Origin of the sequence: Rhizobium sp. AB2/73 (assembly GCF_020871915.1) — a bacterium.
GTDB lineage: Bacteria > Pseudomonadota > Alphaproteobacteria > Rhizobiales > Rhizobiaceae > Rhizobium > Rhizobium dioscoreae.
The window spans coordinates 2918086-2974853 of record NZ_CP067071.1 but is presented as its reverse complement, the minus strand read 5'-3'; the positions used below and the strand labels follow the sequence as shown (position 1 = coordinate 2974853).

At 60.6% G+C, this 56768-nt stretch carries 52 protein-coding genes and 1 tRNA gene (2 of these 53 only partly in view); 24 read left to right on the top strand and 29 right to left on the bottom strand.

Features of this window, described 5'->3' with window-relative positions:
- Nucleotides 1–833 carry the 3' portion of an OFA family MFS transporter gene (locus I8E17_RS14665; RefSeq protein ID WP_069613426.1) on the top strand. It extends 829 nt beyond the left edge of the window, so the window shows 833 of its 1662 coding nt (coding positions 830–1662); its start codon lies off the left edge, out of view; its stop codon occupies nucleotides 831–833.
- Nucleotides 834–905: 72 nt separating this feature from the next.
- On the opposite strand, the gene I8E17_RS14660 is transcribed toward I8E17_RS14665, so the two are convergent.
- The 6 genes from I8E17_RS14660 to I8E17_RS14635 all read right to left on the bottom strand — a co-directional run bounded on the left by I8E17_RS14660 (nucleotide 906) and on the right by I8E17_RS14635 (nucleotide 11912).
- Nucleotides 906–2579, bottom strand: a complete 1674-nt coding sequence (locus tag I8E17_RS14660; RefSeq protein WP_069613427.1) for a PAS domain-containing methyl-accepting chemotaxis protein — start codon at nucleotides 2577–2579, stop codon at nucleotides 906–908.
- A gap of 297 nt (nucleotides 2580–2876) precedes the next feature.
- Entirely contained in the window at nucleotides 2877–3353 is a 477-nt protein-coding gene (locus I8E17_RS14655; RefSeq protein ID WP_069612887.1) for a chemotaxis protein CheW, read from the bottom strand.
- A gap of 363 nt (nucleotides 3354–3716) precedes the next feature.
- Nucleotides 3717–4652 (bottom strand): arginase, encoded by a 936-nt coding sequence (rocF, locus tag I8E17_RS14650; protein WP_069612888.1) that lies wholly within the window; start codon nucleotides 4650–4652, stop codon nucleotides 3717–3719.
- 471 nt (nucleotides 4653–5123) lie between these two features.
- Entirely contained in the window at nucleotides 5124–9308 is a 4185-nt protein-coding gene (locus I8E17_RS14645; RefSeq protein ID WP_069612889.1) for a translocation/assembly module TamB domain-containing protein, read from the bottom strand.
- Between the two features lie 65 nt (nucleotides 9309–9373).
- The gene (locus tag I8E17_RS14640) at nucleotides 9374–11299 is read right to left on the bottom strand and encodes an autotransporter assembly complex family protein (RefSeq protein ID WP_083258181.1); all 1926 of its coding nucleotides are present in this window, start codon (nucleotides 11297–11299) and stop codon (nucleotides 9374–9376) included.
- 313 nt (nucleotides 11300–11612) lie between these two features.
- Nucleotides 11613–11912 carry a glycine zipper domain-containing protein gene (locus tag I8E17_RS14635; RefSeq protein ID WP_069612891.1) on the bottom strand — a complete coding sequence of 100 codons (300 nt, stop codon included), beginning with the start codon at nucleotides 11910–11912 and terminating at the stop codon, nucleotides 11613–11615.
- A gap of 298 nt (nucleotides 11913–12210) precedes the next feature.
- Between I8E17_RS14635 and I8E17_RS14630 the strand changes: the two genes are divergently transcribed.
- From I8E17_RS14630 to hemA, 4 genes are all read left to right on the top strand, one after another.
- Nucleotides 12211–12699, top strand: a complete 489-nt coding sequence (locus tag I8E17_RS14630; protein ID WP_069612892.1) for a (2Fe-2S)-binding protein — start codon at nucleotides 12211–12213, stop codon at nucleotides 12697–12699.
- Between the two features lie 82 nt (nucleotides 12700–12781).
- Nucleotides 12782–15127: a xanthine dehydrogenase family protein molybdopterin-binding subunit gene (locus I8E17_RS14625; RefSeq protein ID WP_069612893.1), complete on the top strand. Its 2346-nt coding sequence runs from the start codon at nucleotides 12782–12784 to the stop codon at nucleotides 15125–15127.
- A 15-nt stretch (nucleotides 15128–15142) separates the two neighbouring features.
- Nucleotides 15143–15937: a xanthine dehydrogenase family protein subunit M gene (locus I8E17_RS14620; RefSeq protein WP_069612894.1), complete on the top strand. Its 795-nt coding sequence runs from the start codon at nucleotides 15143–15145 to the stop codon at nucleotides 15935–15937.
- Between the two features lie 217 nt (nucleotides 15938–16154).
- Nucleotides 16155–17366, top strand: coding sequence for a 5-aminolevulinate synthase (hemA, locus tag I8E17_RS14615; RefSeq protein WP_069612971.1), 1212 nt, complete (start codon nucleotides 16155–16157; stop codon nucleotides 17364–17366).
- 88 nt (nucleotides 17367–17454) lie between these two features.
- Here the strand turns inward: hemA and I8E17_RS14610 are convergent, their stop codons facing one another.
- The gene (locus I8E17_RS14610) at nucleotides 17455–18084 is read right to left on the bottom strand and encodes a LysE family translocator (RefSeq protein ID WP_069612895.1); all 630 of its coding nucleotides are present in this window, start codon (nucleotides 18082–18084) and stop codon (nucleotides 17455–17457) included.
- 120 nt (nucleotides 18085–18204) lie between these two features.
- Nucleotides 18205–19398, bottom strand: a complete 1194-nt coding sequence (gene dxr, locus I8E17_RS14605) for a 1-deoxy-D-xylulose-5-phosphate reductoisomerase (RefSeq protein ID WP_069612896.1) — start codon at nucleotides 19396–19398, stop codon at nucleotides 18205–18207.
- Nucleotides 19399–19595: 197 nt separating this feature from the next.
- Between dxr and I8E17_RS14600 the strand changes: the two genes are divergently transcribed.
- Nucleotides 19596–19862: a BON domain-containing protein gene (locus I8E17_RS14600; protein ID WP_069612897.1), complete on the top strand. Its 267-nt coding sequence runs from the start codon at nucleotides 19596–19598 to the stop codon at nucleotides 19860–19862.
- Between the two features lie 192 nt (nucleotides 19863–20054).
- Here I8E17_RS14600 and I8E17_RS14595 read toward each other — a convergent pair whose 3' ends face one another.
- The 3 genes from I8E17_RS14595 to I8E17_RS14585 form a co-directional block, all read right to left on the bottom strand.
- The gene (locus I8E17_RS14595; protein ID WP_069612898.1) at nucleotides 20055–20570 is read right to left on the bottom strand and encodes a hypothetical protein; all 516 of its coding nucleotides are present in this window, start codon (nucleotides 20568–20570) and stop codon (nucleotides 20055–20057) included.
- A gap of 110 nt (nucleotides 20571–20680) precedes the next feature.
- Nucleotides 20681–20757 (bottom strand) — tRNA-Arg (locus I8E17_RS14590).
- Between the two features lie 122 nt (nucleotides 20758–20879).
- Nucleotides 20880–22040: a M20 aminoacylase family protein gene (locus tag I8E17_RS14585; RefSeq protein ID WP_069612899.1), complete on the bottom strand. Its 1161-nt coding sequence runs from the start codon at nucleotides 22038–22040 to the stop codon at nucleotides 20880–20882.
- A gap of 242 nt (nucleotides 22041–22282) precedes the next feature.
- On the opposite strand from I8E17_RS14585, the gene I8E17_RS14580 reads away from it, so the two are divergent.
- Nucleotides 22283–23401 carry a D-alanyl-D-alanine carboxypeptidase family protein gene (locus I8E17_RS14580; RefSeq protein ID WP_176728014.1) on the top strand — a complete coding sequence of 373 codons (1119 nt, stop codon included), beginning with the start codon at nucleotides 22283–22285 and terminating at the stop codon, nucleotides 23399–23401.
- 15 nt (nucleotides 23402–23416) lie between these two features.
- On the top strand, nucleotides 23417–24592 hold the full coding sequence (locus tag I8E17_RS14575) for a GTP-binding protein (RefSeq protein WP_069612901.1): 1176 nt from the start codon (nucleotides 23417–23419) through the stop codon (nucleotides 24590–24592).
- Between the two features lie 389 nt (nucleotides 24593–24981).
- Here the strand turns inward: I8E17_RS14575 and I8E17_RS14570 are convergent, their stop codons facing one another.
- The 5 genes from I8E17_RS14570 to I8E17_RS14550 all read right to left on the bottom strand — a co-directional run bounded on the left by I8E17_RS14570 (nucleotide 24982) and on the right by I8E17_RS14550 (nucleotide 28922).
- Nucleotides 24982–25215, bottom strand: a complete 234-nt coding sequence (locus I8E17_RS14570; protein ID WP_069612902.1) for a sulfurtransferase TusA family protein — start codon at nucleotides 25213–25215, stop codon at nucleotides 24982–24984.
- On the bottom strand, nucleotides 25208–26521 hold the full coding sequence (locus I8E17_RS14565; RefSeq protein ID WP_069612972.1) for a murein L,D-transpeptidase family protein: 1314 nt from the start codon (nucleotides 26519–26521) through the stop codon (nucleotides 25208–25210). The genes I8E17_RS14570 and I8E17_RS14565 overlap by 8 nt, the downstream gene beginning before the upstream one ends.
- A 230-nt stretch (nucleotides 26522–26751) precedes the next feature.
- Nucleotides 26752–27705 (bottom strand): acetyl-CoA carboxylase carboxyltransferase subunit alpha, encoded by a 954-nt coding sequence (locus I8E17_RS14560; protein WP_069612903.1) that lies wholly within the window; start codon nucleotides 27703–27705, stop codon nucleotides 26752–26754.
- Nucleotides 27706–27768: 63 nt separating this feature from the next.
- Complete coding sequence (xerD, locus tag I8E17_RS14555; protein WP_113366667.1) at nucleotides 27769–28758, bottom strand: site-specific tyrosine recombinase XerD; 990 nt, start codon at nucleotides 28756–28758, stop codon at nucleotides 27769–27771.
- Nucleotides 28755–28922: a hypothetical protein gene (locus tag I8E17_RS14550; protein ID WP_176728012.1), complete on the bottom strand. Its 168-nt coding sequence runs from the start codon at nucleotides 28920–28922 to the stop codon at nucleotides 28755–28757. The genes xerD and I8E17_RS14550 overlap by 4 nt, the downstream gene beginning before the upstream one ends.
- Before the next feature lie 160 nt (nucleotides 28923–29082).
- On the opposite strand from I8E17_RS14550, the gene I8E17_RS14545 reads away from it, so the two are divergent.
- From I8E17_RS14545 to I8E17_RS14535, 3 genes are read left to right on the top strand one after another with little or no spacing between them, the layout of a single operon-like run.
- The gene (locus I8E17_RS14545) at nucleotides 29083–29676 is read left to right on the top strand and encodes a shikimate kinase (RefSeq protein ID WP_069612905.1); all 594 of its coding nucleotides are present in this window, start codon (nucleotides 29083–29085) and stop codon (nucleotides 29674–29676) included.
- Entirely contained in the window at nucleotides 29673–30803 is a 1131-nt protein-coding gene (gene aroB, locus I8E17_RS14540) for a 3-dehydroquinate synthase (RefSeq protein ID WP_069612906.1), read from the top strand. Before I8E17_RS14545 ends, aroB begins: the two co-directional genes overlap by 4 nt.
- Nucleotides 30803–32113 (top strand): HlyC/CorC family transporter, encoded by a 1311-nt coding sequence (locus tag I8E17_RS14535; protein ID WP_069612907.1) that lies wholly within the window; start codon nucleotides 30803–30805, stop codon nucleotides 32111–32113. Before aroB ends, I8E17_RS14535 begins: the two co-directional genes overlap by 1 nt.
- A gap of 15 nt (nucleotides 32114–32128) precedes the next feature.
- Here the strand turns inward: I8E17_RS14535 and I8E17_RS14530 are convergent, their stop codons facing one another.
- Nucleotides 32129–32416 carry a BolA family protein gene (locus I8E17_RS14530; RefSeq protein ID WP_069612908.1) on the bottom strand — a complete coding sequence of 96 codons (288 nt, stop codon included), beginning with the start codon at nucleotides 32414–32416 and terminating at the stop codon, nucleotides 32129–32131.
- 105 nt (nucleotides 32417–32521) lie between these two features.
- On the opposite strand from I8E17_RS14530, the gene I8E17_RS14525 reads away from it, so the two are divergent.
- The 4 genes from I8E17_RS14525 to I8E17_RS14510 all read left to right on the top strand — a co-directional run bounded on the left by I8E17_RS14525 (nucleotide 32522) and on the right by I8E17_RS14510 (nucleotide 37568).
- A complete protein-coding gene (locus tag I8E17_RS14525) occupies nucleotides 32522–33142 on the top strand; it encodes a J domain-containing protein (RefSeq protein WP_069612909.1) in 621 nt (206 codons plus the stop codon).
- Nucleotides 33143–33451: 309 nt separating this feature from the next.
- Nucleotides 33452–34441, top strand: coding sequence for a cobaltochelatase subunit CobS (gene cobS, locus I8E17_RS14520; RefSeq protein ID WP_069612910.1), 990 nt, complete (start codon nucleotides 33452–33454; stop codon nucleotides 34439–34441).
- Between the two features lie 119 nt (nucleotides 34442–34560).
- Nucleotides 34561–36462, top strand: a complete 1902-nt coding sequence (cobT, locus tag I8E17_RS14515) for a cobaltochelatase subunit CobT (RefSeq protein WP_069612911.1) — start codon at nucleotides 34561–34563, stop codon at nucleotides 36460–36462.
- Between the two features lie 110 nt (nucleotides 36463–36572).
- Nucleotides 36573–37568 (top strand): esterase-like activity of phytase family protein, encoded by a 996-nt coding sequence (locus I8E17_RS14510; protein ID WP_069612912.1) that lies wholly within the window; start codon nucleotides 36573–36575, stop codon nucleotides 37566–37568.
- Nucleotides 37569–37667: 99 nt separating this feature from the next.
- Here I8E17_RS14510 and I8E17_RS14505 read toward each other — a convergent pair whose 3' ends face one another.
- Entirely contained in the window at nucleotides 37668–38303 is a 636-nt protein-coding gene (locus tag I8E17_RS14505) for a queuosine precursor transporter (RefSeq protein WP_069612913.1), read from the bottom strand.
- Between the two features lie 117 nt (nucleotides 38304–38420).
- Nucleotides 38421–38720 (bottom strand): 50S ribosomal protein L28, encoded by a 300-nt coding sequence (gene rpmB / locus I8E17_RS14500; RefSeq protein WP_069612914.1) that lies wholly within the window; start codon nucleotides 38718–38720, stop codon nucleotides 38421–38423.
- 237 nt (nucleotides 38721–38957) lie between these two features.
- On the opposite strand from rpmB, the gene I8E17_RS14495 reads away from it, so the two are divergent.
- A complete protein-coding gene (locus I8E17_RS14495) occupies nucleotides 38958–39734 on the top strand; it encodes a DUF3108 domain-containing protein (RefSeq protein WP_069612973.1) in 777 nt (258 codons plus the stop codon).
- A 135-nt stretch (nucleotides 39735–39869) separates the two neighbouring features.
- Nucleotides 39870–40769 (top strand): EamA family transporter, encoded by a 900-nt coding sequence (locus tag I8E17_RS14490; protein WP_069612974.1) that lies wholly within the window; start codon nucleotides 39870–39872, stop codon nucleotides 40767–40769.
- 21 nt (nucleotides 40770–40790) lie between these two features.
- Here I8E17_RS14490 and I8E17_RS14485 read toward each other — a convergent pair whose 3' ends face one another.
- From I8E17_RS14485 to gloB, 3 genes are all read right to left on the bottom strand, one after another.
- Nucleotides 40791–41948 (bottom strand): alpha/beta hydrolase-fold protein, encoded by a 1158-nt coding sequence (locus tag I8E17_RS14485; protein WP_113366668.1) that lies wholly within the window; start codon nucleotides 41946–41948, stop codon nucleotides 40791–40793.
- Nucleotides 41949–42082: 134 nt separating this feature from the next.
- On the bottom strand, nucleotides 42083–42508 hold the full coding sequence (locus I8E17_RS14480; RefSeq protein WP_069612916.1) for a cupin domain-containing protein: 426 nt from the start codon (nucleotides 42506–42508) through the stop codon (nucleotides 42083–42085).
- Nucleotides 42508–43278 (bottom strand): hydroxyacylglutathione hydrolase, encoded by a 771-nt coding sequence (gene gloB, locus I8E17_RS14475; protein WP_069612975.1) that lies wholly within the window; start codon nucleotides 43276–43278, stop codon nucleotides 42508–42510. The genes I8E17_RS14480 and gloB overlap by 1 nt, the downstream gene beginning before the upstream one ends.
- Before the next feature lie 53 nt (nucleotides 43279–43331).
- Here gloB and I8E17_RS14470 point away from each other — a divergent pair, with 53 nt between their 5' ends.
- The 3 genes from I8E17_RS14470 (at nucleotide 43332) to I8E17_RS14460 (ending at nucleotide 46249) form a co-directional block, all read left to right on the top strand.
- Complete coding sequence (locus I8E17_RS14470; RefSeq protein ID WP_069612917.1) at nucleotides 43332–44111, top strand: class I SAM-dependent methyltransferase; 780 nt, start codon at nucleotides 43332–43334, stop codon at nucleotides 44109–44111.
- A gap of 102 nt (nucleotides 44112–44213) precedes the next feature.
- Nucleotides 44214–45323 carry a histidinol-phosphate transaminase gene (hisC, locus tag I8E17_RS14465; protein ID WP_069612976.1) on the top strand — a complete coding sequence of 370 codons (1110 nt, stop codon included), beginning with the start codon at nucleotides 44214–44216 and terminating at the stop codon, nucleotides 45321–45323.
- Nucleotides 45320–46249, top strand: coding sequence for a prephenate/arogenate dehydrogenase family protein (locus I8E17_RS14460; protein WP_069612918.1), 930 nt, complete (start codon nucleotides 45320–45322; stop codon nucleotides 46247–46249). The genes hisC and I8E17_RS14460 overlap by 4 nt, the downstream gene beginning before the upstream one ends.
- Before the next feature lie 211 nt (nucleotides 46250–46460).
- On the opposite strand, the gene I8E17_RS14455 is transcribed toward I8E17_RS14460, so the two are convergent.
- Nucleotides 46461–47474 (bottom strand): DUF2125 domain-containing protein, encoded by a 1014-nt coding sequence (locus I8E17_RS14455; RefSeq protein WP_069612919.1) that lies wholly within the window; start codon nucleotides 47472–47474, stop codon nucleotides 46461–46463.
- A 50-nt stretch (nucleotides 47475–47524) separates the two neighbouring features.
- Here I8E17_RS14455 and I8E17_RS14450 point away from each other — a divergent pair, with 50 nt between their 5' ends.
- On the top strand, nucleotides 47525–48058 hold the full coding sequence (locus tag I8E17_RS14450; RefSeq protein ID WP_069612920.1) for a gamma-glutamylcyclotransferase: 534 nt from the start codon (nucleotides 47525–47527) through the stop codon (nucleotides 48056–48058).
- Nucleotides 48059–48085: 27 nt separating this feature from the next.
- Here the strand turns inward: I8E17_RS14450 and I8E17_RS14445 are convergent, their stop codons facing one another.
- From I8E17_RS14445 to ftsE, 4 genes are all read right to left on the bottom strand, one after another.
- Complete coding sequence (locus I8E17_RS14445; RefSeq protein WP_069612921.1) at nucleotides 48086–48889, bottom strand: 1-acyl-sn-glycerol-3-phosphate acyltransferase; 804 nt, start codon at nucleotides 48887–48889, stop codon at nucleotides 48086–48088.
- Between the two features lie 105 nt (nucleotides 48890–48994).
- Entirely contained in the window at nucleotides 48995–49717 is a 723-nt protein-coding gene (locus I8E17_RS14440; RefSeq protein ID WP_112723610.1) for a YdcF family protein, read from the bottom strand.
- Nucleotides 49718–49786: 69 nt separating this feature from the next.
- Nucleotides 49787–50734, bottom strand: a complete 948-nt coding sequence (locus I8E17_RS14435; RefSeq protein ID WP_069612922.1) for an ABC transporter permease — start codon at nucleotides 50732–50734, stop codon at nucleotides 49787–49789.
- A gap of 88 nt (nucleotides 50735–50822) precedes the next feature.
- Nucleotides 50823–51482 carry a cell division ATP-binding protein FtsE gene (gene ftsE, locus I8E17_RS14430; RefSeq protein ID WP_004107686.1) on the bottom strand — a complete coding sequence of 220 codons (660 nt, stop codon included), beginning with the start codon at nucleotides 51480–51482 and terminating at the stop codon, nucleotides 50823–50825.
- A gap of 210 nt (nucleotides 51483–51692) precedes the next feature.
- Between ftsE and I8E17_RS14425 the strand changes: the two genes are divergently transcribed.
- From I8E17_RS14425 to I8E17_RS14415, 3 genes are all read left to right on the top strand, one after another.
- Nucleotides 51693–52358, top strand: coding sequence for a hypothetical protein (locus tag I8E17_RS14425; protein ID WP_069612923.1), 666 nt, complete (start codon nucleotides 51693–51695; stop codon nucleotides 52356–52358).
- A gap of 141 nt (nucleotides 52359–52499) precedes the next feature.
- Nucleotides 52500–53048, top strand: coding sequence for a hypoxanthine phosphoribosyltransferase (gene hpt / locus I8E17_RS14420; protein WP_069612924.1), 549 nt, complete (start codon nucleotides 52500–52502; stop codon nucleotides 53046–53048).
- A 159-nt stretch (nucleotides 53049–53207) separates the two neighbouring features.
- On the top strand, nucleotides 53208–53567 hold the full coding sequence (locus I8E17_RS14415) for a response regulator (RefSeq protein WP_069612925.1): 360 nt from the start codon (nucleotides 53208–53210) through the stop codon (nucleotides 53565–53567).
- Nucleotides 53568–53613: 46 nt separating this feature from the next.
- On the opposite strand, the gene I8E17_RS14410 is transcribed toward I8E17_RS14415, so the two are convergent.
- Nucleotides 53614–54039: a cupin domain-containing protein gene (locus I8E17_RS14410; RefSeq protein WP_069612926.1), complete on the bottom strand. Its 426-nt coding sequence runs from the start codon at nucleotides 54037–54039 to the stop codon at nucleotides 53614–53616.
- A 55-nt stretch (nucleotides 54040–54094) separates the two neighbouring features.
- Nucleotides 54095–56768, bottom strand: partial view of a TIGR02302 family protein gene (locus I8E17_RS14405; protein ID WP_113366673.1) — the 3' portion only. The gene runs 65 nt beyond the window's last position; only the last 2674 of its 2739 coding nucleotides appear in the window; its start codon lies off the right edge, out of view; it ends in the stop codon at nucleotides 54095–54097.

The window sequence follows — 56768 nt, the reverse complement described above, 5'->3', positions numbered from 1 at the left end:
AGTTCTGGCTGATCTGGGCAGTATTGTGCCTCAACGTCTCGGCCGGCATCGGCGTCATCGGGATGGCCTCACCCATGCTTCAGGAGATCTTCGGCGGAGCCTTGATCGGCCTGCCGGATCTGAAATTCGCCGATCTCAGCAAGGATCAGATCGCCACTGTGGCTGCCATAGCCGCCGGCTTTGCCGGGCTGCTGTCGCTCTTCAATATCGGCGGCCGCTTCTTCTGGGCATCGCTCTCCGACAAGATCGGCCGCAAGAACACATACTATTGCTTCTTCGTCATCGGCATTGCGCTCTATGTCCTGGCCCCCTGGGCAGCAGGCATCCACAGCAAGGTTCTGTTCGTCGGCGCGCTTTGCATCATCCTGTCGATGTATGGCGGCGGCTTCGCCACGGTTCCCGCCTATCTTGCCGATATCTTTGGAACCCAGTTCGTGGGCGCCATCCATGGCCGGTTGCTGACGGCCTGGGCGACGGCCGGCATCATCGGTCCTGTCGTCGTCAACTATATCCGCGAGGCGCAGAAGGCAGCGGGCGTCGAAGGTGCGCAGCTCTACACCTTCACCATGTATATTCTTGCCGGCATGCTGGCTCTGGGCTTGATCGCCAATTCGCTGGTCAAGCCGCTCTCGGACAAATGGTTCATGTCGGATGAAGAGGTTGCGGCGCTACAGGCAAAGACCGCCGCCGCCAATGCCGGCCCCACCGGCTCTTTCGGCATCGGCACGGGCGGTTTCGATGGCAAGGCGCTGATCGCCTGGGCACTTGTCGGCATTCCGCTCCTCTGGGGTGTATGGGTGACGATCAAGAGCACTTACGCATTGTTTGGCTAAACGATCCTCCGCAAGACGACGAGGCCGCCCCGAAGTTCGGGGCGGCCTCCTGCTTTTCAGCAAGTTTGGCGGTCAGGCTGCACGCCGCATCACCATATCGCGGATCATCGAGTCGGCCAGGCGGAATTGGGCCAGCAGTATGTGCAGCGCATCCGCCTCGTTGGCGAGCCGGAGGCTTGCCGCCGTGCTTTCCTCCACCATGGCAGCGTTCTGCTGGGTGGTCTGGTCCAGCGAATTGATCGCCGAATTGATTTCCCGAAGGCCGATCGTCTGTTCCTTCGAAGCCTTCACGATGGCGGCGACGTTGGTGTTGATATCGGCGACTTGAGTAACGATATGCTCCAGCGCCCTGCCTGTCTGACCGACCAGGCCGACACCATTCTTGACGTGCTGGCTCGATGTCGTGATCAGCGCCTTGATCTCCTTGGCGGCACTGGCCGAACGCTGAGCAAGCTCGCGCACTTCCTGCGCCACGACGGCGAAGCCTTTGCCCGCCTCGCCGGCACGTGCCGCTTCGACACCGGCGTTCAGCGCCAGCAGATTGGTCTGGAAAGCGATATCGTCGATGACGCCGATGATGTTGGTGATCTCGCGGGAGGATTTCTCGATCTGATCCATGGCGGCGACGGCATTGCGGACCACTGTGCCGGATTCTTCGGCGCCCCGTTTGGTTTCGGCAACGAGACGCCCGGCTTCTTCCGCACGTTGGCTGGAGTCGGCGACCGTCGTGGTGATTTCTTCCAGAGCCGCCGCCGTCTCTTCCACCGATGCAGCCTGCTGTTCGGTACGCCTTGAGAAGGCTTCTGCTGAGTGGCCGAGCTCGCGCGAGCCGGCGGCAATGGCGCTAGCATTGTGGCCGACGGTGGTCAGCGTTTCGGAAAGCTTCTCGATCGTTGCGTTGAAATCGTGGCGAAGCTGCTCCATGGATGGCACGAAGGACCGCTGGAGCGTCTTCGTCAGGTCGCCTTCCGACAGGCTGCGGAGGGCGCCGGCGATTTCGCTGATGGCGCTCATGCGCGAGGTAACGTCCGTGGCGAATTTCACGACCTTGTAGACTTTGCCGTCGGCGTCGACGATGGGGTTATAGGCCGCCTGAATCCAGATTTCCTTGCCGCCCTTGCCGTAGCGGACGAATTCGTTGGCGATGAACTCGCCCTGCGCCAGGCGCTGCCAGAAGCGCTTGTATTCCTCGGTGCGGGCATAGGAAGGATCACAGAAAATGCTGTGATGCTTGCCGACGAGTTCGCCGAGCGCATAACCCATGGCGCTACAGAAGTTCTCGTTGGCGGTCAGGATTTCGCCGGTCGGCAGGAATTCGATGACGGCTTGCGAGCGCGAGAGTGCCTCGAGCTTGCCCGCATCGTCGATTGCCTTCTTCTTGGCCTCCGTGACATCGACGGCGAATTTTACAACCTTCACCGGTTTTCCGTTGCGGAAGACGGGGTTGTAGGAGGCTTGTATCCAGATCTCGCGATTGCCCTTGGCATGACGCTTATAGGTACCGGCATCATATTCGCCGCGGCCGAGACGCGCCCAGAAATCTTGATAGGCAGGGGTTGTGACATAGGAGGGATCACAGAACATCCGGTGATGATTGCCGACGATTTCCTTCAGCTCATAGCCCAGCGCACGACAGAAATTCTCGTTTGCGGTCAATACCTTACCTTGGAGATCGAACTCGATGATGGCCTGCGATTTGGAAACGGCGGAAAGAGTGCGGCTGGCGTCGGATGATAGACTGAACATTCCTATTCCCTTCTAGAAAGCTCGCGCCTGCCGAGCGTCGATTGAATGACATCGAAGCGGGCGACTGCGCTCGCCGGAACGCCTTTAAGAGGCGTTCCGCACGGAATGGCCGGAATGTCGAGATTGTATTTTCTATCCTCGCTTCACAATCGATGATGGAGTTTACTCCTTTAATTTTGAGTAAAAATCAGCTTATTAGAAATTACAATTTAAATAAAAAATAATGAGCTAAAATTATAAGGAAATAAAAAACCGCCGCAATAGTGCGACGGCTCTTTGGTAGAACTAAGCTGCAAGTTAAGCGGCAAGTTCGTCCGTTTCGTTTTCCTTGAACATCTTGGCGAGATTCAGGAAGCAGATCATTCCATTCTCGGTGGCGATGATACCTTCACAATAGGCGCGATCGAACGAGGCGGTCACTTCCGGCACGGGCTGCACCTGGCTGGAGGCGATCGTCAGGATGTCGGAGACGCGGTCGACCAGCATGCCGATGACCATGTTATGGACTTCGGCGACGACAATGGCGCTGCGCTCGTTGGCGACCGTGCTCTGCATGCCGAGCTTGTAGGCGAGATCGATGATCGGGATGACCGAACCGCGCAGGTTCATGACGCCGATGACATCGGCCGGTGCGTGCGGGATCGGCGTCGACGGCGCCCAGCCGCGGATTTCGCGGATCGTGGTGGTCTTGACGCAGAATTCCTGATCATGCAGCCGGAAGGCAATGATCTCCAGAGTTTCGCCGCTGAAGCTGGTGGAATTGATCGTGGCCATGAACGCTCTTCCCATTGAACCGTGACGCCAAATCCGGCGCGTTATTGGCACGATAGAGGAAGAAGATTGCTCAAACCTAAATCTATACAAGCGGTTTCGATGGTATTGGCCGGCAGAACACAATGCTGGAAGTATGGAAGTTGTAAAGGAAGAGCGGCCACCCGCTCTCGTGGTTCGAGGGCGCTTACGCGCCACCTCATCATGACGGCTGATCGTCTCCCTCTGCTGCTAAGGAACGTACCTCTATCAGCGGGCTCACTCCACCCTCATCCTGAGCTTGTCGAAGGACGAGGGTGGCCCCAGTGAGGACTGGTTCGCTCACTGGCGAAGCGTGTTCGATTTCTCTGCCGGCCAGATAGTGCCTTAGGCGGCCCGGGTCGGGCGGTCGAAGATGCGCCGGCCGAAGAGGCTTGCCGCCATTTCCACCAGCACGCGGGCGCTCTTGCCGCGATCATCGAGGAAGGGGTTGAGCTCGACCAGATCGAGCGACGAGACGAGATTGCTGTCCGAGAGCATCTCCATGATGAGATGCGCTTCGCGATAGGTGGCGCCGCCAGGCACCGTGGTTCCGACACCCGGCGCGATATCCGGATCGAGGAAGTCGACATCGAAGCTGACATGCAGCAGGCCGTTGGCTTCGCTGACGGTATCGAGCACCTTGCGCATGATGGCGGCGACACCCAGCTCATCGAGGGATCGCATGTCGAAGACGTTGACGCCGTGTTCGCGGATTTCCTCGCGCTCGCGCGGGTCGACGGAGCGGATGCCGACCTGGAAGACCTTCGTCGGGTCGACCAGCGGCCTCCCGGCCGGCAGAACGCCCTCGATCTCGGCTTCCCCGCAGAAGAATGCGACGGGCATGCCGTGAATATTGCCTGAAGGCGAGGTAGCGGGCGAATTGAAATCGGCGTGAGCGTCAAGCCAGAGCACGAAGAGCGGGCGACGGACCTCCGCCGCATGGCGGGCCATGCCGGAGACGCTGCCCATGGAGAGACTGTGATCGCCGCCCAGAATCAGCGGGAAGCCGCCAGACGATGCGACATCATAGACCTTCGCTTCCAGCGCACGCGTGAAAGCGCCGACAATCTTCAGATTGTGAGCGTGGGGATGGTCCGGAAGATCCGCTGCCGGAACAGGATGCAGGTCGCCGCCATCGGTGACGCGATGGCCAAGTTCGGTTAATGTGGTTTCGATGCCTGCGATGCGAAGCGCCGTCGGACCCATGCCGGCGCCGCGGCGGCCGGAGCCTTCTTCCAGGGGAACGCCGATCAGGGTAATGGGGATGGATTGCGTATTCATCGGCATTGCTCCGAGGGTTAGAGCGCTTCCGGAAAAGCCAGCAGCGGCTTTGCCCGGGACGGAATGAAAATGAGATAGACCAGTTCGGAGAATCCATGAAGAGCCGAACCGGCCTGAATTATGTTGGCGCGCATTATCGATGGTCTGGATGACAGCAAAAAGATGGAAAATTGTCCAAAATCGACTGGGTTTCGACAGATTGATCAATCTGATTGCACAGAATGACAAGCACATGGACGATCTTAATGCAATATCGCCTTGTTCGACGAGATGCTTCGTGTTTCGAGGATACGGCCTTCGACGGACTCAGGAGCCTACGCACCTCAGCATGAGGGTTAATCTCTTGAGCGCTCCGCAAAATTCTCTCCGCCTCACCCTGAGGTGCTTTGACGATTGAGCGTTGGCGAAAGCGGCAAAGCCTCGAAGGGCGAGTTGGCCGCTATTGGCTTCGACAGAAGTTGGCTGATCTCGTTAATATTCATGTTCGTAGACAACGCCGGCTTCCCCAGCGCCGTCGGATCCCGCCGCGCCGCGCAGCTTCACGCCGCGACCGACATTGAAATTGATGATGGCCTTGGTGTTGTTTGAAGCGCCCTGCTGCAACTCGATATAGGTGCGCTTATTGATATACTTGCCGGCGCCGACCTGTGCCTGGCCGTTCGCATCCGTCGAGATGTCGAGATCGTCGACGCCAAGATGGCTGCGCAGGCCTTCGAAGAGCGAGGTGGAGCGGCCGCCGGCCAGCTGGCTTGCCGCATCGGCGAGTTGGGCGATCTGCATGGCCGATAGTTTCGACATGGACTGGCCGAAGATCAGCTGTGCCAGCACCTCATCCTGCGGCAGGGCCGGCGATGAGGAGAAGCCGATCTGCGGGTCGGTCGCCAGCCCGGTGACGTCGACCGTAATGGTGGTGGAGCCTGCCGTCGACGTCGCTTTCATATTCAGCGCCGGGGTCAGGTCGCCGCCGAAGGTGATCTTGCTGGTATCGGTGAAGTCAAGCCGGCGGCTCAAAACGGTCAGACGCCCGCGCCGCATGGTGAAACCGCCGGACACGATTGGTTCTGCTGCCGTGCCGCGCACCGTGATGTTGCCGCCGAGTTCGGCATCGATGCCGCGGCCACGGACGAATATCTGCGAGGGGGCATCGAGCTGCAGGTCGATGCCGAGTGTTGCCGATTTGCTGCGGGGCGCTTCCGGCTTCTGATCCTTGAACTGGGCGTTGACCGCAGCCGGGGCATTCTTGTGCTTGATGTTGATCTCAGACAGCGAGGCCGGCAGCTTTTGCGGTACGGTGATCGATGCCTTGCTGATCCGGAGATTGCCCGTCAGCATGGGCGCGGTCATCAGCGGACCTTTGATGCCGAGCGTGCCGTTGACCGTCGCGGTGACGAGGGTCCCGTCGAGATAGGTTGCGTTGTTGAACTTCATCTGGATATCGGCAGGGAAACCGCTATCCGGAGCAATGCCGACCGTGCCGCTGCCGGAAACGCTGCCGCCGCTGGTGAGATTGCCGCTCAGCCGCGAGATGACGGCTTGCCGGCCATCGAGCGTAACCGTGACGGCAAGGCCGTTGAGGGTCAGATTTCGCCGCACGTCGACCAGCTTGGCGCCGTCGGTGGTGATCGAGCCGGTAATGGCGGGTGCCGCCGTCGTGCCGCCGATCTGCATGTCGATCTTGGCCGTGCCCGTCATGACGAGACCCTGGGCGGCCAGCTGGCCTGCCAAAGCATCGAACGGAAGACTACCGGCAAACCTCAGCGCCATCGCCTTATTGCCGGCAATGGCGACGGTGCCGCCGCCATTCAGCGCCAGGCCGCTCTGACCGGTCAGGTTGGTGTTGATGGTGACGACATTATCGGCGAACTTGCCGTCGGCCTTGATGCCGAGAGCGGCGAGGCCGGCGGATTTCGTCTGACTTGTTGCTGCTCCCGACCAGTTTGTCTGGAAGACAACGGCCGGCGAGGCCGCCTTGCCGGTGACCGCGACCGTGCCCGAGATGACGCCTTCTGCCGCAAGCGTCGGCGCAAAGACATTGGCCAGGCTCGCCGGCAGGTTGGCGATCTTCGCATTGATGTTCAGGACCTGCCCGGCGGTGCCATCAACGGTCACTGAACCGCCACCGGTCTGAAGGGTCAGGCCGTTCAGCGAGGCGATGCCGTCCTTGATGACGATCTTCGTCGGCGATGCGAGCTTCACCGGTATGGTACGTGGCGCGCCGGCAAGCGAATCGAGGTTCACTGTCGTCTGGTTACCAACCGTTTCGACGCTGCCACGCGTCGTCAACGGCGCGTTGTCGTAGGTGGATTTCAGGTCGAAATCCGTGCGGCTGCCCTGCTGGGTGAAGGTCAGATTGAGATCCGCGATGCGGTTGGCACCGGAGGCGATGGCGTCGGCGCGGATACCTCCGTTGGCGGAAAAGGCCTTTAAGTCGTCAACGGTGAGCGCCACGGCCGGCTTGCTGATGACGAGATCGTCGCGGCGGATACCATTGCCATTGGCGTTGACCTTCAGGCCTATCTTGCCGCCGGTGCTGGCGATGTCGAGCGAGCCCTTGAGGTCACCCTCAGCCTTCTGGCCGGCAAGCGCGGCCAGAAGGCTGAGATCCGGCAGGTCGAAGGTCAGCGCGCCTGTCGGCTCGAAGCTCGGCGACAGATCCAGCTTGCCTTGCAGTTTGTTGGTGCCGATTTCGGCTGCTAGCGATGGGATGCTGGTGCGGCCATCCTTGGAAACGGCGTCGGCGGTGATGCGGATCGGCTTACCATCGATTGCGCCGCTTGCTTGAACCTTTGCCTGCGGCGCCCTGGGATCGGCGGTGCCGGTCACGCCGATATCGAGCGTATCGAGCAGCCGTCCCGCCAGCTTGACATTGACGGCCTTGACGGTCGCGTCGATGCCGAGCGCAGAGAGCGGTCCCTTGGCCTTGAGACCGATATCGGCCTGCCCTTGCGCGTTCGGGACGAGCTTGGAAAGGTCGAGTACCTTGCCGGATAGATCCGATGTCAGCGATTGGTCATTGAGCGCGACATTGCCGTTGATCTCCGCGACATTGGATTTCACCGCAAGATTGGAAAGCGTCATCTTGGTCGGCACCGTGCCGGCGACCTGGCCTTCCAGCGAAATCGTGCCTTCGAACTTGTCCGAGACACCATCCGGTAGAACGCCGGGCAGGGCGAAAAGCTTGAAATTACCCGTCAGCGCCTTCGACGACAGCGTATATTTGCCGTTGACGGTGCCGCCGATGCTGGCGCTTTCCAATGTCGTATTGTTGAAGCCGATCGTATCGGGCGAGAGCTGCAGCGGCGCGGTCAGCGCAATCGGCGCGCGGATGAGGCGGTTGAGGTCGGGGCTCACGAAAGCCGTCTGACCGACGACGAGGCGAAGCTGCAGCGGGCCGGACATGCCGGGGAGATTGAAAGCATCGCTTCGGGCGCTGAGATTGATCTGTCCGATATTGCCCTGTGGCGTGCTGGCGCTGTCGAGTGCAGCTTTCGCGTCGATCTTTACCGATTGGGCTGCACCCGTCAGTGCGATATCGACCCGGGAGATCAGAGCGCGTGCCTCGCCGTTTTCCATAGGCCAGCGGAAATCGACGGGGCCGGAGGTGCCGATGAGATTGGCATTGAGGCTGTTGTTGCCGGCGGGATCGAGTGTGCCCGATGCGGCAAGCACGGCGCTGCCGGTGGCGAGATTGCCGGTTTGGATATCGATCTTGCCCTTGCCGTCGAAGGCTGCCGAAAGATCGATGGTCGTCTGGCCGGCAAAGAGCGCCCGCATGGTCGGCGGCAGGAGGGAATCGACATCGCCGCCACCCTTGACGTCGATATGGTGCAGGCCGTCGGCCGAGAGGCTGTGGTGGCCGGTGACGGCAACTGTCGGCTTACCGTCGAGCGCTGCCTGCAGCTTGCCGGCCCAGTTGGAGAGAGGGCCATCGCCGGAAAGATCGATATTGACTGCAGGACCGCCCGGCAGGTGCAGCAGCCCGGCCAGCATGCCGTCGCGCGGCTCGGAAATCTGCGTCTTCAGTTTCAGCTGATTGTCGGCCGGGGCAAAGGCGATATCTGCGGAAAGCTTGGCATCGGGCACGTCATGGCGGCTCGCATTGATCACGAGGCCCATGCTGCTGTTGTTTGCTTTGACGCTGCCATTGGCGGCGAGAACGAAATCCTGTCCCGCGACCGCCTGTCCGATGCGAAGATCAGGCAGGGCGATGGCGCCGATGTCGATGGCGATAGGCAGGGAGAAACCGCTGGAGCTTGCCGGCTGCGTTGTCGGTGCGGGTGCGACCGTTGAAACCGGCAGACGTTCGAAGTCGGCAACATCGGCTGCGACGCGATCAGCATGGAAGGTGCCAGTCAGCAAGGACAGGGGAGACCAGTCGATGGCAAGGTTCTGTACCTTGGCGTAGGGGCCTTTCGTATCGGACACAGTGATCGAACCGACCCTCAGATTGCCGTTCAGCAGTCCTGAGGGCGCGGCGATGGCGATGGTACGATCCGGCGTAGATGCGAGCTTTGCCACCTGGTCGACGGCATAACCGGTTGCGGAGGGTACGAGGCCGACGACGAGCACAGCCGCAATCGCGAGCAAAAGGATTGCCACGACCGCATAGGCGATCCAGCGCACCAATTTCCCGAGGATTCGAATCAATATGCTCATGAAAGCGACAGTAACCTCAATTTCGTAACCGTGTGCTGAAAGGCCCGCGACAACTCTGCGCTTTATCAGAAAGCCTGGCCGATACCCGCGTAGATGCCATAAGATGTGCCATTGTCATATTTCTTCAACGGCACGGCGACATCGAGCCTGATCGGACCGAAGGGCGTAGCGTAGCGCAACCCGACGCCAGCGCCAATGCGCAGATCGGACGCGTCGGGCAAGAGGCTGTCTGTGACGCTGCCCATATCGACGAAAGGCACGACGCCGATCGTGTCTGTGATCTTCACCCGCGCTTCGAAGGAGGCGGTTACGTAGGAGCGTCCGCCGGTTTCGTCACCGTGGGAGTTATAGGGCGAGATTTCCTGATAGCTGTAACCGCGCACCGAGCCGCCGCCGCCGGCATAGAAACGTCTCGTCGCGGGAATGTCCTCGATACTGTTTGAACCCAGCAGCGAGCCTGCGGCAAGCTTGCCGGCGAAGACCACGTTGTTGTTGGCGCCTATGCCCTTGTAACCGGTAATCGACCCTTCGAAGGAGCTGAAAACCGCGCCGCCCATTGCCTCATAACTCGGCTTGGCGCTGATGGAGGCGCGAAAGCCTTCGGTCGGGTCCAGCTTGTTGTCGCGTGTGTCCCTGATGTATTCGAGCGGGATCGCGACCGTCAGGTAATTATGTTTTCCGAAAGCATCGGTGGTATCGGATTCATAGGACACCTCGCCGCCGGCAGATACTGTATCCTGATCGTTGATTTCATAGGCAAGGCTGCCGCTTGCCGTCGCGGTGTTGGCATCGTAGGCGTCCGGATGCAGGCTCTGCATCTTGAGGCCGGCCGTGAAGGTCGCCGAAGGATAGAAGGTCGCAGGTCTGACATAGGTGATGCCGGCCGTGTAATCGAACTGGCCGACATCGGTCGTTTCGCCGATGCGGGAGATGGAGCCCTCGATGCGCAGCGAATCCGCGCGTCCCGTCAGATTGCGGTGTCCCCAATAGCCCTGCAGGCCGAAGCCGTCGATGGTGGAATATTGGGCGCCGATGCCAAAGAAGCGCTGCTTGCCTTCCGATACCTCGATGGTCGTCGGAATGCTGCCATCCGGCGCCAGCTTGTCGGCCTCGCGGATGGTAACGCTCGAGAAGACGCCGAGCTTTCTCAAGCGGTCCGAGGCCTTCTTCAACTCGTCGGGGGAGTAGGGCTTGCCTTCATTGATGCGGGCATAGCGCTTGATGAAGTCCGGATCGACCGACTTCTGGCCCGTAACGCCGACATTGCCGAAGGGAGCGACGGGGCCGCTATCGACCTTCAGCGAGACATCGACGGTATTGCTGGAATGATCGGCAACGACATCGCGCTTGTCGAGCTTGGCGAGCGGATGACCTTCGTTCTTGAAGTCGGCGACCATCTTGTCGCCCGCCTTCAGAATGGTCAGCGAGCCGGCATCGCCGCCACGCACGAGGCCATAATTGGCCGGGTCGAGCCTCGCGGCATCGCCGAGCAGGTTGATCTTGCCGAGTTTGAAGATTGGGCCAGGATCGACGCTGATTGTGACCGCAACAGGCTTGGCGCGGCTGAAGGTCGGCGTCGGCGGCAAGGCATCGAGGGGTGTGCCGTTGACGGTGATGGTGACCACGCCGCCATAACGGGCCCTTTCGTAAAGTGTGGCTATCAGACGGTCGCGATCGTCACGTGCCTTGACGACGACGCCGAGGTCACCGGAGACCGGCTTGTCCTTGTCGGAAACCAGCATCGAGCTGTCGTTCAACGCGTCCTTCAGATCCTTGTCGAGATTGTCGGACTTGAAATCCACCGTGTAGCGGACGGGATCGGAAACCTGATCCGCCGTTTCATCTTCACCCCAGAGCTTGATGCCGAAGAGCTTGAATGCAAAGGCATTTTGGGCGCACACCGGACCGAGCGCCAGCATTGCCGCAACCGCTGCCACGGTTCCTGCCTGCCGATACGCAATACTGTTCCTCGGTTCAGTTCTTTTATGCATACGCCGCTTTACGGTTACAAGAGAACTTACTCAGTTTGATGTTTCCCGGGAGTTAACGCGCGGCCACCATAGAGGCAAAAGTCCCTCAGGTGTACCGTTTTGAAGTCAAAACCGGGGAAAATATGCCCGTTAGCGCGAAACGCCGAATTCTTACTGGAGTTCTCATATATACGGGCGGCCCGAAAACAGCCTCCTTGGGTTGTCAAAACCATGCGATAGCCAGGTTTCGCCGCGTTGCCAAAGGCATTTGCGGGCCGAATCAAAAAGCCCCGGACTTGCGGCCCGGGACCTTTGAAATTCGATGAAAGACCGATCAATAGCCGCCGTAGCCGCCGCCATAACCACCGCGATAGCCGCCGCGCGGGCAATCGTCGATGTAGCGACGTCCATAACGGTCGCGGTAGTAGCACTGGCCGGGTTGTTCCTGGACGCTGCCGATGACGGCGCCGGAAACGCCACCGATTGCTGCGCCGACTGCTGCGCCACGCACGTTGCCGGTGACTGCGCCGCCGATGATCGCGCCGGATGCCGCGCCGATGCCTGCGCCCTGTTCGGTCGGCGTGCAGCTTGCGATAGACAAGCCGACCAATGCGAGCATAAGAACTTTCTTCATTTACTCTCTCCAACGTTAGTTAAGCCGAACCTCGGCCAACGTCGTCCCAATTCTTCAGCTCCACCACGATGGGCTGTCTTTACAGTCCTGCAACGATAGAAAATATCGTGCAAAATATGATTGTCTATTGGTGGGTAGCAGTTTTTTTATTGCTAAAAAAAGGCCGCGCGCCGTCTGCAGAAGAAAACAGGTTGCCGGGAGGCAGAAAATCCACCTCCTCTCTAAAGTAGAGGTTGATTGGATTGCGAAAAAGTCAAATGATGCTCCTTGCCTCTGGAGGAGAGGCGAGGAGGAAAATATGGCAAAAGTGACTTTGACGGTGAACGGCCGTTCGGTCAGCGGCGAGTGCGAGGATCGTACGCTGCTTGTCCATTTCATCAGGGAAAAATTGGGCCTGACCGGAACGCATGTCGGCTGCGATACCAGCCAGTGTGGCGCCTGTGTCATCCATATGGATGGCAAGTCGGTGAAGAGCTGTTCGATCCTGGCCGTTCAGGCTTCCGGCTCCAAGATCACAACCATCGAGGGTCTGGCCGCCAATGGCGAATTGCATCCGGTTCAGGCCGCCTTCAAGGAGCATCATGGCCTGCAATGCGGCTTCTGCACGCCGGGCATGGTGATGACATCGGTCGACATGATCAACCGTCATGGCGGCAAGCTGGATGAGAAGACTGTCCGCAGCGAGCTCGAAGGCAATATCTGTCGGTGCACCGGCTATCACAACATCGTCAAGGCGGTGCTTTCAGCCAATGCCGAGATGAATGCCGCGAGCCAAGCGGCCGAATAGAGTTTCACCGAGACCGTCTGGCTGAACGCCTGGACTGTGATCTTGGCGGATTGCCGGGCCCGGAACCCCAATGGAGGATGTGATGGGCGTTGAAGGCATTGGCGCGCGCGTGGCGCGCAAGGAAGACAAGCGATTTCTGACGGGCAAGGGGCGCTACACCGACGACATGGTGACGCCGGGAATGAAATATGCCTATTTCGTTCGCAGCCCGCATGCACATGCGAAGATCAAGGGCATCGACGCGTCGGCGGCTCTTTCCATGCCGGGCGTGGTCGGCGTGCTCGACGGCAAGCAGCTGCTTGATGATGGCATCGGCAATCTGATCTGCGGTTGGATGATCCATTCTCGTGACGGCTCTCCCATGAAGATGGGCGCGTGGCGGCCGCTGGCGGTCGATACTGTCCGCTATGTCGGCGATGCCGTCGCCATCGTCGTGGCCGATAGTCTGGGCGAGGCACGCGATGCGGCCGAAGCCGTAGCGGTCGACTATGAGGAGCTGCCTGCCGTCGTCGAGGCGGTGGATGCGCTGAAAGCCGGCGCCCCGCAAATCCATCCGGAAGCGCCCGGTAACCTGATCTTCGACTGGGAGCTTGGCGATGCGGCGGCGACCGACAAGGCGATCGCCGAGGCCGCGCATGTCACCGAGATCGAGATCCACAATAACCGGCTATCGCCGAACGCCATGGAGCCGCGCGCCACGCTCGGTATCTATGATGCGGCCGAGGACCATTATACCTGCTATACGACCAGCCAGAACCCGCATGTGGCCCGGCTCGTCATGAGCGCCTTTTATAATGTCGCGCCGGAAAACAAGCTGCGCGTCATCGCGCCCGATGTCGGCGGCGGGTTCGGCTCGAAGATCTATATCTACCCGGAAGAAATCGTCTGCCTCTGGGCATCGAAGAAGACCGGCGTGCCTGTGAAATGGACGGCCGATCGCACGGAAGCCTTCCTGACCGATGCGCATGGCCGCGACCATGTCTCCAAGGTCAAGATGGCCTTCGATGCGCAGAACCGGATGACGGCGCTAAAGGTCGACACGATCGCCAATCTCGGCGCCTATATGTCGCTCTTCTCCTCGGCGGTGCCGACCTATCTCTATGCGACGCTGCTGTCGGGCCAATATGATATCCCTGCAATCCATGCCAATGTCCGCACGGTCTATACCAATACCGTGCCGGTCGATGCCTATCGCGGGGCAGGGCGGCCGGAGGCTACCTATCTGCTGGAGCGCACGGTGGAAACGGCGGCGCGCGAACTCGGCGTTTCGCCGGCGGAGCTAAGAAGGATCAACTTCATCCGCTCCTTCCCCCATCAGACGCCCGTCATCATGAACTACGATGCCGGCGACTACGAAGCTTCACTCAACGCCGCCATGCAGCAGGCGGATTGGGCAGGTTTCCCTTCCCGCAAGGCAGCAGCCGCCGCCCGCGGCATGAAGCGCGGCATCGGCATGAGCTGCTACATCGAAGCCTGCGGCATCGCGCCCTCGCAGGCCGTGGGATCGCTCGGGGCCGGCGTCGGCCTCTGGGAATCGGCCGAAGTGCGGGTGAACGCAGTCGGCACGATCGAAGTGCTCACCGGTTCGCACAGTCACGGCCAGGGACACGAGACGACGTTTGCCCAGCTTGTGGCCGATCGCCTCGGCGTGCCGATCGACAGCGTCTCCATCGTCCATGGCGATACCGATAAGGTGCAGATGGGGATGGGCACCTATGGTTCCCGCTCGGGCGCCGTCGGCATGTCGGCGGTCGTCAAGGCGCTCGACAAGGTGGAGGCGAAGGCGAAGAAGATCGCCGCGCATCTGATGGAGGCCGATGAAAGCGATATCGTCATCGAGAACGGCGAAGTGAAAGTGGCAGGTACCGACAAGGCGCTGCCCTGGTTCCAGGTGGCGCTCGCCTCCTATACCGCCCACAATCTGCCTGCCGGCATGGAGCCGGGCCTGAAGGAAACCGCCTTCTACGATCCGGCGAACTTCACCTTCCCGGCCGGCTGCTACATCTGCGAGGTGGAGGTGGATCCGGAGACGGGCAAAACCGAGATCGTGCAGTTCGTCGCGGCCGACGACTTCGGCAACATCATCAATCCGATGATCGTCGAAGGGCAGGTGCATGGAGGTATCGCGCAGGGCATCGGCCAAGCATTGCTGGAGGGCGTGCATTACGACGAGAGTGGCCAGCTTCTGACGGCCAGCTTCATGGACTACACCATGCCGCGCGCCGATGATTTGCCATCCTTCCAGCTTTCGCATCAGAATACGCCATGCCCGAACAATCCCCTGGGGATCAAGGGATGCGGCGAGGCGGGTGCGATCGGCTCGCCGCCGGCGCTGATGAACGCCATCACCGATGCGATCGGCAATAACAGGCTGACCATGCCGGCAACCCCGCTCAAGGTGTGGGAAGCGGCGCGGGCGGCTGGCTGAGAGGAGGATAGGACAATGTACGCAACGAATTACCATCGCGCCTCCTCGGTCGACGAAGCCGTGAAGCTTCTGTCTGATGCCGACGAAGGCAAATATGTCTCCGGCGGCATGACACTAATCGCCACCATGAAGCAGCGTCTGGCATCGCCGAGCGATCTCGTCGATCTCCGGCATATCCCTTCGATCAAGGGAATCCGCGTCGATGGCCGCAGGGTCACGATCGGCGCGGCGACCACCCATGCGGAGGTTGCCTCTTCGGCAGCGATCCGTGCGGTCTGTCCGGCGCTTTGCGACCTTGCCGGCATGATCGGCGATCCGCATGTCCGGCACATGGGCACGATCGGCGGGTCCGTCGCCAACAATGACCCGGCGGCGGATTACCCGTCAGCGATGCTGGCGCTGAATGCCACCATCGTCACCGACCGGCGCCAGATCGCGGCTGACGACTTCTTCCGGGGTCTGTTCGAGACGGCGCTGGAAGGAGCGGAGCTCATCACCTCCATCGCCTTCGACGCACCGGAAAGAGCAGCTTACGCAAAATTCCCCAATCCTGCCTCGCGCTATGCGATGACGGGGGTTTTCGTCGCCAAGGGGGCAGGGGGCGTGCGCGTTGCCGTCACGGGCGCCGGTGCCGACGGCGTGTTCCGCCATGCCGAACTGGAGCAGGCGCTTGCTGCGAACTTTCTGCCGGACGCGGTTACGGGCGTAACGGTCGATCCGTCATCGTTGCTTGCGGATCTGCATGCAACGGCGGAATATCGTGCCAATTTGATCAAGGTCATGGCCAAGCGTGCCGTGGCTGCGGCATAGAGCAGCAACGGATAGGCTCGGAGCGGGGGTTTACCCTCCGCTCCGGAGAGAGTGTTTCCAGCATGGTTTCGATTGTCAATTTGACGTGAATGGTTATTCTTGTCTGGAATTGTTCAAAATTAGGGGCCATTTGCCGCAGTGGGCGCGAAAGCAATGCGGAGGGGTTGACGTGCGAACCGGCATTCTCGAAAACGGTCGCACGGTACTGGAGCATATGATGGATTTCGAAGCATTTTTTAAAGGCGAGCTGGAAGGCCTGCACAATGAGGGCCGTTATCGGGTTTTCGCAGATCTCGAACGCCGCCGTGGCAATTTCCCCCGCGCTGTCAGACATACCCCGAATGGCCCGCAGGAAGTGACGGTCTGGTGCTCCAACGACTATCTCGGCATGGGCCAGCATCCGAAAGTGATCGAGGCGATGAAACAGGCGATCGATCACTGTGGCGCGGGTGCGGGAGGCACCCGGAATATTTCTGGCACCAACCACTACCATGTTCTGCTCGAGCAGGAACTCGCCGATCTCCACGGGAAGGAATCCGCCCTGATCTTCACCTCGGGCTACATTTCGAACTGGGCGACGCTCGGCACGCTCGGCGCGCGCATTCCCGGCCTGATCATCTTCTCAGATGCGCTGAACCATGCGTCGATGATCGAGGGCATCCGTTATGCGAAGTGTGACAAGGTCATCTGGAAGCATAACGACCTGCACGATCTCGAAGCCAAGCTGAAGGCTGCCGATCCCAAGGCGCCGAAGCTGATCGCTTTCGAATCCGTCTATTCGATGGATGGCGATATCGCCCCCATCAAGGAAATCTGCGATCTCGCCGACAAATATGGCGCGATGACCTATCTCGACGAAGTGCATGCCGTCGGCATGTACGGCCCGCGCGGCGGCGGCATTGCCGAGCGCGAGGGATTGATGGATCGTCTGACCGTCATCGAAGGCACGCTTGGCAAGGCATTCGGCGTCATGGGCGGCTATATCGCTGCTTCGACCGCGCTCTGTGATTTCATCCGCTCGTTTGCGTCGGGCTTCATTTTCACGACGTCGCTGCCGCCGGCTCTGGCTGCAGGCGCCGTCGCGTCCATCCAGCACCTCAAGGTCAGCCAGTTCGAACGCATGCGCCATCAGGATCGCGTGCGCAAGCTGCGCGCTCAGCTCGATGCGGCCGGCATTCCGCACATGCCGAACCCGAGCCATGTGGTTCCGGTCATGGTCGGCGATGCCGCCAAGTGCAAATGGATTTCCGATCTGCTGCTCGACGCCGGCGTCTATGTGCAGCCGATCAACTATCCCACCGTGCCGAAGAAGACCGAGCGCCTGCGTATCACGCCGACGCCGCTGCATTCCGATGGCGATATCGAGCAGCTGGTCGGCGCGCTGCACGCGCTTTGGTCGCGCTGTGCGCTTGCAAGAGCTGTTGCGTAAGAGACGGTTTCCGCCTGAAAATCAAAATGCGCTTCATTGCGGAATATCGGTGTGATGCCGAATTCCGCAATCATTGTTTGTGCCGGCGTTAGCCGCGGCTTCCCAAAGCCAGGCGGCAGGCGAGGCCGGCAAATACCGTCGCCAGCAGATATTGCGGCAGCTTCGGAAGGCGCTTGATCGCCGAGAACCGGCCGCGGATGTGGCTGCCAAGCAGGATGATGGAGCCGTTCACCAGGAAGCCGATCCCGTTGAGAATGGTGGCGAGCAAGGCCATCTGCAGGATCATCGAGCCGCTGGGATCGACGAATTGCGGGAAGAGCGCAAGCACGAACAGGGCCATCTTCGGGTTAAGAATATTGGTTGCCAGGCCCTCGACGAAGATGCGCTTACCCGGAAGGCGCTTGAGCCCGGCCGACGGTGTGAACGCAGAACCCTGGGAGCGGAGCGTCTTGACGGCCAGATAGAGCAGGTAGGCGCAGCCTGCCCAACGCACGATCTCATAAGTGACCGGCACGGTGAAAAAGAGCCGTGACAGTCCGAGGGCTGCCGCCATGGCGTGGCAATAGGTTCCGAGCGCAATGCCGGCATAGGTGAGAAAGCCGGCGTAGCGGCCCTGGCTGACGCTGCGCGAGGCGATGAGAAGCATGTCGGGACCGGGCGTGGCGGTGAGCACCAGCGCAGCGGCGGCAAAAAGAATGATCGTGGAAAAGTCCGGCATCGTGATTCCCTTAAAAGTGAAGCCGGAATTCCTCTCTAGCATCATCGCCGGGAATGGCAATCGCCGTATATGCGGTTGCATAGCGAATGCGGAAAGTTGCTATTTATAGTAAGATTCTACTTATGCAGCCTTTTCCCGCTGGGCGACGAGTGCGGCGGCGCGGCCGCGCGCTTCCTCATCGGCGGCAAAGACCGCATCCATGGTGTCGGCGCTGCCGATCGCAATCATCTCCTCCATGACGGCCTCGGCGATATCGGCCATTTCGAGGAAGCCGATGCGGCCGTCGACGAAGGCATGGAAGGCGATCTCCTCTGCCGCATTCATGATTGCGCCCTGCAGGCCGCCGCGCTCCAGCGCGGTGCGGGCAAGGCGCAGTGCTGGGAAGCGCACTTCATCCGGGGCCTCGAAATCGAGCCGGGCGAGCTTGGTGAAATCCAGCCGATCGACATTGAGCCTGGTGCGGGCGGGATAGGTCAGCGCGTAGCCGATGGCGGTGCGCATGTCGGGACAGCCGAGCTGCGCCAGCACCGAGCCATCCGTGTATCCGACCATGGAATGGATGACGGATTGCGGGTGGACCACGACTTCGATCTGGTCGGGCCGGACATCGAACAGGTGCTTGGCCTCGATCATCTCCAGCGCCTTGTTGAACATGGAGGCGCTGCCGATCGAGATCTTTAAGCCCATCGACCAGTTGGGATGGGCACGCGCGATCGCCGGCGTGACATTGGCCATCTGCTCACGCGTCCAGGTGCGGAAGGGGCCGCCCGATGCGGTGATAATGATGCGCTCCACCGCGTGCTGCTGGTCGTCTTCCAGCGCCTGGAAAATGGCGCTGTGCTCGCTGTCGACGGGGATCAACCGGCCGCCGCCTTCGGCCACGGCGCGCACGAAGAGATCGCCGGCGGAGACAAGACATTCCTTGTTGGCGAGCGCGATATCGGCCCCGCGGCGGGCGGCCGCCAGCGTCGGCGCAAGACCAGCGGTGCCGACGATCGCCGCCATCGCCCAGTCGGATGGCATGGAGGCGGCCTCGATCAAGGCATTCTTGCCCGCGCCGACGGCAATGCCCGATCCAGCCAGCACATCTTTCAGATCCTGATAGCGCTCCTCATTGGCCGTCACGGCAAAAGCGGCACCGCAGGCCTTGGCCTGTGCGGCCAGCAGGCCGATATTGTCATGTCCGGTGATTGCGGCGATATCGAAGGCATCGCGCCCGCCCAGCTGGGCAATGACGTCGAGCGTATTCTGGCCGATGGAGCCGGTCGAACCCAATATCGTCAGGCGACGGCGCGCCTTGCTGCCGGTGTTCATTCAGGTATCCGCATTTGCTGCTGTTCTCCAAGGCTCTACAGGGGATTGGGCGGAGCGGCAAGTCCGGAGCCATGCAACCGCTCCCCTTGCCGGCACTCGCAAAAAGCGAATGCGCAATTAGTCATATTTTTTCGATCTCCATTGAACCAAATGCAAACTGCTGCGTTTTCCGACCACTCGATTGCGGAGGGCGATGAATGGTTTTCAAGGCGGCAACGTTTCACGGGATGGAGCTCTATCTGGAAAACGACCAGGCCAGGCGCTCGGCGCTGGAATCCGCGGTCGCCAATGCGCTTGCCGTTGCCGGCGGAATCGATGCTTCCGATGTCACCGTGATTGCGGCAGGCCAGGAAATCCGCCTGCACGGCTCGGTCGCGACCTATCAGGAGGTGAAGCGGGCAACCGCGGTTGCGGAATCCATTCCCGGCGTGCGGTTGGTGAGGAACAGGATCGCGGTGGGGTGATATCTGGACTTTAAGTTCAGATTCATGCTGCGCCGATGGGCTTACGGCAGGGTGATCGCATATGAGCCAAAGTTCCTTCTCCCCTCGGGGAGAAGGAGGATGCGGCAACGATTTCAGCTCATATGCGATAGCCCTGGGGCTCACGGAGTACTCCGTTTTCGAGGTCAAACGCATGAGAAAGATCAGGGTGCCTTACATCGCATCCAAGTACCATTTTCGATGCATGTTCTCATGGTCTTCCATCTGCTTACCCATGACTCCAAGTAGCCCGCCGGTCCAGGTGCCAAAAGCCGATATGCCATTCGGATCGAGCAGATTAGAGGGCATTGTGCGAATTGTGTAGAGCGGGTTTTGCCAATCCCGTTCGTCGCCAAGCTGGTGAAAGTAGCTTCCCGACATCTGAAATTTCGTAATGCCCCTATATGCCAGCTGCACTGTCGTAAAAGATCGATCCTTCAATGCCGCGGCAATATCCAGCATAGCTCTATCAACATCCGCCATCGATGCAGTCGATGACACGTTCCAAAGATCGATGACAACTGTGGTCGGATCGATGCCCCAACGAAGATGAGCGACCATCGCGACGTCCTTATTTCTAGGATCGCCCGCTTTTGCGGCGTAAGCCGGCCATGTCACGTAGAAAAAGTTGACGACAGCCACCGCTGCGATCGCAAAGGTCAGCCCAAATACGATTCTACGATATTTCATGGGAGCTCAACTCGCCTTATGCGTGCGATATTTACATATCGCACAACCCAGTCAAGCGGCGACCTTAGGAGAATCTTAATAGGGATTGGTCGTTGCCAGATATTGAATAATGGTGATCTCGACGCGATTCGAACGCGTGACCCTCAGATTAGGAATCTGATGCTCTATCCTGCTGAGCTACGAGACCACTCGGCATGATCCATACAAAAGCCAAGGCCCGAAGCCAAGCCTTTTTGCGTCGTGGAGACAATCTGTCTTGAGCGGGCTCCGCGTAGCATCAAAGACCACGCGGAGGTATCGAGGCATGCCTCAGGCGTTGAGGCGCTGTTCGGCGAGGCGCACCCAGTAGGACATGCCGTGGGCGATGGCTTCGTCGTTGAAATCGTAGGCCGGGTTGTGCAGGCCGGCGCTGTCGCCGTTGCCGACGAAGATGAAGGCGCCGGGGCGGGCGAGCAGCATGTAGGAGAAATCCTCGCCGCCCATCATCGGGTCGATATTGGGGATGACGTTACCCGCACCGGCGATTTCCTCGGCCACCGCGATCGCGTGATCGGTCTCGTCGGCATGGTTGAAGGTGACAGGATAGTTACGCTGGAATTCGATCTCGACTTCCGCGCCGTGGCTCGTCGCGATGCCTGTCACGATCTGCTTGAAGCGTTGTTCGGCAAGGTCGCGCATTTCTGGATCGAGGGTACGCACCGTGCCGCCGAAGCTTGCATCGTTCGGGATGACGTTATGGGCATTGCCGGCGTTGAACTTGGTGACGGAAACGACCACCGATTTCAGCGGATTGGCGCTGCGCGAGGCGATGAGCTGCAGATTGGAGACGATCTGCGCGCCAATGGCGATCGGATCGATCGTTTTGTGCGGCATGGCGGCGTGGCCGCCGACGCCCTTGATGGAGACGGTGAATTCATCCGTCGCCGCCATGATCGCGCCCTTGCGGATGGCGAAATGGCCGACGGGCAGGCCCGGCATGTTGTGCATGCCATAGACCTCGGCGATCTGGAAGCGCTCCATCATGCCGTCCTTGACCATGGCGTCGCCGCCGGCGCCGCCTTCTTCGGCCGGCTGGAAGATGACGGCGATGTTGCCGTTGAAATTGCGGTTCTCGGCGAGGTATTTCGCAGCGCCCAGCAGCATGGCGGTGTGGCCGTCATGGCCGCAGGCATGCATCTTGCCGGGAGTCTGGGAGGCATAGGGCTTGCCGGTAATTTCGGTGAGGGGCAGGGCATCCATGTCGGCGCGCAAGCCGATCGTGCGGCCCTCGCCCTTGCCGCGGATCAGGCCGACGACGCCAGTACGGCCGATGCCCGTCACCACCTCGTCGACCCCGAAGGCGCGCAGTTTCTCGGCCACGAAGGCGGCCGTATTCTCGACCGCATAGAGAAGTTCGGGATGCGCATGGATATGGCGGCGCCACTCGGTTACTTCGCCCTGGAGTTCTGCGGCTCTGTTCAAGATCGGCATATGCTGATTTTCCTGCTGCTCAATATCGATTCTGGTTCAACCTGCGGGTCCTTGGCACAGCCTTGGCCAGCTTATCGCGGCCTTGAGGCGTGCCATCGGGAATAAAAGTCGTCAATCGCCTTTGCCTTCTCCTAGCCATATAGGTTAAATAGACGAAGCTTTCGAGAAAATTCCGGACTTCTGAAGGATAGATCGTGCCGACGAAGCAGAATCGTTTGTATGCCGCCCTGCGGCTCGTTCCTATGGCCGCAGCAGCATCCATGCTTTTCCTGTCGACCGCTGAGACGGCCGGAGCCAATCCGCATATTCTCGTCGATGTCAGCACCGGACGCGTTCTCGACCAGCAGGAGGCCTTTCGCCGCTGGTATCCTGCCTCGCTCACCAAGCTGATGACGACCTACGTGACCTTCCGGGCCATCCAGTCCGGTCAGATCCGGCTCGATACGCCCGTCGTCATGTCGAAGCTTGCTGCCGCACAGCCGCCGGCCAAGATGTACTTCAAGCCGGGCCAGAAGATGACGCTCGACAACGCCTTGAAGATGATGCTGGTCAAATCGGCAAACGATCTTGCCATGGCCGTGGCCGAGACGGTCGGCGGCTCGCAGCAGGGCTTCGTGGCGCGGATGAATGCGGAAGCCGCGCGCCTCGGCATGCGCGACTCGCATTTCATCAATCCGAACGGCCTCCCCGGCAAGGGGCAGTATACGACGGCGCGCGATCTTGCGATCCTCAGTGTGGCGCTGCGCCGCGAGTTTCCGCAATATGCCGGCTATTTCTCGCTCGAGGGCTTCACCAACGGCGTCAAGCAGGTGCCGAACATCAATATGCTCATCGGCCGTTTCGACGGCGCGGACGGCATGAAGACCGGCTTTATCTGCGCTGCCGGCTTCAACCAGATCGCCTCGGCAACCCGCAACGGCCGTACGCTGATCTCGGTCGTCCTTGGCACCGACAGCCTGGCGGCGCGCGCCGACGATTCTGCCAATCTCCTGGAAAAGGGCTTCCAGAACCAGCTGTCGACCCGCGACACGCTCGCAACGTTGAGACCCGACGCGCCGCTAGCGGCCGATGTCGCCGATGTCACGGCCGACATCTGCAGCACCAAGGGCGCGCAGGCGCGCAGCGAAACCCGCGATCCCTTCGGCCGCACCAAGGTCCAGTCGCCCTATATCCACGAAATGGATCACGAGCCCAATTTCGTCTATGCCGGCCTGATCGGTGGCCAGGATATCGCAACGGCCGCCAAGGGCGACAAGGACGATGTGACGGCGAAAGGCGACAAGGCGACCAGGGACAACAAGATCGCCATCTCCGGCGGCGCGTCCAATGTGCCGGTCCCGATGCCGCGGCCCACTTTCTAATATCGGACAGGAATCATGAGCGTTTCGCAGCAAAGAGTGCCGGTTGCCATCCTGACCGGCTTTCTCGGTGCGGGTAAATCGACCCTGCTCAACCGCATCCTCAAGGATGAGGCCATGCGCGATGCGGCCGTCATCATTAACGAGTTCGGCGATGTCGGTATCGATCATCTGTTGGTGGAAAGCTCCAGCGATTCCATCATCGAGCTTTCCGATGGCTGCCTGTGCTGCACGGTGCGCGGCGAGTTGGTGGATACGCTGGCGACCCTTATGGACGCCATGCAGACCGGCCGCATCCGGCCGCTGAAGCGCGTCGTCATCGAAACGACCGGCCTTGCCGATCCCGCTCCCGTCATGCAGTCGATCATGGGCAATCCGATCATCGCCACCAATTTCGATCTCGATGGCGTCATTACCGTCGTCGATGCGGTCAACGGGCTGCAGACGCTCGACAATCACGAAGAAGCCCGCAAGCAGGTCGCAGTCGCCGACCGGCTGATTGTGTCCAAGACCGGGATTGCCGGCGCCGTGCCGGAAGGTGAGCTGGAGAGCAGGCTGAGGGCGCTCAACCCGCGTGCGCAGATCGTGAATGCCGATAGCGACGAGGCGGGACGCGCCGCTATTCTGGTCAACGGCCTCTACGACCCGGCTTCGAAGATCGCCGATGTCGGCCGCTGGCTGCAGGACGAGCTGGAGGCGGACGACGATCATCATCACCATGACGAGCATGACCATGACCATCATGGTCATCATCACCATCATCATGGGCACCACCACGGCCATCGGCATCAGCACGCTCATGACGTTACCCGCCATGACGGATCGATCCGCTCTTTCTCGATCGTCGAGACGCAACCCATCGATCCGATGGCGCTCGAAATGTTCATCGATCTGCTGCGTTCGGCGCATGGCGAGAAGCTCTTGCGCATGAAGGCGATCGTTGCAGTGTCGGACCGGCCGGAACGCCCCGTCGTGCTGCATGGCGTGCAGAATATCTTTCATGCGCCGGTGCGCCTGCCGGCCTGGCCCGATCCAGAAGACCGGCGGACGCGCATGGTCATCATCACCAAGGATCTGCCCGAGGATTTCGTGAAGGGCCTGTTCGACGCCTTCCTCAGCAAGCCGCGCGTCGATACGCCTGATAGGGCGGCGCTGGAGGATAATCCGCTCGCCGTGCCGGGGATGAAGTTTTAGGTCGTTAACTCATAATCGGTATTGGGCGGGCAGCATGTCGAATCAAGTGCTACCAACGAGCGATGATGATGAGCGCGAGCTTGGGCGTATCGCGCTGTGGCTTGACCCATCTGACCTGGATTGGTTATCGCGTCGGTGTAGTTGCCCCGAGGACGCAAGCAAGGAGCAACACGAACGCTGCGCGCGCGTCCGCTTTCGCGCTCGGGCGGCGCTGCACAAAGCAGGCTTAGCAGGCTGATGTTGTGGCCGTCATTTCTTCAATGACGCATCGCCCAGATCAGAGAACGGCGTGAGTTTTGGAAACGTTGGCGAGAATCACTCTATCTTCATGATGAGGCATGAGCGTAGCGACCCTCGAGCCACGAGGATGGCCCCGGCTGTGCAAATGGTCAGCCCTTGCGAATCACGAAGCGATGGCCGCCATCCGTCTTCTCACTCACGAGAAGCGTGTGGCCCTTTTCGTTGCAGAGATGCGGGATGTCGATGACGGCGAGCGGATCCGTGGTTTCTACGGTCAATGTCGCGCCGCTTGCCATGCGGCGCAAACGCTTCTCCGTCTTGATCGCCGGATAGGGGCATTTCAGGCCGCGCAGATCGTAGATCTCGATATCCGGACTATTCACTCTTGGCCCAGAACTTCCAGAAAGGCGGTTTCTTGGCCTCGGTCTGCGCGGTCTCGACAGGAGGAGCTGGCGCGTAGGCGAGCGCGTTGAGGCTGGGGTTCATGGGGTTTGCCGTCGGGATCGGCACATTTGCCGGAACGTTGGCTGCAACGATCGGGCCGGCCGCGGGCTGCTGCGCAGGTGCCATTGGAGCACCTGTCGCAGGACTTGCCGTGGCCACGCGAATGCTTGCCGTCGTCGGGTTGCCCGTCGGGCTTACTGCCGTGCCACCGCGCGCCACCTGCTGTGCCGACTGGTTAGCCATCATCGATTCGAGATCGGCAACCTTCATCATCTTGCCGGCGGCAAGCGCGGTGCCTGTGGGAGCATAGGCAAGATCATGGCCCTTGCGCTGCTTGGCGACGATAGCCTTGCGCTCGGCTTCGGTGGGATCGTACCAGGCCATGCCGTCGAACTTCTTCGAGGCAGCGGCATAGTCCGCCTGATACTGTTTGTCATAGGTCGCAAGCGCCATCTGCAGGGCAGGCGGCGTGGTCATGACGGGGCATTTGCCGCTGGCGTTGAATGGGCCGCTGGCCTGCTGGTTGAAGACGTATTTCTTCTCGCAGACCTCGACCTCGGGCGGGCGCTTGGTGACTTCGAAATTGTCGTAGCCGACCTTCAGCATCTTCCAGAATTCGATATTGGGGCTGAGGCGATGCTTCCACATGTTTTCCGCCGTCATGCGGAAGGGGAAGGCTTCGAGCTGAACAGCCTTCTGGCCGCCCTTGAAGGCGTCGCGCGCGAAGGCATAGATTTCCAGCACCTGCTGGTCGGTCATCGAATAGCAACCGGACGACGAGCATGCGCCATGGATCATCAGATTGTTGCCGGTGCGGCCGTTGGCTGCATCGTAGCGGTTCGGAAAACCGGTGTTGATGGCGAGATAGTATTTCGAATTCGGGTTCAGGTTGGCCGGCGTCAGCATGTAGAAGCCTTCCGGCGCCTGCCGGTCGCCTTCCTTCACCTTCGGGCCTAGACGGCCGGACCAGGCGCAGATCTTGTAGTCCGCGATGACTTCGAAACGGTTGTTCTGGTTCGCCTTCAGGATCTCCATCACGCCTTCTTCCTTGAAGATGCGGATCATGATCGGCGAGTTGCGGTCCATGCCCTTCTTGGCCATGTCGGCGAGGATATGGCTTGGAAGCGGCTGTTCGACCTTGTTCTTCACCTTCGACAGGTCGATCGACGCGGTATCCAGCGCGTCGTTGCAGCCGGCGAGTGCTAGCGCCATCAGGGAAACATAGGCAAGGTGACGAATGCGCATTCTGACCTGGTCCATAAATGCGAAGAGTGGCAGCTCGATCTGTTTCGCCACTCCCCTCGAAGCATGAAACGGAATCATAGATGGCTTATACTTGAAAATTCCTTACCAGCCTATGACGTGCCCGCAGCGCGCCGGCAAGCTTTTCTTTGCCATAAAAGCTTCGATAACGGAAATGTGGCCAAGATTTGGCCCCATTCCCGCTTTCAGCGATCACTTTTTCCGAATGCTGCTTAGAGATTGCGACCGATGTTGAGGAATTTCTGCCGGCGGTCGCTGCGCAATTGTTCGCCTGAACGGCTGGAAAGCTCTGCAAGCGCGGTCGCAATCGTTTCGCCGGCCGAGCTTATCACAGCGTTCGGATCGCGATGCGCGCCGCCGACGGGCTCGGAGATGATTCCGTCGATCACGCCGAGGCTCTTCAGATCGTCGGCCGTTATCTTCATGTTGGTTGCTGCTTCCTTGGCGCGTGTTGAATCGCGCCACAGGATCGAGGCCGCCCCTTCGGGCGAAATCACGCTGTAGATCGAATGTTCGAGCATGTAGACGCGATTGCCGACTGCTATCGCGATGGCGCCGCCGGAGCCGCCTTCGCCGATGACGATGGAGATGATCGGCACCTTCACGCCGAGACACATCTCGGTCGAGCGGGCGATCGCTTCGGCCTGACCGCGTTCTTCGGCGCCAACCCCCGGATAGGCGCCGGCGGTGTCGACCAGCGTGATGACGGGCAACTGGAAGCGGTCGGCCATTTCGAGGATACGGATCGCCTTGCGGTAGCCTTCCGGCCGGGCGCTGCCGAAATTGTGCTTCAGGCGGCTCTTGGTGTCGTTGCCTTTTTCCTGGCCGATGAGGGCGACCGGCTGGCCACGGAAGCGGGCAAAACCTGCCTGGATCGCGGCATCCTCGGAGAATTGGCGATCGCCGGCCAGCGGCGTGAATTCCGTGAACAGCGTATTGGCATAATCGACGAAATGCGGGCGCTGCGGGTGGCGGGCGACCTGCGTCTTCTGCCAGGCGTTGAGCTTGGAATAGATGTCGGCCATCGCCTCGCGGACGCGGATTTCAAGCCGCCCGACTTCCTCGGACGTGTCGATGCTTTCGTCTTCGCTCGCCAGTTTCTTGAGCTCGTGAATCTTGCCTTCGAGATCCGAGATGGGTTTTTCGAAGTCCAGATAATTGTGCATGAGGTGCGTTTCCGATCCTTTTGCCCGTGACGAGAGATGGCGGCTTGAGCCTGTATGCCGGTCCTAATCCTGTTTTTTTGCCTGTTTGGCAAGGGGGTGATGCGTTTGGACAAGCTGATGAAGGCGTTCTTCCAGCACATGTGTGTAGATTTGCGTCGTCGAAATGTCCGAATGGCCGAGAAGTTCCTGCACGACGCGCAGGTCCGCGCCGTTGGCGAGGAGATGGCTCGCGAAGGCATGGCGCATCACATGCGGCGAGATCATCGAAGGCGTCAGGCCCGCCCGGACAGCAAGGTCCTTGAGATCGCGCGCAAAAACCTGACGCGGCAGATAGCCCTGCCTGGAAGCGGCGGGGAAAAGCCACGGACTTTCGGGGGCAGGGTTCTTGGCGTTTGCCGCAATCTCGGCTTGCAGCCGTCCATAGCTCTTCAGCGCCGAAATGGCCGACTGCGACAGCGGCACCAGCCGCTCCTTGTTGCCTTTGCCGCGGATCATCAGGAAGCGGCCTTCCTGATCCAGCACCTTCGCCGGCAGAGAGATGAGCTCGCTCACACGCATGCCGGTGGCATAGAGCATTTCCAGAAGCACCAGCATGCGCAGCCGCTGCAGCCGGTCCGGTCCGTCGGCCGCGGCCTCCTCCTCGGCCTGGCTCAGAAGCCTCGTCACTTCGTCGATGCCCATCGTCTTCGGAAGGGCGCGGCCCTTCTTGGGAGCATCGAGGATCCCCGTCGGGTCGTCCGTGCGCAGACCTTCAGCATAGAGGAACTTATAGAATTGCCGCATGGCAGAGAGCCGGCGTGCCTGGGAGGACGGTTTGAAGCCTTGGCTCGACAGGCTGGAAAGATAGGCTCCCAGGTCGCTGGAGCTGGCTTCCGTCAGGCGGACTCCTTGCCCGGATAGGAATGAATGGAGATCGTCGAGATCACGCTCGTACGATTGTAGCGTGTTGATGGCGGCGCCTCGCTCGGCGCTCATCATCTCCAGAAAGGCTTCCAGATGCACTCGCCCCAGATCTCTCTTGCCCGCTCGTACATTTTCGGCTTGCGCGCTCATGGTTTCAGCGAGCCTGTCGTCGGAGGATTGAGGCGTTCGGGGGCAATGCGGATCGTCACCTCGCGCGGTTGGGGATCGACGAAGAGCACCAAAGCCCACATCGCTCCATATATCGATCCGGCGATGACCGCGCAGATGACAAGGAAGCGAAACAGGGTTGGCATTCGAAAACTCTCCTTCGCCGTTCATTGGCGCGGCGATGCGCAATAATTATGTCCTTCAAGGGTTAGCCGAAGGATATTGCAGACATGTTTACGATAGCGGCGTCTTGACGCTACCGGTGCATTTGACGATACCGTTTCCAAAGAAATTGTGAATGGGCCGATGAGCGAACAAGTCCTGACCCTTGCCGAGAGCCTTAAAGACAGGGCGCGTGCTGCGCTCGGTCAGCGCAATCTCGTCTTCGTGGGATTGATGGGAGCAGGAAAATCCTCGATCGGCCGGCCAGTCGCGCAGCAGCTCGGCCTTCCCTTCGTCGATACGGATATCGAGATTGAGCGCGTGTCGCGCATGACGATCGCCGAACTGTTTGCCGCCTATGGCGAGCAGGAGTTCCGCGCGCTGGAAACGCGTGTCATCAAGCGGCTGCTCAAGGGCGGCCCGCGTGTCGTCTCGACCGGCGGCGGCGCATTCATCAACGAAAGCACGCGCCTGCATGTCAAGCGCGGCAGCCTTTCCGTCTGGCTGAAGGCCGACCTCGACGTCTTGTGGGACCGCGTCAACAAGCGCGACACACGGCCGTTGCTGAAGACCGAAAATCCGAAACAGACCCTCGAGAACCTGATGAATGCGCGCTATCCGATCTATGCGGAAGCCGATATCACGGTTCTCTCCCGCGATGTAAGCAAGGATATCATGGTCAGGGAAGTCCTTGCCGCGATTGCCGAGGGAAAGAAAGCAGAAAGCAGAATACCATGAATGCGATCACACCGGCTTCCGCTGAGCGCCTCGTGCGCGTGCCTCTCGGCGAGCGTGCCTATGACATCCTGATTGGCCCCGGCCTGATCGCGCGTGCGGGCCAGGAGATCGCCGCCCGGTTGAAGGGACGCAAGGCCGCCGTCATCACCGATGAAAATGTCGCGCCGCTTTACCTAGATGCTTTGGTTGCGAGCCTTGAAGCGGCCGGTATCCAGGCCTCCAGCCTCGTTTTGCCCGCTGGCGAAAAGACAAAAAGCTTCGAGCATCTGATTACCGTTTGCGATGCGGTGCTGACGGCGCGTGTGGAGCGCAACGATACGGTGATCGCACTTGGCGGTGGCGTCATCGGTGATCTCTCCGGCTTTGCTGCCGGCATCGTGCGCCGCGGCGTTCGTTTCGTCCAGGTGCCGACATCGCTGCTGTCGCAGGTGGATTCGTCCGTTGGCGGCAAGACCGGCATCAACACCCATCATGGCAAGAACCTGGTCGGCGTCTTCCATCAGCCTGATCTCGTGCTTGCCGATACCGATGTGCTGAATACGCTGAGCGAGCGTGAATTTCGGGCCGGCTATGCCGAAGTCGCCAAATACGGCCTGATCGACAAACCGGATTTCTTCGCCTGGCTGGAAGCCAATTGGAAGGATGTTTTTGCCGGCGGCGCGGCTCGCATCGAGGCGATCGCCGCGAGTTGCCAAGCGAAGTCCGATGTCGTCGTCGCCGACGAGCGTGAAAACGGGGCACGTGCCTTGCTCAATCTCGGCCATACCTTCGGCCATGCGCTGGAAGCCGCCACCGCCTATGACAGCCGCCGGCTGGTGCATGGCGAGGGTGTTGCGATCGGTATGGTGCTGGCGCATGAGTTTTCCGCGCGCCTCAATCTGGCGAGCCCCGATGATGCCAAGCGCGTCGAGGCGCATCTGAAGGCTGTAGGCCTGCCAACGCGGATGGGCGATATTCCGGGCGAGCTGCCGCCGGCCGAAACGCTGATGGATGCGATCGCGCAAGACAAGAAGGTCAAGAGCGGCAAGCTCACCTTCATCCTCACGCACGGTATCGGCCGGTCCTTTGTTGCGGACGATGTGCCGTCTTCCGAAGTCCTGAGTTTCCTGAAGGAAAAACATCCCTGATGACCGTCGAGGGCACGCTGGCTGTTCTGTGGGAATATTGGCCCGAGATTATATCGATCGTGGCCCTGGTGCTGCTTTCCGCCTTCTTTGCCGGCTCGGAGACGGCGCTGACGGCGGCTTCGCGCAGCCGTATCCATACATTGGAAGCCAATGGCGACAGGCGGGCCGGCATCGTGCGGCTCTTGATAGAACGTCGCGACCGATTGATCGGCGCGCTGCTGATCGGCAACAATCTCGCCAATATTCTGTCGTCCTCGCTTGCGACCAGCGTGTTCCTGGGTCTGTTCGGCAATTCCGGCGTGGCGATCGCCACCGCCGCCATGACCGTCATCCTCGTCATTTTCGCGGAGGTTCTGCCGAAGAGCTGGGCCATTGCGACGCCGGATCGCTTCGCGCTGAACGTCGCCAGTGCGATACGTCTTTTCGTCATCGTCGTCGGACCTGTGTCGAGCGTCGTCAATGCCATCGTGCGCCAGATCCTGGGCATTTTTGGCGTCAATCTCTCGCGGGAAGTGTCGATGCTGTCGGCGCATGAGGAGTTGCGCGGCGCCGTGGATCTGCTCCACCGCGAGGGTTCCGTGGTCAAGGCCGACCGCGACCGTCTGGGCGGCGTTCTCGATCTCGGCGAGCTGGAACTGTCAGACATTATGGTTCACCGCACGGCAATGCGCGCCATCAATGCCGATGATCCGCCAGAAGTGGTCGTGCGTGCGATCCTCGACAGCCCGTATACGCGCATGCCGCTCTGGCGCGGCACCATCGACAACATCATCGGCGTCGTGCATGCCAAGGATCTGCTGCGGGCGCTGGCGGAACGCAATGTCGAGCCGGAAAATCTCGATATCGTCAAGATCGCGCAAAAGCCCTGGTTCGTGCCCGACAGCACCAATCTCGAGGACCAGCTCAACGCCTTCCTGCGTCGCAAGCAGCATTTCGCCGTCGTCGTCGACGAATATGGCGAGGTGCAGGGCATCGTCACGCTGGAGGATATTCTGGAAGAGATCGTCGGCGACATCGCCGATGAGCACGATCTCGACATTCAGGGCGTGCGGCAGGAGGCCGACGGCTCGATCGTTGTCGACGGCGTTGTGCCGATTCGCGACCTGAACCGCGCACTCGACTGGGATTTGCCCGACGAAGAGGCGACGACGATTGCCGGCCTCGTCATCCACGAATCGATGACCATCCCCGAAGAGCGGCAGGCCTTCACGTTCTACGGCAAGCGCTTCATCGTCATGAAGCGCGAAAAGAACCGCATCACCAAGCTGCGCATCCGCCCCGCGGAGTCGGAAGAGGCGAAGCCGGTTTAAGGCGTCTCCAGCGCCCTACCAGCGCACCGTCTCTCCCGGAGCTGCCGGCTCTACCGCCAGCGCGTGCAGCCCCGCCTCCAGTTCCGGCTTCAATAACTCGTTGATCGCCCTGTGGCGCGCGAGGCGCGGCATGCCGGAAAACTTGGCGGAAACGATTCGAATTCTTATATGGGTCTCGCCGGTCCCGGTCATGTCGGGCTGATGACCCGCATGCAGGTGGCTCTCGTTGATGACGGCAAGACGCTCTGGCGCGAAGGCGTCGTTGAGCTTCCGCTCAATGCGGGATTGCAGTGTCGTTTCCATTCCCGCGTCAACCTCGCTTGCGAAAAAAGGCTCCCACAAAGCCTATAACATTCCTGTTTGTCAATTCTTGTTGTGGGGTTTCCAAGGCCCCATAATTAGGACGCCATGAGACTTGATTCAAAATATTTCGATCGCATCCGCACCCGCCGCAAGCGCGCGCAGGAGCCCGAACAGGGTCCACCGACGTGCCAGTGGGACGGTTGCGACAAGCACGGTACGCATCGCGCCCCGGTGGGGCGCAATGCGGAAGGGCAGTTCTTTTTGTTCTGCTTCGAGCACGTCAAGGAATACAACAAGGGCTACAATTATTTCTCCGGTCTCTCGGACGGGGAAATCGCGCGCTACCAGAAGGAAGCCATCACCGGCCACCGTCCGACCTGGACCGTGGGCGTGAACAAGGCCGCCAGGAACAGCCCGCTTCATTCCGATATCCGCTCGGGCGCCTATTCCCGCGTTCGCGACCCCTTCGGCTTCGTTAGGGAAGGCGAGGGTCAAGGTCGCGGCCCGCGCTTTCCGCAGCAGCGCAAGCTGAAAACGCTGGAGGCGAAAGCCTTCGACACCATGGGTCTCGGCGCCAATGCCTCGGCTCCGGAAATCAAGCGCCGCTACAAGGAATTGGTGAAAATGCACCATCCCGACGCCAATGGCGGCGACCGCGGCTCGGAAGAGCGCTTCCGCGCGGTTATTCAGGCCTATCAATTATTGAAGCAGAACGGTTTTTGTTAATTCCCGTCCTTGCTCTCCGCCTTCAATCAGGTATGGTCCAAATCGGCTGAAGCTGCGGGCGACCGCGGCAGGGTGCGCATTTGGCTGGCCGCACCTCGGTCAACTTTCCGGACGCGGCGTTTCTTGTCCGGGGACTCTGTTCAAGGATGCTCGCAAGCGATCATATTATCGCGCCGAGATTTTGCTTTAGTCCCGGAGAAGTATCGCCGCTGTTCCGACCGGACGGATGCGGGCAACAAGCTGCGGCGTTTCGGATAAATCGGCTGAGTTTGATATGGCAGGGTGAGAGCCACCCGCCCTGGAGACATGATGAGCAAGATTGACCTTGATATTTCCGAAGTTCCCGACACCACCGTTTCGGTCCGCGAAGTCTTCGGCATTGATTCCGACATCCGCGTGCCCGCTTACAGCCAGGGCAGCGCCTACGTGCCCGATCTCGACACGGACTACCTCTTCGACCGCGAGACCACCCTCGCCATTCTCGCGGGCTTCGCTCATAACCGCCGCGTGATGATCTCGGGCTATCACGGCACCGGCAAGTCCTCCCATATCGAGCAGGTCGCCGCGCGCCTCAACTGGCCGTGCGTGCGTATCAATCTCGACAGCCATGTCAGCCGTATCGATCTCGTCGGCAAGGATGCGATTGTCGTCAAGGATGGCCTGCAGGTCACCGAATTCAAGGACGGCATCCTGCCCTGGGCCTATCAGCACAATGTCGCGCTCGTCTTCGACGAATATGACGCCGGTCGCCCGGACGTGATGTTCGTCATCCAGCGCGTGCTGGAATCGTCGGGTCGCCTGACGCTGCTCGACCAGAGCCGCGTTATCCGTCCTCATCCGGCCTTCCGCCTGTTCGCAACCGCCAATACCATTGGTCTCGGTGATACCACAGGCCTCTATCACGGCACGCAGCAGATCAACCAGGCGCAGATGGACCGCTGGTCGATCGTGACGACGCTGAACTACCTGCCGCACAACAATGAAGTCGATATCGTGCTGGCGAAGGTGAAGTCCTTCCGCAACGACAAGGGCCGCGACACCGTCTCCAAGATGGTCCGCGTTGCCGACCTGACGCGCGCCGCCTTCATGAACGGCGATCTGTCGACCGTCATGAGCCCGCGTACCGTCATCACCTGGGCCGAAAATGCGGAAATCTTCGGCGATGTCGCCTTTGCCTTCCGCGTCACCTTCCTCAACAAGTGTGATGAGCTGGAGCGACCGCTGGTCGCCGAGCACTATCAGCGCGCCTTCGGCGTCGAGCTGAAGGAAAGTGCCGCCAACATCGTGCTCGAAGCCTAGAACATTTCCGCTTTTCTTCGAATCGCGAAAACGTTCTATCTTTTTGTTTTGACGCAATTCCGGATAGAAAAATGCCATGCATTTTCCCTGGAATTGCTTTAGGGAAAAGCCGATACATCATGTCAGGTCGCGGAGATAATTCCAAAGCGAAGCCGGGCGCCCCGGTGGACATGGAGCCGTTGCGCCGGGCGATCACCGGCTGTGTCCGCTCGATCGCCGGCGATGCCGAGGTCGAGGTGGCCTTTGCCAATGAACGCCCGGGAATGACCGGCGAGCGCATTCGCTTGCCGGAGCTTTCGAAGCGGCCGACAGCCCATGAGCTTGCGGTGACCCGCGGCCTCGGTGATTCGATGGCCCTGCGGCTTGCCTGCCACGACGCCCGTGTCCATGCCGTCATGGCGCCACAGGGTGCGGATGCCCGCTCGATCTTCGATGCCGTCGAGCAGGCCCGGGTCGAATCGATCGGCTCGCTGCGCATGAGCGGTGTTGCCGCCAACCTCAACTCCATGAATACGGAGAAATACGCCAAGGCGAATTTCTCCGGCATCGAACGGCGCGAGGATGCACCGATCGGTGAGGCCATGGCGATGATCGTGCGCGAGAAGCTGACCGGCCAGAAGCCGCCGGAAAGCGCCGGCAAGGTGCTGGATCTCTGGCGTCCCTTCATCGAGGAAAAGACCGGCGGTCAGCTCGACAATCTGCTGTCCGCCATCAACGACCAGCAGAGCTTCGCCCGACTCGTCCGCAACATGCTGACGGCCATGGAAATGGCCGAGGAGTATGGCGACGAGCAGTCGGAACCCGACAGCGAGGATCAGCAGAGCGAACAGGACAAGCCGAGCGGCGAGGATCAGAACGACGACGACGTCAAGGAAGACGAAGGCGCCGACGCCGCCCCAGCCGAGGATAGCGAAGCCTCCGACGAGCAGATGGAAGACGGCGCGACCGAAGACGGCGGCGAGATCTCCGACGACGATATGAGCGAAGAGGGCGAGGAAGATTCGGAAACGCCGGGGGAAACCCGTCGTCCGAACACGCCTTTCGCCGACTTCAACGAGAAGGTCGACTATCATGTCTATACGGAGGAGTTCGACGAGACCACGACGGCGCAGGAATTGTGCGATGTGGCCGAGCTCGAGCGCCTGCGTGCCTTCCTCGACAAGCAGCTTGCGCATCTGCAGGGCGCCGTGGGCCGGCTCGCCAACCGTCTGCAGCGTCGCCTCATGGCGCAGCAGAACCGCTCCTGGGACTTCGATCTGGAAGAGGGCTACCTCGATCCGGCGCGCCTGCCGCGCCTGATCATCGACCCGATGCAGGCACTGTCCTTCAAGATGGAGCGCGATACGCAGTTCCGCGATACGGTCGTGACGCTGCTGATCGACAATTCCGGCTCGATGCGAGGACGTCCGATCACGGTCGCCGCCTCCTGCGCCGATATTCTGGCTCGCACGCTGGAGCGCTGCGGTGTGAAGGTCGAGATTCTCGGTTTCACCACCAAGGCGTGGAAGGGCGGGCAGGCGCGCGAGAAGTGGCTTGCCAGCGGCAAGCCGCAGACACCGGGCCGTTTGAACGACCTGCGTCACATCATTTACAAGTCGGCGGACGAGCCTTACCGCCGGGCGCGCAGCAATCTCGGCCTGATGATGCGCGAAGGCCTGCTCAAGGAGAATATCGACGGCGAGGCGCTGATCTGGGCCCATAACCGCCTGCTCGGACGCCGTGAACAGCGCCGTATCCTGATGATGATCTCGGATGGTGCGCCGGTCGATGATTCCACGCTGTCGGTCAACCCGGGCAATTATCTGGAGCGGCATCTGCGCGCCGTCATCGACCAGATCGAGACGCGCTCGCCGGTGGAATTGCTGGCCATCGGTATCGGCCATGATGTCACGCGCTACTATCGCCGCGCCGTCACCATCGTCGATGCCGACGAACTGGCCGGCGCCATGACGGAGCAGCTGGCGTCGCTGTTTGAAGATCAGACGAGCATGCCGCGCTCGCGCATGCGCCGCGCCAGCTGAGCCCGCTGCGGCGCTCTTCGGCATCGGCCTTATGGCCGGTGTCTTTTCCCGGCAATGTCGTCGGTTTGCGGTGCTGGCCGGTTGCTGCGAAATCCGTGTGTCTCATTGCGATGCTCGCCGGACTGCTCTCAGGCTGCGGTTCCGGAAATGACGCCGACGAGCGTGGCAAGGCGGCAATTCAGGCCCAGGTCATTTCCACTTTCAAACGAGGCTCGGATCAAACGCGCTTCGGCGCACTGGAATTTCTCGGCGGTCTTGAGTTCAGCTCGGACAATGCGCTTCTCGGCGCTGTTTCGGCCATTCGTTTTCGTGACGATCAACAGCGTTTCATTTCGGTGCTCGACACCGGCCACTGGTTTACCGGCACCATCGAGCGCGACCAAGAGGGTCGGCTGAAGGGTATCGACGATGCGCGGATTGCGCCTATGATCGACCGCTTTGGCGAGACCGGCGCGGGCGATGGGGTTATGGATGCCGAAGGCTTGGCGCTGCGCGGCAATCACGTCCTCGTCAGCTATGAACAATATCACCGCGTCGATGCCTATCCCGATCCAGGCTTTGAGATTTCGCCGCCCGATGGCAGCATGCCCGTTCCCATCCCTAGATGGGAACTGCGGTCCAATCGCAGCCTTGAGGCACTGATGATCGCGCCGCAGTCGAGCCCGCTTGACGGCGGGGCTGTCATCGTCGCCGAAGACAGTCTGGACGATCAGGGCAATCTGCTTGCCGCCGTTCTGGACGGGCCGCTGCAGGGGCGCTTCACCGTGAAGCGCCATGGCGGCTTCAATGTCAGCGACGGCGTCTTTCTGCCCGATGGCGACCTATTGCTGCTGGAGCGGCGCTTCGGGCTGATCCATGGCCTCGGCGTGCGTATCCGCCGCATCGCCGGAGAGGATATCAAGCCGGGCGCTGTCGTGGACGGCAAGGTGATTTTCACGGCTGGCTCGGGAGAGCAGATCGACAATATGGAGGGCCTGGATATCTTCCGCGCGGCCGACGGTTCCCTGCATCTCATCATGGTCTCGGATGACAACCATTCGATCCTGCAGCGCAGCCTGATGCTGGAATTCAAGCTGCATGATGACAATATCGTCAGCCAGAATTGAGAGCGGACGAGCGGTCTGGTTCTCGGCCGCTGCCATCCTTCTTTGTCAAAAAATGGTGCCGTACGTCATATGAAGTCGCGCAGCGGACCCATTTGGCTGTCAGGCTGTCGGCGCCTGCGGCATCGGCTTCAGCATGTTCATCAGCGCGCCATAGGGCAGGAGCATCACAAGGCCGACGGTCACTTTGACCGAGAAATCGCCGATCGCCCACGATACCCAGCGCGGGGCCCACGTGGAGAAAGCGCCGAGGATCGGAGCCCAATCGATCGCGAAGGGATCGTTCGGGCCGAAGAAGACGAAGAAGGGCGCGAAGGCGAAGGAGAAGAAGATCAGAGTGTCCAGCATCGAGCCGATGAGCGAACCGAACAGCGGCGCGCGCCACCAGGCCATGCGGCGCAGGCGGTTGAAGACCGAGATGTCGAGCAGCTGGCCGGCAAGATAGGCCGAACCGGAGGCGATCGCGATGCGCGGCTGAGCCGTGTAGAACGACAGCGCGACACCGACGACGAAGCCGGCAAAGACGACCTTGCGCGCGGCCTTGGGGCCGAACTGGCGGTTGGTCAGATCGGTGATGAGGAAGGCGACTGGATAGGTGAAGGCGCCCCAGGTGAGGATATCCGCGAGATTGATGCCGGCGAGGCTGACCTGCAGCGGATACTGCACGAGGATGTTGGAAGCGACGACGACCAGCGTCATCAGCAGAACGTAGATAAGGGTATGACGTATCGTCAGCATTTTTTTATCCTGGGAGATGCCACCAGTTGAAAGAAACCGGACATGGAAAAAGGCTTGTCCGGATACGATCCGTGCAAGCCTTTTAGCCGGTATGAAATCGCGAAGTGCTAGCGCGGCTTAGGCAGCAACGGCAGCTTCAGCGGACTTCTTGACAATCTGGCGACGCAGCAGGCGAGCGCGCATGCTGAGTTCGTTTTCGCTTGCCTTCAGGAGGAAAGCGTCCAGACCACCGCGATGCTCGACCGAACGCAGCGCTGCAGCGGAAACGCGCAGGCGATAGCGCTGGCCGAGAACGTCGGAAATCAGCGTGACCTGGCAGAGGTTCGGCAGGAACCGACGCTTGGTCTTGTTGTTGGCGTGGCTAACGTTGTTGCCCACGAGGACGGCCTTGCCGGTCAATTCGCACATGCGGGACATGGTACACCTACTTTTGTTTTTCTCGGCCATCGGATAGACATACCGGGCAAAGCCCGGCGCGCAATCCAACAGGCCATAATTGGAAAGTTGCGGTTCTATAGTCAGAGAGGCTGGCCGCGTCAAGCCAAACCTTGTGTTTTCCCGCAATTCCGTCAAAAAGCTGCTGTTGTCTGGCGCTCGCAGCAGCCGAGCAAAGCAACTATATAACTTGCCTGATCCTCGTTGAAGGCCCTGATCATGGTTCAAATTCGGAAGTGGCTTATCATTTCAGCGATCGTCGCGTCGATGCCGTCGATGGCGTTGGCCGATGTGCTGCGGCATGAAACGCGCTATCGCGTTTCGCTGGCCGGCCTGCCGATCGCCAGGGCGGATTTCAAGACCGAGGTCACGGGCAAACAGTTCACCATTCGTGGCGATATCACCTCGGCAGGCCTTGCGGATCTCGTTACCTCGATCGATGCGAAGACCGACGTCACCGGCGTCGTCAACGACAGCAAGCTGCAGGCGACCCACTACACGCTCTTCTACAAGAGCGGGAAGAAAGAGCGCACCTATGATGTCGCCTATACCAACGGCAATGTGACGTCGAATACGATCACGCCCGAGCCGAAGCGTCCGGACACCTGGGTTCCCATCACGGAAAGCGACTTGAAGTCGGTGCTCGATCCGATATCGGGCATGATCTTCCCGATCACGCCCAGCCTCAACCTCTGCAGCCAGACGCTGGCCGTCTTCGATGGGGAGATGCGCATGGATCTGAAGCTGTCGCCGAAGGGATCGCATCCCTTCTCGACTGATGGCTTCAAGGGCAAGACCATTGCCTGCGGCGTGCGCTTCACGCCGAAGAGCGGCTACAAAAGCACCCGCAAGGATTATCTCTACCTCGCCAGGAGCGACAATATGGAGATCTGGTTCGCCAAGGCGGATACGATGAATGTCTATGCCCCGGTCTACGTCCGCATCCCGACGCAATACGGAACGGTGACGATTACGGCCGTAAAATACGGCAGCTAGACCGGCTGCTGTTTTCACGGAAACGCTTGACGATTCTCGCCGTTGTTTCTACGCAATTCCACGAAAATGCACAGCAATTTTCGTGGAATTGCTTTGGCGGGCTGGGGACGTCCGCGCGACAAGCTGGGGGCAGGAATGAAATTTCGCGCGACGTTGACAGGCTTTTCAGCCATTCTGATGTGGTCGTTTCTGGCGCTTTTGACCGTCGCCTCCGGCAAGATGCCGCCCTTCCAGCTGCTCGCCGTCTGCTTTGCGATCGGCAGCATTCCGGGCATCATCGTTCTTCTGTTGAGGCCCGAGCGGTTGCAGCTGCTGCGCCAGCCGGCCAAGGTCTGGATCACAGGCATTGCCGGCTTGTTCGGCTACCACTTTCTCTATTTCACGGCATTGCGTCAGGCGCCGGCGGTGGAGGCGGGCCTGATTGCCTATCTCTGGCCATTGCTGATCGTCGTCGGCTCCGCATTGCTGCCAGGTGAGCGGCTGCGCTGGTATCATATTGTCGGCGCGCTGATGGGGCTTGCGGGCACGGTTCTGATCGTCGGCCGCAACGGCTTTCATTTCGAAGGCGCTTACGCCGTCGGCTATGGCGCGGCATTCCTTTGTGCCTTCACCTGGTCCGCTTATTCCTTGATAACGCGCCGCTTCGAGGCCGTTTCCACCGATGTCGTCACCATCTTCTGCCTTGTGACATCGATTCTCTCCCTTTTCTGCCATCTGGGCCTGGAGGAGACGATCTGGCCTGAGAACATTCCTCAGTGGGTCGCCGTTCTCGGCCTCGGCCTTTTTCCGGTCGGCGCCGCCTTCTATGCCTGGGATTATGGCGTCAAGAACGGCGATATCCAGATCCTCGGCGCGGCAAGCTATGCGGCACCGCTGCTCTCGACGCTGATCCTGACGCTGTTCGGTTTTGCCGAGCCGAGCTGGGGCATTGCGCTTGCCTGCCTGCTCGTGACGGGAGGTGCGGTGCTGGCCGCCCATCGCATGATCCTGCGCCGGGATGATGTCGTGCGGACGCAGGCGGAAGCGGCGGAATAGCTCCGCCGCCCTCGCTGCCGTTTATTTCTTGAAGACTTTTTCCAGGAATGCCGCGAGCGACGGCCGCCAGACATCCATCTCATGCTGGAGGTCGGGGTATTCATGGTATTCGTGTTTGATCTTCTTGGCGTCGAGCGCCGCCTTCAAGCCGGCTACGTCCTTGCCGACGACCTGATCCTTGCTGCCTACGGTCACTGTGAAATAATGCAGAGCCTTGTTGATCTTTTCCGGTTCGTTCAGCACGGCATCGACCGTCTTGTTCGGAACGGTCGTGGTGCTGACGCCGCTGAAGGTTGCGACCCAGCCGAAGGTGTCGAGATGCGAAAGGCCGGATACGAGAGCCTGATAGCCGCCCTGCGACAAGCCGGCAACGGCGCGGCCGCTCGCCTCGTTTCGCACCCGATAATGCTTCTTCATGTAGGGGATAAGGTCTTCCGTCAGCTCGCGATCGGCCGCCTCGGCATTCGCCGGATAGAAATTCGCGCGACGATCGGCGGCGGGGAAGTTTTCGGCGATCGCATTCGGTACGTCGGTTTCCGTATCCGGAATGACGACGATCATCGGCTCGATCTTCTTTTCGGCAAGGAGATTGTCAAGGATCTGCGGCGCGCGGCCCTGGAGGACCCAGGACCCCACAGTGTCGCCGAAACCGTGATAGAGGTAGAGCACGGGCAGCGGCTCGGAGGAATCGGTGTAGCCGGGCGGCGTGTAGACATACATCTGCCGTTCCGAATCGAGCGCCTTGGAATGCAGGGTCACCAGCCGCAGGTCGCCATGCGGCACGTTGCGGATATCCAGAATGCTGCCAGGCACCAGGATAAGGCTGGTATTGACCTGCCGTTGCGGCTTCGGCGCATTGGTGCCCGTGTCGATGCTGCGGAAACCGTCGACGTTGAAGTAATATTCGTAGAGGTTCGGCTTCAGCACCTCCGTCTTCGCGCTCCATGTGCCATCGTCGCTGCGTTGCATGGCGAGGGAATCGCGCGAGCCCAAAGTGACGGAAACCGCCTTTGCCGCCGGCGCATAGAGGCGGAAGGTGATAGACCCATCCTTCTCGACCGCGGTCACAAAGTTTTTCAGAGGCTTGTCGGCCGGCGGCGAGGCCGGAGCATCAAGGGCAAAGACAGGCGCGCTCATGACGCAGCCTGCTGCGACGAGCAAAGGAAACAACAAACGCACGAAAAAACCTCCTCCAGATGAATCAATTTTCACTTTCCCCGTGTAAAGCTGACACAGCGCGTCGCTTTTTCAAGACCGTCGCCGCGCGCTGTCTGGCCGCATCCTGCGTGGTGTCAATGAAAGGTAAAAAAGTGTCAGTCTGAGGCCGGCTTCCAGTCAGGTGGCGCCATCTCGAAGCTCGAAAATTCGAAGCCGGGGGAGACCGTACAGCCGACGAGCGTGAATTGCCCGAGGCTTTCGGCCGATTGCCACCAGTTGGCCGGGATGATTGCCTGCGGGCGCTCACCCTTTGCCAGATCCAGGCCGAGTACCTGTGTTTCGCTGGTCTTGCCGTCGGCGGAGCGATGCAAGGCGAGAGGCGCCCCGGCATAATAGTGCCAGACCTCGGCGGCGTCGTGCACCCGATGCCAGTGCGAGCGCTCGCCCGCCTCCAGCAGATAGTAGATGGCGGTGGAGTGGCCTCTCGTGCCGCCGTTCTCATCGCGAAAGGTCTGCACGTACCAGCCGCCTTCCGGATGCCGCTGCATGGAAAGCGTTTCGATAATCTCTTTTGCCTGCATCAGAAATTGTCCTTGCGCTTGCGGATCTCGGCGAAGACTTCTTCGTTGCTACGGCTTTCCATCAGAAGATGCCGGCGGATTGCCGGATCGGCGGCGCGCAGGAACGGATTGGTTTCCTTCTCGAGCGCCAGCGTCGTCGGGATGGTGAACTTACCCTCCGCTCTCAATGCCTCGATATCGGCGGCGCGCGCCTTCAGCCGCTCATTGTCGGGATCGATGGTCAGCGCAAAACGGGCGTTGGAGAGCGTGTATTCATGGCCGAAATAGACGGCCGTTTCGTCTGGCAGCACGGCAAGCTTCTGCAGCGAGGCCCACATATCCGCTGCCGGCCGTTCGAACAGGCGGCCGCAGCCGAGCGCAAACAGCGTGTCGGCGGCAAAAAGCAGCTTGTCGTCGGCAAAGTGATAGCAGACGTGGCCGGCAGTATGGCCGGGCGTTTCGATGACATTGACCGTATGGCCGGCGAACTCGAACGTATCCCCATCAGCGACGGCGCGATCGAGGCCGGGAATGGCGACGGCCTCGTTGATCGGGCCGATGATCTCGCAGCCGAACTGCTCCTTCAGCGCCAGATTGCCCTCGACGTGATCGGTATGGTGATGCGTAGTCAGGATATGGCTGATGGTCCAGCCACGCCGATCGGCGGCTTTCAGGACCGCATCTGCCTCCGGCGCGTCGATCGATGCCGTCAATCCGGTTTCGGGATCATGGACCAAGACGCCGTAATTGTCGGAACGGCAGATAAAAATCTCTAATTCCAATGGTTTCATGATCGAAATCGTCCTCATCTTTTCCGTGAGTAGAGAATGTAAGCCGTTCGGCCTTGAAGTCCAACGTTCGGCTGATAACATTTGTTTCGATGCATACCGATATCGTCGATCTCCGCCAGTTTTATCATTCCGAGCTCGGTCGCTTGGCGGAGCAGTCGATTGCCATGGCGCTTTCTTCCATCTGGGCACGCATGCCGGAGGAGCGGCTCGTCGGCCTTGGCTATGCGGTTCCTTATCTCGACCGTTTTCGTGCCGATACCGAACGCACTTTCGCCTTCATGCCGGCGGGGCAGGGCGCGGTGAACTGGCCAATGGGCTCTGCCTCGGCGACAGCGCTGATCTTCGATGAGGAATTGCCGCTGCCCGACAGTTCGATCGACCGCGTGCTGATGGTGCATTCTCTGGAGTTCGCTGAAAGCCCGCGCGAGACACTGAAAGAGCTTTGGCGCGTTCTGGCGCCCGGCGGTCGGCTTGTCATTGTCGTGCCGAACCGGACCGGCGTGTGGGCGCGCATGGAGCATACGCCGTTCGGCTCGGGCCGGCCCTATTCGCGCGGCCAGCTCACTTCGCTGCTGCGCGAGACCAATTTCACGCCAGGCGCGACCGCCGAGGCGCTGTTCTTCCCACCGTCGAAGCTGCGCACCGTGCTGCGGCTGCGCCGCGCATTCGAGCGGGTTGGCCGCACTCTGTGGCCGGCTTTTTCCGGCGTCATCATCGTCGAGGCGCAGAAACGGCTCTATCAGGGCCTGCCCGTTGCCGTTCGTGCCTCGCGCCGTGTCTTCGTGCCGGTGCTGGCGCCGCGTGGCATACCGACGACGCGCGATGGCGCATGACGCTTTCGCGGTAGCGCCGACACTCGACAAATTTGTCAATCCGCATTAATGCGACGGGGTGTCATGAACCGGAATTTTCCGGTCTTTCCCAAGGTCGATCCCATGAGCATGGAAATCAGCAAGCCCGTCCCGCGTCCCGGCATCCTCGATATCGCCGCCTATGTGCCGGGCAAGGAGCATGCGCCGGGCGTTGCGCGCGTGTTCAAGCTCTCCTCGAACGAGACGCCGCTTGGAGCCAGCCCCAAGGCCATCGAAGCCTTCCGCAGCGCTGCCGGCAATCTCGAGCGCTATCCGGATGGGCAGGCCAAGGAATTGCGGCAGGCGATCGCCGATGTGCATGGGCTGAATGTGGCCAATATCCTCTGCGGCGCCGGCTCGGACGAGTTGCTTGGCCTGCTCTGCCACACCTATCTCGGCACCGGTGACGAAGGCATCATTACCGAGCACGGCTTCCTGGTCTACAAGATCCAGATCATGGCCGCCGGCGCGACGCCGGTCACCGCCAAGGAGAGGGATTGCACCGTCGATGTCGACGCGATCCTGGCGGCCGTTACGGAAAAGACCAAGATGGTCTTCATCGCCAATCCTGCCAATCCCACCGGCACCTATGCGCCTGTCAGCGAGATCCGCCGCCTGCAGGCGAGCCTGCCGAAGCACGTCATCCTCGTGCTCGACGCGGCCTATGCCGAGTATGTTCGCCGCAACGATTACGAAGCCGGCCTTGAGCTCGTTTCCGCGAACCAGAACGTCGTTATGACCCGTACCTTCTCCAAGGTCTATGGCCTGGCAGCCCTTCGTATCGGCTGGATGTACGGGCCTGTCGATATCGTCGATGCAATCAACCGCGTGCGTGCTCCGTTCAATCTGAACAGCGCCGCCATTGCCGCCGGAGCGGCTGCCATTCGCGATCAGGCCTTTACGGAAAAGGCCGTGGCACACAACACGCTCTGGATCGGGAAGATGACGGCTGCGCTCGAAGCTCTGGGCCTCAGGGTGACGCCGTCGGTTGCGAATTTCGTCCTGATCCATTTCCCTGACAGCGACGGCAAGCGTGCGGCCGAGGCCGATGACTTTCTGACCAGCCGCGGCTATATCCTGCGCGCCGTCCGGGCCTATGGTTTCCCGAATTCGCTGCGCCTGAGCATCGGTACCGAAGAGGCCAATCTCGGCGTCATCGACGCTCTGACCGAATTTATGGGACGCAAGGCATGAGCAACATCCAGTTCGATCGCATTGCGCTGATCGGCATCGGCCTCATCGGCTCCTCAATCGCCCATGACATCAAGCGCCTGGGTATCGCAAAGGAAGTGGTGATCTCGACACGCAGCGCCGAGACGTTGAAGCGCGCCGAAGAGCTGAGGCTCGGCGACCGCTATACGCCTTCGTCGGCCGAAGCAGTGAAAGGCGCAGATCTCGTTATCGTTTCCGTGCCGGTGGGCGCCTCCGAGAGCGTCGCCCAGGAAATCGCGGCGCATCTGAAGCCGGGCGCTATCGTCACCGATGTCGGCTCGACCAAGGCGTCGGTCATAGCACAGATGCAGCCGCATATGCCGTCCAATGTGCATTTCATTCCGGGCCATCCGCTCGCAGGTACGGAAAAGTCCGGCCCGGATGCGGGTTTTCCTGGGCTGTTCAAGGGGCGCTGGTGCATCTTCACGCCAGTTCCAGGCACCGACGAGACCGCGATCAAGACGCTTCGCAGCTTTTGGGAAACTTTGGGCTCCCGTGTCGACGAGATGGACCCCGAGCATCATGACAAGGTGCTGGCGATCGTCTCGCATCTGCCGCACCTCATCGCCTACAACATCGTCGGGACCGCCGACGATCTGGAGACGGTGACCGAATCGGAGGTCATCAAATATTCCGCCTCCGGCTTCCGTGACTTCACGCGCCTCGCTGCATCCGATCCGACCATGTGGCGCGACGTCTGCCTGCACAATCGCGATGCCATTCTGGAGATGCTGTCGCGCTTCTCCGAGGATCTGGCATCGCTGCAGCGCGCTATCCGATGGGGTGACGGCGACAAGATCTTTGAACTCTTCACCCGCACCCGCGCCATTCGCCGCTCGATCGTCGAAGCCGGCCAGGATGTCGACGTGCCGGACTTCGGCCGTCATGCGCTGGATGTGAAGGAATAGCTCTTCTTCTGCCTTCTCCCCTCGGGGAGAAGGTGCCCGAAAGGGCGGATGAGGGGCGTTTGTGAAAAGGCCCCCTCATCCGGCCACTCCCGGCTTCGTTTCACTACGCCGTTCGTGTCCACCTTCTCCCCGTTGGGGCGAAGGTGTTGGGTTTCTCGCAGGATTTCGCATCGCTGTAGGGCGCGATCCACCAGACGGAAGGCTTCACACTTCAGATCGGCGGGATCTTGCCGAGCGGGATGAAGCCACTGAGTGAGAGGCGACCGCGATCGGCGGTGAGATCGACGGAGACCTTATCCGCGCCATTGGCCAGCGCCTTCAGCATCTTCGTCGCCGTCTTGATGATGTTCTTGGCGGCGGGAAGCGTCGTGGTCAGGCTATCGCCCCAGGGCCCGATCTGATTGATCTCCAGCTTGAACTGCCCGGACAGAAACCCCTCATCGTCAAAGTTGAAAGGTCCGGAAAGCGTCATGATGCGGCCATCGCCGATATCGATGACGGCCTGATGCAGCATGCCTGCCGAGCCGCGAAGCCCCTCCCGATCGCTGCCATCGAGCAGGCCGGCCTTGCCTGACAGCGTCACCTTGGCGCTGGTCGATGCGGTCGGCAATGTCTGCGGGAAGTCTTTGATGACGGCATTGGCATTTTCGACGCCGATCGCGAAATCCAGATCGCTGCCGTTCTGGCTGGCGTGCATCTCCGTGCGGGCGGCTGTGACATTAAGGTTCTGGCCGGTGACGGAGGAGACGATGCCGGCCTTCAGCCCTTCGATGACAGTCTGAGTCTCTGCGACGCCGCGGCCCTTGGCGACGAGGTTCGATTGCAGATCGGCCCATTCGGCCGATACGGTCAGGCCTTCCGTCGTGCGCAACTCGGCGGGGGATTTCAGGCTCCAGCTCACATGGTTGGGTTGGAAGACCGGTGCGGAGGCGCTGAGCCTGTCGAAATTGGTGGAGACGCCGCGCGTCGGGTTGTCGACCGTCACCGTGTCGCAGGTCAGGCCGATGGAGAAGGGGAAGCCGTTGAACGCCATGTTCTCGCATTTGCCGGCAATGCCGGCGCTGTTCTGCTGGCCGAGCGCCTTCAGGACATTGGTTCTGACGAAACTGGTCGCATAGTACCAACCGCCGGTGTAAAGACCGGCTAGAACCACCACCAGCCCAAAAAGGATGAGCCACAGACGCTTGCCTCGACCGGTCGTTACGCTCTGGCTTGACGCTGTCATGTTGTTCTCCAATGGTTGGACTGAAGCTTCACAGTGATTTGGCGTTGGATATGGACGAATTTTGGGTGTTTGGCTACGGATCCCTCATGTGGAATCCGGGCTTTGGTTATGACGAGCGGGCCGAGGCCCTGATTTTTGGCTATCGTCGCTCGCTCTGCGTCCGTTCCTGGGTCCATCGCGGCACGGAAGAAAACCCCGGCCTCGTGCTCGGGCTCGATCGCGGCGGCTCCTGCCGGGGCATGGCCTTCCGGGTTCCGGCCTCCGATTGGGACGAGGTGCTGACCTATCTGCGCGAGCGCGAACTCGTCACCAACGTCTATCTGGAAAAGACCCTGCCGATCCGGCTCGCCGACGGGCGGCGCGTGATCGCCGTCGCCTATGTCGTGGACCGCAACCACAGGCAATATGCCGGCTCGCTGGATGCGATCGAGGCGGCGCATGTGGTGGAATCCGCCAATGGGCGTTCCGGCCCGAATGATGCCTATCTCTTCAATACGCTGACGCATCTGCGTGACATGGGCATCCGCGATCATTGGCTCGAACAGGTTGCCGGTGAAGTGGAGCGGATGCGAAAGGCATCCTGAGCCCATCGCCTGGCATTGAGAGCTCGCTCAGACTGCGGCGGTAACGGGTTTTGCCTTGGCGATTTCCGCCAGACGCTGCGCCGCCGTCGGCGGAACCGGCAGGTTCGGGTTGTTGGCGATCGTTTCGACCAGCAGCTCGTCGCTTGCTCTTTCTGTCTCCTCGATCAGGCGCGCGAAAAAGGCATCCGGGTCCATGCCGGGCTCGATCGGCGGCAGGATGCGCACCTTGATATGGCCGGGATATTTGCGAAAGGTGCGGCGCGGCCAGAAAAGACCCGGATGCATGGCAACGGCGACGACGGGGATGCCGAGGTCCCGATACATACGGGCGATGCCGTATTTATAGACCGGCTCGGCGCCCGGCGGCCGGCGCGTACCCTCGGGGTAGATGATGAGCTGGCGACCCGTGGCGAGCTCTTCGCGCGTGCGCTTCAGGACATCGAACATAACCTTGCCGCGGGCGCCGCGATCGACTGGGATCATGCGCTGTTTACCGGCATACCAGCCGAACAATGGGATCCACATCAGCTCGCGCTTCAGGATATAGACTGGGTCGTCCAGATAGGGCAGCAGGGCAAATGTATCCCAGAAGGATTGATGCTTGGGCGCGAAGATGAAGCTGCCTTTGGGGATATTTTCCAAGCCCTCGATCTCGAAGGTGGTGCCGACGATCTTCTCCATCAGCCAGGTGCTGGATTTCGCCCATGCCTTGGGGATCGCATAGGCCGCCTTGCGCGGCATGAGGAAGTAAATCGGCGCCAACACGATCATGCGAATGATCAGATTGGCATAGAAGGCTGTGTTGAACAGGATCGAACGCAGGATAATCATTGAGGCTTTCCCAACGCACCGGCTTGCGCCGGCATTCGAAGGTTTGCCTACACGATTACGGCGTCAATAAAAAGTCGGTGCGTGCACGGTTTTGCGCGACAGGCACTAGTCGTCGTCCTCGATCGGCTGACGCGAACGCAAGCCGGTCGGGCGTCCAAGTCCAGTGATGTTGCGGGCGCCGGCAAGGAGCACCTTGGCATATTCCGCGATCATCGTGCGCAGCGCATTCGGGTCCGTGAACCAGTTCTTGGTCTTCAGATCGGAGTTGACGACCGGATAGGGAATGAAATCGGTCGAGGGATCGACGTATTTCAGTTCTGCGAGGCTGCGGGGCATATGGTAGTTGTTCGTGACAACGAGAACGCTCTTGTAGCCCCTGGCGTGAATCCACTTTGCCGCTTCGCGGGCATTGCCGATCGTATCGAGCGCGTCATAGCCGATGTCGACACAGCAGCTGAACAGGCTGGCGGAACTCTGGGTCAGCTTGCGGATCTGCGTCGGCGTGGTGGTCGGATGCGCACCCGATATCAGCAGGCGGTTGCCGGCACCGGTGCGCAGCAGCTCCACCGCCTGATCGATCCGCTGATAGCCGCCCGTCAGCACGACGATGGCATCGGCCTTGGGGTCGAGCGGCGGTTTCAAGGTGGTGATCGAATCGGCGAAATGCAGGAAGCCGCCGAAAACGATGGCTACCAGGAAGATGAAAGCGAAGCCGCCCCAGCGCAAGAGACGGCGGAACAGGCTGCGGCGCACGGGTCTATCGCCGCGGGATCGGGCCCGCAGCGACTGCAAACTCACGGACTTGCGAGTCGTCAGATCCATGCTCATGATTCGCTATTATACGCCAATTGCGGCAATGAACGGGCTGGCAAACGGTAAAAAAACATCGCTGAAGCGTCAATTCGGTACGCTATCCGTCCGCCCGGGATCGGAACGGACCAGATCGATCTCGTAGATCGTGCGCATGACGGTGAAGCGTGCCGTCAGCGTTGTCAGCAGTGCGATGATGATCATGGTGGCGAGAATGCCGACATAGCCGAGCGCGCCGACGGAGAAAGTTCCGAACAATGCGGTTGCCTGGTCGGTCTGCGGCGTGGCGATCGTATGGCTCTGCAGAAGGCCGGCTGTCGCGAAGAAGAGGGCGGCGAGCGCGCTGCCGGCTCCCGAGCCTTTGAGGCTGATCTTCAGGAAATGCTTCTGGAATTCATTGGCGACGAAGGTGCTTTCGGCGCCGACGAAATGCAGGACTTCGACGATATGGCGATTGCCCGACAATGCGCCGCGCGTGGCGAAGACCACCGTCAGCACCATGGCGGTGAAGACGAGCAGCAGCACGCCGGTGCCGATGAGAACGGTGGTGTGCGCCATCGACACGAGCCGATCGACCCAGGTGCGATGGTCGTCCAGGGTTGCCTGCGGGATCTGCGCCTTGAGCAGGCTGCGCATCGCCTCGAAATCAGGCGGATGCGTTTCGTCGATGGTGATGATGACGAGGCGCGGAACGGGCAGTTCCTTGATATCGAGGCCGGCGCCGAGCCACGGCTCGAGCAGGCGCGCAGTCGCCGCCTCGTCGACGATCTGGCCGGACTTGGTGCCGACGAAGCTCAATGCGATGTCGCGGGCGCTCGCGAGCGCCTTTTCCATGTCGAGATTGTCATCCGGCTTGATCTGGATAGTGATTTCGCGGGAAATCTGGCTCTCCCAGCTTGCCGCCGTCGAGCGCACCATGCTGACCGCGCCGAGCGTCAGGCAGGCAAGAAAGGCCATGATGGCTATGACGACGATCAGCGCATTGCCCTGAATGTTGGAGGACGGCACGATCGGTCCCGTCGGGCGCACGCGCATTTCCGGGCGCTTGCGTTCTGCGGGTGCTGCAGGCGCCTGCCGTGCTTGCGGAGCTCCGGTGTTCGGGGCTGTCCTGCGGGGGCGGGGATCAGTCATAGATATCGAGATGCCCCCCCGATAGGATCATGCGCCTCGCCTCGATCTGGTCCATCAAAGCGAGATCGTGCGTGGCAATGACGACGGCGGTGCCGAGACGATTGAGTTCCAGAAAGAGATTGAGCAAGCGGCGTGCCATCGGCGGGTCGACATTGCCCGTCGGTTCGTCGGCAAGCAGGATTTCCGGGCGGTCGATGAGGGCACGGGCGATCGCGGCGCGCTGCTTTTCCCCACCGGAGAGCACCGGCGGCAGCACATTGATGCGCTCGCCGAGGCCTACCCATTTCAGCAGTTCCAGGACGTCGGTGCGGTAGGAGCTTTCCTCCTTGCCGCGCACGCGGAGCGGCAGGGCGACATTTTCATAGGTCGTCAGATGCTCGAGCAACCGGAAATCCTGAAAGACGATGCCGACACGGCGGCGCAAGAGCGGCAGCTCATTGCGCGGGATCGAGGAAATCTCCCGGTCGAACATGCGGATCAGCCCGCGCGTCGGCTGCAGCGACATGAAGAGCAGCCGCAGCAGTGTCGTCTTGCCGGCGCCGGAAGGGCCGGTCAGGAACTGGAACGATTTTCTCGGTATGTCGAAGCTCAGGTCGCGGAGGATCTCCGGTCCCATGCCGTAGCGCAAACCGACGTTCTCAAAATGAATCAACGGGCAGTCCAGTCTTCCGCAGGGTTCAATCAGGCGACTTGTTAACCAATGGCATTAACAGCCGGTAAATTTTTCTGGAAAGGCGCCCTATTCATGGCGATCTTTGCGAAGCATTAACCAATAAAATTTACGACTGGGCAGGATTCGTTTCAATGCCCAGATTGGCAATGGGCGTCGAAACCATGTGGATCACCGCAACGGGAGGCCATCATGGGCGCTTTTCGCCACCGTCAACAACAGACGGGGCTTATTTATGACCTCATTCCGCCCGAACGCGGAGCGGGGTCGAGCCCGGTGCATTACGTCATGCCGAAACGCGATATCGTCGATGCCGAATTCGTGACCGTTTCCGCCGCACGCGGACGGGCAGCATCGGGCGTCAATATGAGCTATGGCGGGTATAACCAATCTAGACCTCAGCCGGTGGCGCGCAAGACTACACTTTCGCGCATCCTCACCGTTCTGCGGGTGACTGAGGAAGTCTTGCAGCAGGCATCGCGGCGCAGCTTCGTGGCGCTCATCATCTCCCTTGCAATCTTGATCTTCGGCCTTTCGGGCGGTTTTTCCGGTCTCTCTGGCGCATCCGCCGAGGCGACATCCGATCCGCTGCAGTTCTCGCATGTAACGCTGACGCCGAGGGATGAGAACGGGCTGCCGGTCCTGAGATTGAACGGCATCATCGCGAATGCCAGCGGTGCCACGCTTTCGGTTCCACAGGTGCGCGCCGATCTCTTTGCCGGTGGTCAGCTGGTCAGAAGCATCGTTGTTGACACGCCGGTCGATCGTCTCGGACCGCATGAAAGCCGCGGATTCTCTACAAGATTGCAGCATCCTGGTGGAAAAACGCCGGATGTCCGGCTTTCCTTCATGCCATAGGGGGTGTGTCCAAGCCGCTGAGTGTGCTACGGGCTACTGCTTTAGAGTGCTACAGCGACCTTGGCGCGTCGTATACGACGCGCGGCGCTGCAGAGCTTGATCGGCGGCCAGGGGCCGCGCAGCCATGGAGCATGCCAATCAATGCCTGTCGTACGCGGGAAGAATATCGAGCCGCTTTTCACTGCCGAGCAGATTGCCGAGCGCAATCATGCCTTGGCCAAGGAAATCGCCAGCGGGCCGACGAAGGACCTCCTCGTCATCGCCATCCTCAAGGGTTCGTTCATCTTCGCAGCCGATTTGCTGCGGGCGCTGCATGACACCGGGCTTGCCCCGGAGGTCGAGTTTATCACGCTTTCGAGCTATGGCGCCGGCACGACATCGCAGGGCGTGCGCATCGTCAAGGACATCGACAGTGACGTTCGGGATCGCGACGTGCTGCTGATCGACGACATTCTGGAATCGGGCCGCACGCTGCGTTTCGCCAAGGAGCTGCTCTACGAGCGTGGCGCCCGCAACGTCACGCTGGCCGTCCTGCTCGACAAGAGCGTCAAGCGCCAGGAAGAGCTGGAAGCCGATTATGTCGGCTTCGAATGCCCCGATTATTTCGTTGTCGGCTACGGCATGGATGTCGCCTACGCCTTCCGCGAATTGCCCTTCGTCGGTGTCGTCACGGGCGACGCCGAGGCCTGATCTTAAGTTAATGCAGGCGGCCCGTCCGCCTGTCCCATTCTGCTCCGGCGATGACGATCCGTTAACCACGGAGCTTGATCGCCTGTCGGCCGTTTACCTATCGCAAACGGAATTCTGGTGATTTCGGTCGCGGAACATGACGGACCAGGAGCACGGACCATGGCAAAAATTCTGATCACGGAAGACGAAGATTCACTTCGCACCTTTGTCGCCCGCGCGCTGCGCTTGGACGGTCACGAGACCGAAGAGGCGGCCGACGGCGCGGAAGGTTTGGAGAAACTGAAGCAGGGAGGCTACGATCTCCTGCTGTCGGATATCCGCATGCCCGTGATGGATGGCATCGAGCTTGCCCATCAGGCCCATTCGACCTGCCCGGGCATGAAGATCCTGCTGATGACCGGCTATGCGGAACAGCGCGAGCGCGCCGACGACCTCATGGAAAAGATCGTCGACGTCGTTGCCAAGCCCTTCGCGCTGCCAGACATCCGCAAGGCTGTTGCGCGGGCCTTGGCTGCCTGAAGCTCCCGACTTATCGGCGCAGTCGTTTTCTGTGCCGACGTCATCATCATTTGCGGATAGGGCCGAAATGGTCATCCGGATAGTAGATGGTTTCTTCTCCCGGCTTTCTTGAGCCGACAACGATCATCGTCACCGCGGCGGCAGAATGATTGAGCAGATGATGCGCATTCGGTTGCCCCGCCGGAAATCCCACGACATGGCCAGGCCCGAGAATATGATGACCATTTTCGTCGATCAGCGTCGTGGTGCCCGTCAGAATATAGAGAAACTCGTCCTCCGCCATATGCCAATGGCGCGATGACGACATTCCTCCGGGATCGAGGGTGACGAGGTTCACGCCAAATTGCGTGATGCCCACAGCTTTGGCCAGCCGAATCTCGTGCTTGCCGCTCAGCCTCGCATCCGCGTCGGCAACGCCGGGCAGACCCATCGTGACAGGCAGATCCGAAAGATGGGCAAGCTTGGTCTCCATACCATCCCCCTTTGCGAAGCATGAAGACAGGCAACTTCTTTGATGGCAGGCGGCCTTACTGACCCAGATTCAGCAAACGTTCCAGATAGCGCCGTTCTTCGCTGAGCGATGGATTGTTGCTCAGCCGCTCGCGAATGGCGTCGAGAATTTGGCGGGCGCGCTCTGCGTTGATGATGTCTGGCACCATGTTGTCGTTGGGGTTGTCAGAGAAACCACCGTCGTTGCGTGACCGGCCGAGCGGGTCGCGGCCATTTTGGCCGCCCTGGCCCATCTGCCCAGGCATCTGACCCTGGCCTTGCCCCTGCTGCTGCATCTGGGCCATGAGCTGGTTCATCATCTCGCGGGTGCCCTTGCGCAGGGCATCCAGCGCGCGTCCCTGACCCTGCACGGCGCCTTCGCCATTGCCCTCGGCAAGCTGACCTGAGGCACCCTTCATCTCCTGCTGTGCCTTGCCGTAATTCTGGTTCGGCTTCATGCCGAGCGAGCCGAGGTCTTTCTGCAGTTCGCCGAGCTGCTTGCCGAGATCCTCCTGCTGCTGGCGCAATTGCTTCAGCGCATCGCGCAGCTGATCGGCCGTCATGCCATCGGTGGGATCCTTGCCCTTCTGGCCCTGCTGGTTTTGGCCTTGCTGCTGATCCTGCTGGCCCTGATTGCGCTGGCCCATATCCGGACGCATCGGGTCGTTGAGGCCGGGCATGGGCTGATCCATCAAGCCATCGCCATCCTCGTTGGAATCGCCACGCTGCATACGGTCGCGCATGGCCTGATCGAGCTTGAAGGTCTGATCCATCAGCTTCTGCTGGTCGCGCATGATGCGGCCGAGCTTGTCCATCTGCTCGCGCATCTTGTCGTTGGCCTGGTTCTGCTGCTGGCCCGGCTGCGGCTTGCCGGCCTGCAGGCTGTTCATGAGCTGCTGCAGTTCGGAAAGCATCTGCTGTGCGGCCTGGCGATTGCCGGAGCGGGCGAGATTTTCGATCTGATCCATCATGCGCTGCAGATCCTGCTGGCGCAGGATATTGGCGGAGCGCTGGTTCGGCTGGGCCGGCATGTTGCGCATGCGCTCGGCCAGCTCCTTCATATAGGCGTCCATCGCCTTGCGCAGCTCGTCGGTCAGCTTCTTGATCTCGGCGTCGGGGGCATTGCGCTGCAGGGCGTCGGAAAGCTTCTGCTGGGCGTCGCGCAAGGCCTTTTCCGCATTGGTCAGCTGCGCGTCCTCCATGCCGAGCGCGATCTGCCAGAGATAATCGGCGGTATCCTTCAATGAGACATCATTGCTCGCGAGCTTCATGCGCGTCAGCGCGGACTTAATGGCGAGATAATTGCCGAGATCGGGGATTGTCTCTTCGGGCCGTATGGTCAGCGATTTGTTGAGCTCGATCGCCTCGGGCATCTTGCGGGTATCCAGCGAGAAGACTTGGCGTTCTTCCGCAACGGCTGCGGCGAGCGGCTGGCTGAAATTGCGTGACGGCAATACCATCTCGTAGGGCGAGCTGCGGCCCGTCTGGCCGGCGCCGTCCTTGGCGACGAGGGTGATGCGGACGCGCCTGCCGGCAAGCGGATCCTGCGTCAGATCGTGGCTCGCCAGACCTTTGCCATTGCGGCGGTCGCGACGCGGAAGTTCCAGCTTGTATTCGGGCAAGCCGTATAAGGGTTTGGCAGCCGGATCGGATTCCACCGGCACGATCTCGGCATTGGCCTCCTCGATGCCGTAGTCATCCTTGACCTTGAAGCCGAGTTCCAATGCGCCGCTCGCCGTCGCGTGCGGAATGCCGTCGAAGGTGATCTCCGGCGGCTTGTCGACGACCACATTGAAGGACCAGGACTTGCCGTTGACGGTCAGCTCGCCGCCCTTTTCAAGCTTGAGAACATGGGTGCGGGCAACCATTCCGTCCGCGGCCGGAATATTGCCTGTGCCGTTTGCTGCGGGCGGGACAGCGGGAGGCGTTGCAGGCTTGGCGCCAGCGGGGCCTTGCTTGTCAGCGTCAGCGGCCTGCTCGGGGATTTCGATGCCCTTTTCGGCGCCAGTCGTCTGGAACAGCACTTTCTCATCGGTCGCAGCACCCGAAACACGCACAGTGAGTTCGGAGAATTGCGGCACGTTCAGGCTATTGCCGGCATTGTCGACACTGCCTGTCAGATAGACGGGCGCTTCGCCGGTGTAATAGGGCGGGGTAACCCAGGCATCGACGCGGACATCGGGGTTGCTCGATGTCGAGCTTGATGCCGTGAAGGCATCACCGAGCGAGCCGCCGCTATTGGACATGGAAAAGCTGAAGGCTGTTACCAGCAGCAAAGCCGGGACTGCGCGCAATGCGAAGCGGTCGTAGCGGGTGATATCCGGCCTTGGCAGGCCGGCATCCAGGGCGGCGATGCGCTCAGCCATACGCGTCTGGTGCTCGCGCCAGAGCGCGCGGGCAAAGGGGGTATCGAGCGCCGGCTCGTCTTCCTGCACCGTAACGGGCTGGTGGGCGAGACCATTGCGCTCTTCCAGCAGCCGGTCCGCCTCGAGGGTGTTCGGCCAGCGCAGGCGGCGCAGCGGATAGAGGGAGACGGCAAAGCCGGCCCCAAAGACGGCAAGCAGCAGAAAGCGCAGAATATCCGGCGCAATGCGGAAAATGCCGAACCAGGCGACGGACAGGAAAAGAGCCAGAATGGATGCTGGCAACAGCAGCCGTGGCAGAAGCTGCTCGCTGACGAGCACCAGCCGCGCAAAGAGACGCTTGACCGCA

Bases quoted from the DNA above. Each gene is read 5' to 3' on its own strand.
- I8E17_RS14660 (WP_069613427.1), bottom strand. From the start codon at position 2,579: ATGTTCAGTCTATCATCCGACGCCAGCCGCACTCTTTCCGCCGTTTCC.
- I8E17_RS14655 (WP_069612887.1), bottom strand. From the start codon at position 3,353: ATGGCCACGATCAATTCCACCAGCTTCAGCGGCGAAACTCTGGAGATC.
- rocF (WP_069612888.1), bottom strand. From the start codon at position 4,652: ATGAATACGCAATCCATCCCCATTACCCTGATCGGCGTTCCCCTGGAA.
- I8E17_RS14645 (WP_069612889.1), bottom strand. From the start codon at position 9,308: ATGAGCATATTGATTCGAATCCTCGGGAAATTGGTGCGCTGGATCGCC.
- I8E17_RS14640 (WP_083258181.1), bottom strand. From the start codon at position 11,299: ATGCATAAAAGAACTGAACCGAGGAACAGTATTGCGTATCGGCAGGCA.
- I8E17_RS14635 (WP_069612891.1), bottom strand. From the start codon at position 11,912: ATGAAGAAAGTTCTTATGCTCGCATTGGTCGGCTTGTCTATCGCAAGC.
- I8E17_RS14630 (WP_069612892.1), top strand. From the start codon at position 12,211: ATGGCAAAAGTGACTTTGACGGTGAACGGCCGTTCGGTCAGCGGCGAG.
- I8E17_RS14625 (WP_069612893.1), top strand. From the start codon at position 12,782: ATGGGCGTTGAAGGCATTGGCGCGCGCGTGGCGCGCAAGGAAGACAAG.
- I8E17_RS14620 (WP_069612894.1), top strand. From the start codon at position 15,143: ATGTACGCAACGAATTACCATCGCGCCTCCTCGGTCGACGAAGCCGTG.
- hemA (WP_069612971.1), top strand. From the start codon at position 16,155: ATGGATTTCGAAGCATTTTTTAAAGGCGAGCTGGAAGGCCTGCACAAT.
- I8E17_RS14610 (WP_069612895.1), bottom strand. From the start codon at position 18,084: ATGCCGGACTTTTCCACGATCATTCTTTTTGCCGCCGCTGCGCTGGTG.
- dxr (WP_069612896.1), bottom strand. From the start codon at position 19,398: ATGAACACCGGCAGCAAGGCGCGCCGTCGCCTGACGATATTGGGTTCG.
- I8E17_RS14600 (WP_069612897.1), top strand. From the start codon at position 19,596: ATGGTTTTCAAGGCGGCAACGTTTCACGGGATGGAGCTCTATCTGGAA.
- I8E17_RS14595 (WP_069612898.1), bottom strand. From the start codon at position 20,570: ATGAAATATCGTAGAATCGTATTTGGGCTGACCTTTGCGATCGCAGCG.
- I8E17_RS14585 (WP_069612899.1), bottom strand. From the start codon at position 22,040: ATGCCGATCTTGAACAGAGCCGCAGAACTCCAGGGCGAAGTAACCGAG.
- I8E17_RS14580 (WP_176728014.1), top strand. From the start codon at position 22,283: ATGGCCGCAGCAGCATCCATGCTTTTCCTGTCGACCGCTGAGACGGCC.
- I8E17_RS14575 (WP_069612901.1), top strand. From the start codon at position 23,417: ATGAGCGTTTCGCAGCAAAGAGTGCCGGTTGCCATCCTGACCGGCTTT.
- I8E17_RS14565 (WP_069612972.1), bottom strand. From the start codon at position 26,521: ATGCGCATTCGTCACCTTGCCTATGTTTCCCTGATGGCGCTAGCACTC.
- I8E17_RS14560 (WP_069612903.1), bottom strand. From the start codon at position 27,705: ATGCACAATTATCTGGACTTCGAAAAACCCATCTCGGATCTCGAAGGC.
- xerD (WP_113366667.1), bottom strand. From the start codon at position 28,758: ATGAGCGCGCAAGCCGAAAATGTACGAGCGGGCAAGAGAGATCTGGGG.
- I8E17_RS14550 (WP_176728012.1), bottom strand. From the start codon at position 28,922: ATGCCAACCCTGTTTCGCTTCCTTGTCATCTGCGCGGTCATCGCCGGA.
- I8E17_RS14545 (WP_069612905.1), top strand. From the start codon at position 29,083: ATGAGCGAACAAGTCCTGACCCTTGCCGAGAGCCTTAAAGACAGGGCG.
- aroB (WP_069612906.1), top strand. From the start codon at position 29,673: ATGAATGCGATCACACCGGCTTCCGCTGAGCGCCTCGTGCGCGTGCCT.
- I8E17_RS14535 (WP_069612907.1), top strand. From the start codon at position 30,803: ATGACCGTCGAGGGCACGCTGGCTGTTCTGTGGGAATATTGGCCCGAG.
- I8E17_RS14530 (WP_069612908.1), bottom strand. From the start codon at position 32,416: ATGGAAACGACACTGCAATCCCGCATTGAGCGGAAGCTCAACGACGCC.
- I8E17_RS14525 (WP_069612909.1), top strand. From the start codon at position 32,522: ATGAGACTTGATTCAAAATATTTCGATCGCATCCGCACCCGCCGCAAG.
- cobS (WP_069612910.1), top strand. From the start codon at position 33,452: ATGAGCAAGATTGACCTTGATATTTCCGAAGTTCCCGACACCACCGTT.
- cobT (WP_069612911.1), top strand. From the start codon at position 34,561: ATGTCAGGTCGCGGAGATAATTCCAAAGCGAAGCCGGGCGCCCCGGTG.
- I8E17_RS14510 (WP_069612912.1), top strand. From the start codon at position 36,573: ATGCTCGCCGGACTGCTCTCAGGCTGCGGTTCCGGAAATGACGCCGAC.
- I8E17_RS14505 (WP_069612913.1), bottom strand. From the start codon at position 38,303: ATGCTGACGATACGTCATACCCTTATCTACGTTCTGCTGATGACGCTG.
- rpmB (WP_069612914.1), bottom strand. From the start codon at position 38,720: ATGTCCCGCATGTGCGAATTGACCGGCAAGGCCGTCCTCGTGGGCAAC.
- I8E17_RS14495 (WP_069612973.1), top strand. From the start codon at position 38,958: ATGGTTCAAATTCGGAAGTGGCTTATCATTTCAGCGATCGTCGCGTCG.
- I8E17_RS14490 (WP_069612974.1), top strand. From the start codon at position 39,870: ATGAAATTTCGCGCGACGTTGACAGGCTTTTCAGCCATTCTGATGTGG.
- I8E17_RS14480 (WP_069612916.1), bottom strand. From the start codon at position 42,508: ATGCAGGCAAAAGAGATTATCGAAACGCTTTCCATGCAGCGGCATCCG.
- gloB (WP_069612975.1), bottom strand. From the start codon at position 43,278: ATGAAACCATTGGAATTAGAGATTTTTATCTGCCGTTCCGACAATTAC.
- hisC (WP_069612976.1), top strand. From the start codon at position 44,214: ATGAGCATGGAAATCAGCAAGCCCGTCCCGCGTCCCGGCATCCTCGAT.
- I8E17_RS14460 (WP_069612918.1), top strand. From the start codon at position 45,320: ATGAGCAACATCCAGTTCGATCGCATTGCGCTGATCGGCATCGGCCTC.
- I8E17_RS14455 (WP_069612919.1), bottom strand. From the start codon at position 47,474: ATGACAGCGTCAAGCCAGAGCGTAACGACCGGTCGAGGCAAGCGTCTG.
- I8E17_RS14450 (WP_069612920.1), top strand. From the start codon at position 47,525: ATGGACGAATTTTGGGTGTTTGGCTACGGATCCCTCATGTGGAATCCG.
- I8E17_RS14445 (WP_069612921.1), bottom strand. From the start codon at position 48,889: ATGATTATCCTGCGTTCGATCCTGTTCAACACAGCCTTCTATGCCAAT.
- I8E17_RS14440 (WP_112723610.1), bottom strand. From the start codon at position 49,717: ATGAGCATGGATCTGACGACTCGCAAGTCCGTGAGTTTGCAGTCGCTG.
- I8E17_RS14435 (WP_069612922.1), bottom strand. From the start codon at position 50,734: ATGCGCGTGCGCCCGACGGGACCGATCGTGCCGTCCTCCAACATTCAG.
- I8E17_RS14425 (WP_069612923.1), top strand. From the start codon at position 51,693: ATGGGCGCTTTTCGCCACCGTCAACAACAGACGGGGCTTATTTATGAC.
- hpt (WP_069612924.1), top strand. From the start codon at position 52,500: ATGCCTGTCGTACGCGGGAAGAATATCGAGCCGCTTTTCACTGCCGAG.
- I8E17_RS14415 (WP_069612925.1), top strand. From the start codon at position 53,208: ATGGCAAAAATTCTGATCACGGAAGACGAAGATTCACTTCGCACCTTT.
- I8E17_RS14410 (WP_069612926.1), bottom strand. From the start codon at position 54,039: ATGGAGACCAAGCTTGCCCATCTTTCGGATCTGCCTGTCACGATGGGT.